Raw genomic sequence first — 57,671 nt, forward strand, 5'->3', positions numbered from 1 at the left:
TTGTTTCAAATCTGAGTGAATATTTTAATCAATATTCCGATTATCATCATTTAGCACGATTGATTAAACAGCAATATGACATCAAAGAAGTACATGTTATCCCGGGAGATAGTGATGTAGATGAAAATGTTAAAGCTGAAATTGGACGTGTAGCGGGTCAATCACTAGAGAAACAATTATATGAGAATGCAATTGTTTCTGTTACTGGCGGCTCAACAATGGTATCAGTTAGTGAAGCAATGACACCCCTACCATTCGATGTATTGTTTGTCCCTGCTCGTGGTGGACTAGGCGAAAATGTCATCTACCAAGCGAACACGATATGTTCATCGATGGCTAAACATACAAACGGAAGTTATACAACGTTGTATGTGCCAGAACAGGTGAGTGAAAAAACATATCATAGTTTGTTACGTGAGCCTTCAGTGGTTCAAACTTTAAATCGAATGAAAGAATCCCAATTTATTATTCATGGTATTGGTGATGCGCTGAAAATGGCTAAACGAAGACAGTCTTCAAAAGAAGTAGTTGAAAAACTTCAACATCATCATGCAACAGGAGAAGCATTTGGATATTACTTTGATCAAGAAGGTAACATTGTTCACAAAGTTAAAACGATTGGAATTCAACTCGAAGAAATTCAATCTAAGCAACACATTTTTGCTGTAGCAGGTGGTACATCTAAAGGGCATGCAATTCAAGCATATCTTAAGATTGCACCAAAACACACAATCTTGATAACAGATGAAGCAGCGGCAAAAATAATCACTCAGAAATAAAAATATAATTATTTATATAAAAAGTGACTTCACTTTTTAAATATCATTTAAAGGAGGCCATTAACATGGCAGTAAAAGTAGCAATTAACGGTTTTGGAAGAATAGGACGCTTAGCATTTAGAAGAATTCAAGAATCTGAAAATATCGAGGTAGTTGCTGTAAACGACTTAACTGATGACGATATGCTTGCACATCTTCTAAAATATGATACTATGCAAGGTCGTTTTACTGAAGAAGTAGAGGTAATTGATGGTGGTTTCCGCGTAAATGGTAAAGAAGTGAAATCATTCTCAGAACCTGATCCTAAAAAATTACCATGGAAAGATTTAAATGTAGACGTAGTATTAGAATGTACAGGTTTATTCACTGAAAAAGAAAAAGCTGAAGCACACATTGAAGCAGGTGCTAAAAAAGTATTAATCTCTGCACCAGCTAAAGGTGACCTTAAAACAATCGTATACAACGTTAACCACGAAACATTAGACGGTTCTGAAACAGTTGTATCAGGTGCTTCATGTACTACAAACTCTTTAGCACCAGTAGCTAAAACATTACACGACAACTTTGGTATTGTTGAAGGTTTAATGACAACAATTCACGCATACACAGGTGACCAAGGTACACAAGACTCACCACACCGTAAAGGTGACAAACGTCGTGCACGTGCAGCTGCAGAAAACATCGTTCCAAACTCAACAGGTGCAGCGAAAGCAATCGGACTTGTTATTCCTGAAATCGATGGAAAATTAGACGGTGGTGCACAACGTGTTCCAGTAGCAACAGGTTCTATTACAGAATTAACAGTAGTATTAGACAAAGAAGTTACAATCGACGAAGTTAACCAAGTTATGAGAGACGCAACTAACGAATCATTTGGTTATACAGAAGATGAAATTGTATCATCAGACGTTATCGGTATGACTTACGGTGCATTATTCGATGCAACACAAACTCGTGTAATGACTGTTGGCGACCGTCAATTAGTTAAAGTAGCATCTTGGTACGATAACGAAATGTCTTACACTGCACAATTAGTGCGTACTTTAGAATATTTAGCAAGCCACGCTAAGTAATATCATTTATAATAAGTTATGTAAGTACTTTGTATGTGCTTCTAACGAACACGTAGCTTGTAGGCGGAGGGGCACAATCGCCTCTCCGCTTTTTTAACATTATGATATTAGGAGGCTTTATTATGGCTAAAAAAGATGTAAAAGATGTTGAATTAAAAGGGAAAGTAGTACTTGTACGTGCAGATTTTAACGTACCTATGAAAGACGGAGAAATCACAAACGATAATCGCATTATTCAAGCATTACCAACTTTAAAGTATATTCTCGAGCAAGGTGGTAAAGTCGTTGTATTTTCACATTTAGGTAAAGTGAAAGAAGAAAGCGATAAAGAGAAATTAACTTTAGCGCCAGTAGCTCAACGATTATCAGAAAAGTTAGAACAAGATGTTACATTTATCCCCGAAACTCGTGGTGAAAAATTAGAAAATGCAATTAAAGAACTTAACGAAGGCGACATCTTAATGTTTGAAAACACACGTTTTGAAGATTTAGATGGTAAAAAAGAATCTAAAAACGATAAAGAATTAGGTAAATACTGGGCATCTTTAGGTGATATCTTCGTAAATGATGCATTTGGTACAGCACACCGTGAGCATGCATCAAACGTAGGAATTTCAACACACCTTGAAACAGTAGCTGGTTTCTTAATGGAAAAAGAAATTAAATTTATTGGTGGTGTTGTAGAAAACCCAACTAAGCCAGTTGTTGCTATTCTTGGTGGTGCAAAAGTATCAGATAAAATCGGCGTTATTGAAAATTTACTTAAGATTGCAGATAAAGTGTTAATTGGCGGTGGAATGGCTTACACATTCTTAAAAGCTCAAGGTAAAGAAATCGGTTTATCGTTACTTGAAGCAGATAAAATTGATTTTGCGAAAGATTTACTTGATCGAGCAGGAGATCAAATTGTTCTTCCAGTTGATGGTAAAGTAGCTAAAGAATTTTCAAACGATGCTGATATTACAACAGTTTCTATGGATGAAATTCCAGAAGATCAAGAAGCGATGGATATTGGGCCTGAGACAGTAGCATTATTCAAAAAACATCTTGAAGGTGCAAATACAGTAGTATGGAATGGACCTATGGGTGTATTTGAATTCAGTAATTTTGCTCAAGGTACAATTGGTGTATGTGAAGCAATTGCAGAACTTAAAGATGCGACGACAATTATTGGTGGTGGCGATTCTGCAGCAGCAGCAATGCAACTTGGCTTTGAAGATGATTTTACACATATCTCAACTGGTGGCGGTGCGTCACTTGAATACTTAGAAGGTAAAGAATTGCCTGGTATTAAAGCCATTGCAAACAAATAAGAATAATTGGTAAAGCTAGGACATTGTAAGCAATTGTATCTACAAATCGACTTATAAGCTAAGACATTTACATTCATACAGTGTCCTATCTATAACCTAAATGTAAACTGAGCGCAATTTTATGAAGGAGTGTTTTGAATTGAGAAAACCTATTATTGCAGGTAACTGGAAAATGAATAAAACAGTAAAAGAGGCTAAAGCGTTTGTTCAGTCTTTACCAGCATTACCAGATACAGAAGAAGTAGAGTCTGTCATTTGTGCGCCAACGATTCAATTGGATGCTTTAATTTCTTTAACTAAAGAAAATGTAGCTCCAGGGTTAAAAATCGGTGCTCAAAATACGTATTTTGAAGATAGTGGTGCCTTCACAGGTGAAACATCACCAGTTGCTTTAGAAGATCTTGGTGTTCAATATGTTGTCATTGGTCATTCAGAGCGTCGTGAATTATTCCATGAAACTGATGAAGAGATTAATAAAAAAGCGCATGCGGTGTTTAATCACAACATGACACCAATTATTTGTGTAGGTGAAACTGACGAAGAGCGTGAAAATGGTAAAGCTAATGAAGTTGTAGAAGCACAAGTTCAAAAAGCGCTTAAAGACTTATCAGACGATCAAGTTAAACGTGTAGTCATTGCTTATGAACCGATTTGGGCAATTGGTACCGGCAAATCTTCAACAGCTAAAGACGCTAATGAAATGTGCCAAGCTGTTCGTGAAACTATTGCGAAGTTAACAAACGAAGATGTTGCAAAAGCAGTTCGTATTCAATATGGTGGTAGCGTTAAACCAAATAATATTAAAGAATATATGGCGGAAGAACATATTGATGGTGCTTTAGTCGGTGGTGCATCACTTAAAGTAGAAGATTATGTTCAATTGTTAGAAGGTGCAAAATAATTATGGCAAAAAAACCAACAGCACTGATAATTTTAGACGGTTTTGCAAATCGTGAAGAAACACATGGTAATGCTGTTAAATTAGCGAACAAGCCAAACTTTGATCGATATTATGAAAAGTATCCAACAACGCAAATCGAAGCAAGTGGTTTGGCTGTAGGGCTTCCTGAAGGTCAAATGGGTAATTCAGAAGTAGGTCACATGAATATTGGTGCAGGTAGAATTGTTTATCAAAGTTTAACACGTATTAATAAATCAATTGAAGACGATGATTTTTTTGAAAACACGGTTTTAAATGAATCAATTGATCATGCTTTGAAACATAATTCTGCGTTACATGTATTTGGTTTGCTTTCTGATGGCGGTGTACACAGTCATTATAAGCATTTGTTTGCTATTTTAAAGTTAGCAAAACAAAAAGGTTTAGAAAAAGTATACGTACATGCATTTTTAGATGGACGTGACGTCGATCAAAAATCTGCACTCACATACATTGACGAAACGGAAGCGCAATTCAAATCAATTGGTGTAGGTCAATTTGCTTCAGTTTCTGGACGTTATTACGCAATGGATCGTGACAAACGTTGGGAACGTGAACATCAAGCATATGATGCAATTCGTAACTTTAGTGATGTACACTATCCATCTGCAAGAAAAGGTGTCGAAGCGAATTATGAGGCTGGATTAACAGATGAATTTGTGAAACCTTTTATTGTTGAAAATCAAAATAATGGCGTAAATGATGGAGATTCAGTGATTTTCTATAATTTCCGTCCGGACCGAGCAGCTCAACTGTCTGAAATATTTACAAATAAAGCATTCGATGGTTTTGAAGTCGAACAAGTCCAAGATTTATTCTACGCTACTTTTACGAAATATAACGATCAAGTAGATGCACACGTGGTCTTTGAAAAAGTAGATTTAACGAATACGATTGGTGAGGTTGCTCAAGACAATCATTTAACACAATTAAGAATTGCTGAAACTGAAAAGTATCCTCATGTCACATATTTTATGAGCGGGGGACGTAACGAGCTATTCGAAGGCGAACGTCGTCGTTTAATTGACTCACCTAAAGTAGCTACGTATGACCTGAAACCAGAAATGAGTGCTTATGAAGTGCGTGATGCTTTATTAGAGGAGCTAGACAAAGGTGATTTAGATTTAATTATTTTAAACTTTGCGAACCCGGATATGGTAGGGCATAGTGGTATGCTTGAACCAACAATTAAAGCAATTGAGGCTGTTGATGAGTGTCTTGGCGCAGTCGTGGATAAAATTCTTGATATGGATGGCCACGCGATTATTACAGCTGATCACGGTAACTCAGATGAAGTATTAACAGCTGATGATCAACCGATGACAACGCATACGACTAATCCTGTACCTGTAATTGTGACAAAACCAGATGTTGCTTTAAAAGAAACAGGTAAACTGGGTGATTTAGCGCCAACATTAATTGATTTACTTGGCGTCAAACAACCAGAAGAAATGACAGGCGAATCGTTAATTAAGCATTAAAATACTTTTAGATATTTTAAAAACTAGTTATAATAAACATTGAAGTATGTTTAATATAAGAAATTCACTCAAATGAAGTAGAGAACTATCTTATTAAAAAGGAGATTTTAAATTATGCCAATTATTACTGATGTATATGCTCGCGAAGTATTAGACTCACGTGGAAACCCAACTGTAGAGGTTGAAGTATTAACAGAAAGTGGCGCTTTCGGTCGCGCTTTAGTACCATCAGGTGCTTCAACTGGTGAACATGAAGCAGTTGAATTACGTGATGGAGATAAATCACGTTATTTAGGTAAAGGTGTAGAAAAAGCTGTTGAAAATGTTAATGAAGTGATCGCACCTGAATTAATCGAAGGAGAATTTTCAGTTTTAGAACAAGTCTCAATTGATAAAATGATGATTCAATTAGATGGTACTAAAAACAAAGGCAAACTTGGTGCAAATGCTATTTTAGGTGTTTCTATTGCAGTAGCGCGTGCAGCGGCTGATTTATTAGACCAACCTCTTTATAAATATTTAGGTGGATTCAACGCAACAGTATTACCAACACCAATGATGAATATTGTAAACGGTGGTTCACACTCAGATGCACCAATCGCATTCCAAGAATTTATGATTTTACCAGTTGGTGCAGAAACATTTAAAGAAGCGTTACGTTGGGGTGCTGAAGTATTCCATGCGTTGGCTAAAATCTTAAAATCTCGTGGATTAGTCACAGCTGTTGGTGACGAAGGTGGTTTCGCACCTAAATTTGAAGGCACTGAAGACGGTGTTGAAACAATCATCGAAGCAATTAAAGCAGCAGGACTAGAACCTGGTAAAGATGTATTCCTTGGTTTTGACTGTGCAGCTTCAGAATTCTACGAAAATGGTGTATACGACTACACTAAATTCGAAGGTGAAAAAGGAGCAAAACGTTCAGCTGAAGAGCAAGTTGATTACTTAGAACAACTTGTTGATAAATATCCAATCATCACAATTGAAGATGGTATGGATGAAAACGACTGGGATGGTTGGAGATTATTAACTGACCGTATCGGTGATCGTGTACAATTAGTTGGTGACGATTTATTCGTTACAAATACTGAAATTTTATCAAGAGGTATCAAAGAAAACATTGGTAACTCTATCTTAATTAAAGTGAACCAAATCGGTACATTAACTGAAACATTTGAAGCGATTGAAATGGCTCAAAAAGCTGGTTACACAGCTGTTGTATCTCACCGTTCAGGTGAAACTGAAGATACTACAATTGCTGATATTGCAGTGGCAACAAATGCAGGTCAAATTAAAACAGGTTCATTATCACGTACTGACCGTATTGCAAAATATAATCAATTATTACGTATCGAAGATGAACTTTATGAAACTGCAAAATATGAAGGTTTAAAATCATTCTATAATTTAGAAAAATAATTAATAAGACTTCACCTTAACAATTCATAATGAAATATATCGAGGTATAAGATGTGGAAGCGACTTTACGAGTATGTATATATGACTAGGGCATATCTTCTCATCTTAACCTCGATTTTTTTACATTTAATCAGCAATATAAAACTGTTATAATGATGAAGAACAATTAAAAAGGAGAAGAAACATGTCTAATCAAATGACAGCTGAAACTCGAGCGGAAAAAACGGGTAAACTTTTAGGAATTATGACATTTCTATTTGCTGTAGCATTGGTGATACATCAAGTCATTATCATAGATGGTGATGTCGTAAGTTACATGTTAAAGCATTCAGGTAACAATGTGACAGAAAATGCCATTAAAACTATAAGTAATAGTATTCGGTATACAGGTATTCTTTACATATTAGCATATGCTTCTGGTGTTGTTGCAATGAAGGTACAACATCCTTATTTATGGTGGTTTTTAATTGCAGTTTTCATCTCACAACTCTTTAATGCTTTATTATATCCACCAATACTATATGCGGCAATCTTCAATGTTAAAGGCTTCCTTGCGCTAATTCCGTATTTCTTTGTGGTAATTGGATCATTAGTCATGATTATATTTATGATTACAGTGAGCATTAAGCGTAAATCAACGTTTAATCGTTAAGGTTTTATTGTGAAACCTAGTAGATTGTGGTAAAATAATGTCCGTATATGATGAATGGAGGACAATCTGATGCATACATTTTTTGTTGTATTACTAATTATTGACTGTATCGCACTCATCACAGTTGTTTTACTACAAGAAGGTAAAAGTAATGGCTTATCAGGTGCTATTAGTGGTGGCGCTGAGCAGTTATTTGGTAAACAAAAACAACGTGGTGTAGATTTATTTTTGCATAGATTGACAATTATACTATCGATAATTTTCTTTGTATTAATGTTAGGTATTAGTTATTTTAACATGTAAAGTCCGACGATGTTAGAGTCGGACTTTTTTGTTTGTGAGCTATTACAGAAATCGGTAAAATGAAACTATATGCATTTGAAAGGACGTAAAAGTTATGAAAATTCAATTACCAAAACCATTCTTTTTTGAAGAAGGACGTCGTGCGGTTCTGTTATTGCACGGTTTTACTGGGAATAGTTCAGATGTTAGACAACTTGGACGCTATCTTCAAAAAAAGGGATATACTTCATATGCACCACATTATGAAGGGCACGGGGAACCACCTGAAAATATACTCAAATCAAGCCCTCATGTATGGTATAAAGACGCACTAGATGGCTATGAATATCTGGTTGAAAAAGGATACGATGAAATTGCGGTTGCTGGGTTATCTTTAGGTGGCGTGTTTACCCTTAAGTTAAGCTTAAATCGCAGTGTGAAGGGTATTGTTACTATGTGCACGCCGATGTACATTAAAACGGAAGGTTCAATGTATGAAGGCGTATTAGAATATGCACGCAACTTCAAAAAATATGAAGGTAAAGATGAAGCTACGATTGAAAAGGAAATGGAACAATTTCATCCGACTGAAACATTAAAAGAATTACAACAAACCATTCAAGATGTTCGTAATACAGTAGATGAGGTTGTGGACCCACTTCTTGTGATTCAAGCTGAAAAAGATGAAATGATTAATCCTGACTCTGCCAATATTATTTATAACGAGGTCATGTCAGATGATAAACATATCTCATGGTACGCTGAATCAGGTCATGTTATTACAATCGATAAAGAAAAAGAAAAAGTTTTCGAAGAGATCTATCAATTTTTAGAAACATTAGATTGGTCGAACTAACCATACCTTATTGAAAAATATACAGAAAGGAGGAGTATGATGAACTTAAAAGACGATGTTAAAGCTATTATTCAACGTCCAGATTATGAACCAATGTCTGTGTCAGACTTTCAAGATGAACTTGGACTAGCAAGTGCTGATTCATTCCGAGATTTAATTAAAGTACTTGTCGAATTAGAACAATCAGGTGTTGTAGAACGAACAAAACAAGATCGCTACCAGAAAAAAACAATGCGAGATGGTTTAGTCAAAGGTAAATTAAGTCAAAACAAAAAAGGATTCGCATTTTTAAGACCCGATAACCCTGATATGGAGGATATCTTCATACCTCCTACTAAAATTAATCGTGCCATGGATGGCGATACAGTAATCGTTGAAGTTAAAAAGTCTCGCGGTGATCATCGTAGCGGTAAAATTGAAGGAGAAGTTAAATCTATTGAAAGTCACTCCGTAAAGCAAGTTGTTGGTACTTTCTCTGAAGCACGTCATTTTGGCTTTGTGATACCTGATGATAAACGTATTATGCAAGATATCTTTATTCCAAAAGGTCAAGATTTAGGGGCTGTGGAAGGTCATAAAGTACTTGTTCAAATCTCAAAGTATTCGGATGGTACGAATAATCCTGAAGGGCATATCTCAGCAATTTTAGGTCATAAGAATGATCCAGGTGTAGATATATTATCTATTATTTATCAACACGGCATCGAAATTGAATTTCCAGATGCAGTATTAAAAGAAGCAGAAGCAGTACCCGAAACAATTGAAGAAAGTGAAATTGAAGGACGACGTGATTTAAGAGACGAATTGACAATTACAATTGACGGGGCCGATGCGAAAGACTTAGATGATGCCATTGGTCTTAAGAAGCTACCAAATGGAAATACAGAGTTAACTGTAAGTATAGCTGATGTCAGCTACTACGTTAAAGAAGGCTCAGCCCTTGACCAAGAAGCTTATGATCGGGCAACAAGTGTGTATTTAGTAGATCGTGTTATTCCTATGATTCCACATCGATTAAGTAATGGTATTTGTTCGCTGAATCCTGACGTAGATCGTCTCACGTTAAGTTGTCGTATGGAATTTGATGCACAAGCTAAAGTCGTTAATTATGAGATTTTTGATAGTGTTATTCATTCTAATGCACGTATGACATATAAAGCTGTGAATCAAATTATTACAGAGCAAGATCCAGAAACACGAAGTAAGTATAGAGATATTGTACCGATGCTAGATTTAGCAAAAGACTTGTCACAACGCTTAATCAAAATGCGTAAACGACGCGGTGAAATTGATTTTGATATTAAAGAAGCGAAAGTACTAGTAAATCACGAAGGTCTTCCATTAGAAGTCGTTACACGTGATCGTGGTGAAGGAGGGCGTTTAATCGAATCATTTATGTTAGCAGCTAATGAAACGATTGCAGAGCATTTCTATAAAATGGATGTGCCATTTATTTATCGTGTTCATGAGCAACCAAAATCGGAACGTTTAGCTCAATTTTTCGACTTTATTACGAATTTCGGTATTATGGTCAAAGGTACGGGTGAAGATATTCATCCAAGAACACTGCAAAATATTAGTGAAGAAATCGCTGGGAGACCAGAAGATATGGTCATTTCAACAATGATGTTAAGATCGATGCAACAAGCTCATTATGACAAAGACAATCTTGGTCATTTTGGTTTAGCAGCAGATTATTATACGCATTTCACATCACCAATTCGTCGTTACCCAGATTTAATCGTACATCGTTTGATACGCAAATATCTTATTGAGCGTTCAATGGATGGTAAAGCACGAAAAGAGTGGGAAGAAAAGTTACCTGAAATGGCAGAACATACTTCTAATCGTGAGCGTCGAGCTATAGATGCTGAAAGAGATACTGATGAGTTGAAAAAAGCAGAATATATGATTCAACATATTGGAGATGAATTCGAAGGTGTCATCAGTTCAGTAGCGAATTTCGGCATGTTTGTTGAATTGCCAAACACGATAGAAGGGCTTGTAAGTATGCAAAATATGTCTGATGACTATTATCGATTTGATGAACGACATATGGCTTTAATTGGAGAAAGAAAAGCACAAGTGTATCGTATTGGTGACACGATTAAAGTAAAAGTGATTCATGTTGATGTTGATGAACGTCAAATTGATTTCCAAATTGTAGGTATGCCTATCGATTTAAATGCAAACCGTGAGCGTAAAACGAAAGGTACAACGATTCAAGCTAAAACAAAAGGTAAGCAGTTTAACAATAAGAAAAAGAAACGCAAGCAACGTAAAGGAAAAAATGCACGGAAACGTGAAAAAGCAGGAAATACAAATCATAAACCTTTTTATAAAAGTAAAAAAGTAAAGAAAAAGGCACGTAAAAAGAAAAAGTAATTGAGGTGATACACAATGCCAAAAACTAAGACAGGAAAAGGCACCTTGGCAGTCAATCGTAAAGCACGACATGATTATAATATTGAAAGTACGATTGAAGCGGGCATTGCGTTACAAGGAACTGAAATCAAATCAATCCGTCGTGGCAGTGCGAATTTAAAAGATAGTTATGCTCAAGTGAAACGAGGCGAAATATTTCTTCATAATATGCATATTGCACCTTATGAAGAAGGGAATCGTTTTAATCACGATCCGAGACGTGCCCGAAAGTTATTGTTGCATAAGCGTGAGATTTTAAAGTTAGGCGAACAAACACGTGAAATAGGTTATTCGATTATTCCACTAAAGCTGTATCTAAAACACGGTAATTGTAAAGTATTACTCGGTGTTGCTCGTGGTAAGAAAAAATATGATAAACGTCAAGCGCTAAAAGAAAAAGCAGTAAAACGAGATATGGACCGTGCGATGAAACAAAAATATTAACGTATTGCTAAAAATGTAAAGGTTTGTTATTATTAAATGTGCTTTCACTTTATTATGAAAGCACATTGAGATTGAGGGGACGTTTATGGATTCGACAGGGGTCCCCCGAGCTCATGAAGCGTGTCGGAGGGTTGTCTCCGCATCAACACACACAGTTTATAATAACTGGCAAAACTAACAATAATTTAGCAGTAGCTGCCTAAGCGCGCTCTGCATCACCTAACAGCATCGCCTATGTGCTGTTAACGTGATTCAACTTTAGTAGGATACGCTCATCACTGCTGTTCGAAGTCTGATGAGAAGAGATAAATCGGACTAGCATCATGTTGGTTGTCTACCGCCTTGCATGATGTGAAATTTAAAGATAGACTACGCACGTAGAAACATTTGTATCAGGACCTCTGGACGCGGGTTCAAATCCCGCCGTCTCCATACTTTAGCCTATAACCCGTGTGGTTGTGGGCTTTTTATTTTCGTTGCCCTAATATTGCCCCAGTATTGCCACACACAACAAAAAAACCACCCTAAATTAAGGTGGTTATATCATAAATATGTAACACATCTTACAAATCCATAATTGCGCTGTTTAAAAGATAATCGTTATGATATTTTTGAATAAGCATTTGAATAAATTGAATATAAATGATGTAATCTACGGGAGAGGCTCCTAAGTCGATTAATAATTGTTGATATTTTTCTTTGTCTTCCGAAGTTGCATCCTTTTTAAAATACCCCCACAAATGTTGGAATGTATTGATAAACGCTTTATGGTCAATAGGTTTTTGTAGAATCGTGTCGATTTCTGTTAATAGGCGATGATAGTCAATACCTTCTTTAATTAAATTTTTAATGTATATATAATCGTGATAATGACGCATCATCACATTATATTTTTGATAGTGCCAGTACTTTTCAATTTTTGTAATTTCCTTCACTTTGAATCTCCTATCACGTAGATAAGCCAATGCTCTTCTATGTATTGATCGTCAACTTTACGTGCTGCTTCTTCAGTAGCAAAGGTCTCAAAACCTAAATTATTAAAAAAAACACGAGCAGGGATATTATTTGAAGCAATAGATAATATAAGTTGTTCCACTTTATGACAACGTGCATACTGGATGAGTGCATCAATGAGTTTGTAGCTAATGGATTGTCCACGATATTGAGGTGTGACGTAAAGACTTTGGATATAAGCTTTATGTCTTTTACTTGGATGCGGTAAGAAATCTAATTCGATAATGCCTATGAGTTTTTGATTTGAAAATGCGCCGAAAACAAGATTATTATTATGATTATTTGGATGCAAAAGATTTTCTAAATCTGTTAAATTAAGATGATCCCCATAGTGAAATTCATGCAGAAAGGTGATAGGTTCATTTTTGTAAGCTTCTATAATTAAATTTTGAAAATCTTCGGCATGCCCCTCAGTTAAAATTTTAATCATAGGATACCTCCCATAAATCATTCCCTTCATCCATAATCATATTAAACAATACATTTAATTGCAACATCATTTTTGAATGTTCTGAAAAATATATTTTTTATATAATTAGAGAGATATCAGTTGTCTAAAAAGAGTCATTTACAATCATGTTTGTAATTCGAATCATAGAAAAACAGGAAGATTTTCATGATAAAAATGAATAATCTTCCTGTTTTTGGATTAGAGACATATTAATGTCCCAGTTTCTTTAACGTATTTAATTTGATTGTATTATTCAACAACTTCAACTGATAAATTTACATCAATGTTACCGCGAGTTGCTTTAGAATAAGGGCAGAATTCATGAGCATCTTTTAATGCTTTTTCTGCATCAGCTTGTTCTATATTTTTTACTTTAGCATCGATATCTACTTCAAGTTTTGGACCTTCATGATCAGGATCGTCAATAAGACGAACTGTTAAATTAACAAGAGGATCTGCATTTCTAAATCCGCTTTTCTTTAACATTAAATCAAAAGCACCATTAAAGCATGACGCGTATCCTGTAGCAAAAAGTTGTTCTGGATTTGTACCTTTACCATCCGCTTTATCTGGTGGTAAAATATCAAAATCTAATGTTTTATCGTCAGTATAAGCATGACCATTACGGCCACCTGTATTTGTCGCAGTTGTTTCATAAATTTTAGCCATAGTAAGAAAGTCCTCCTTTATGAATCTTATATGATATCTTTACCCTAAAAAGCGCATACTAATCATCTATCCCCTTTTCAAAAACGGAAAAATACGGTATAGTATTCTCATTCAGAATTTACAGATAACTTAGGAGTGAATAAGATGAAAAGAATTAAAGTGTTTGATGTAAGATTTGATGAAAAGAAAGCGCTAGATAATTGGATTGAAAATCATAAAGATGAAGTTGAGGTTGAGTTAACTGAAGAACCACTAGGAGAAGCGCATTTCGATACATTAGACCAAATTGATGGTATTTCAACATCTCAAACAACACCGTTTAAAGAAGAATATTTAAAAACTTTAGTAGATCATGGTATTACTCACGTTGCACAACGATCTGCAGGGTTTGATATGTTTGATTTCAATATAGCGAATAAATTAGGGCTTAAAGTTTCTAACGTACCAAGTTATTCACCACAGTCTATTGCGGAATTTGCGGTGATGAGAATCATGGAACTTGTACGTCGTGCGGCTCAAATCGATAGAAATGTTGAGCGTCACCAATTTGAGTGGGATTTAAGCGTTCAAGGGCGTACGATAGAGTCATTGAAAATTGGTATTATCGGCACAGGACGAATTGGAAGTCGAGTTGCTAAAATATTAAATGGTTTCGGTGCAACTGTTTATGCTTATGATTTAAACCCTAACCCAGATTTAAACTCAATTGTTACTTATGTAGATAGTGTTGATGCACTAGTTCAAGATATTGACGTGTTAACATTACATATTCCAGGTTCGCCTGAAAATCACTACTTTATTGATCAAAAAGTATTCGATAAAGTTAAAAAAGGACTTTTATTTGTTAACACAGCTCGTGGTGTTGTTGTCGATACGCAAGCTTTAATTCAAGCGCTTGATAACGAAACAGTAGCCGCAGCTGCTTTAGATACGTATGAAAATGAAGGACCTTATTTCAAGAAAGATTTTACAAATAAAGAGATTACGGATGAGACGTTAAAGTTATTACTTCAAAAAGATAATGTTTTAGTTTCGCCGCATGTTGCGTTCTATACTGATGAAGCGGTACAGAACTTAATAGACATTCCTTTAGATGACGTTTTAGCATATATTAATAACAAGCCTGTTGATAATATTGTTAATCCTTAAAAATAGAAAGGTGTAACTGTTGTGAAGACACAGATTGTAGCAAGTTTAATGCCAAAACGTGAACTATTAGAACAAAACGATTTGAAGTTGATTGAGCGATTTCAAAATAACTTTGATATTTTAGAGTTACGTATAGATAGTTTACCAAGTCATGATATAGAAGTTATCAAATCGGTAATACAACAAATCAAGCAATTCTTACACAAACCGTTACTGCTCACGTATCGTACAGTAAAACAAGGTGGATCTGGAACGTTGAATCAAACAGATTATGTTACATGGATGCAAGAGATATTACAACTTGATTCATTTCAAATGATTGATGTTGAATGGGAAGCTTATGATGAATCAAGAGAGACACTCGTAAAAGAAGCGAAAGTACATCATAAGGAAGTGATAGTCTCTTATCATAACTTTGATGAAACTCCTAAAATTGAAGTGTTGAAAAAAATATATTTTAATATGTCAAAATTAGGTGCTGAACATTTGAAGATTGCAGTGATGCCACAATCTAGACGAGATGTTTTAACCTTATTGGAAGCGGTGATTGAAGCGAGTGAGGCGTTACCACAGTGGGTTACCGGTATTGCTATGGGACCACTAGGAATCATATCAAGAACAGCACAAGAAAGCTTTGGTGGTGCGTTAACATATGGTGCATTAACAGAAGCAGTTGCTCCTGGACAAATTCATGTGCAACAACTGTCGGAAATACTACCGCTGTACAGTTTAGTTGAAAACAATACGCCCCTTAGATATAATTGATAATGGTTATCATTAAAAAGGGGTAGATAAACATGCAACTTCAAGAAGCAATTGAGACAAGAAGAAGTATCAAAAATTTTAAAAGAGATATGGTTATTGATGAAGCTGCTGTTAAGTCTGCAATTGAAACGGCGGCTGATGCACCAAATCATGGTATGCGAGAGCCTTGGCGTGTTGTATTTGTCCCTAAGGATAAATTAGGAGATATGAGTCGCGATATATCGAAGTATGCATTTCCTAGAGAAAAAGATAAGCAACAAAGTCATTATGATGCGGTAACGAACTTAGGGGGATTTTTAGCAATCATTATGAAATGTGATGCGAGACAGCGAGAGGAAAATGAAAACTATCTTGCTGTAGGTGCATTTGCTCAAAATTTATTATTGTTATTGCATGATAGAGGTATAGGCTCTTGTTGGAAGACACCGCAATATATCTTTAATCCAAAAGTTCGTAAAGTATTTGGTGTTGAGCCTGATGAACGTTTAGTTGGATTTATCTATTTAACAGATATGGAAGACTATGATAAATGTAGAAAAATCAGACGTAAGAATAAAAATTTAATTACAGAGTACGATGAATAATTAAAGCGCTATTGAGGTTTAATTTAAAATCTCAATAGCGCTTTAATTTGAATTTTTATATTAACCTAAGCTCTCAGCAAGATAATCTTCAACTTGTTCTGGTGTTTTTGCATTTGCAGAGTGTAAGTGATGTAATTTTTGACCATCTTTAAAAATTAATAAGCTTGGGATTCCCATTACTTCTTGTTCCACAGCAATGTCTTCTAACTCATCGCGATTTACTGTGTACCATTCATATTGATTATATTTTTCAACGATTGGATCAATCCACATGTCCATAGCACGACAATCTGGGCACCAACCTGCTTCAAATTTAACAATCACTGGTGAATCACTTTGAATTACTGATTTAAATTCATCTGTTGTAGTAATTTTATGCATTTATAAAACCTCCGAGTATATTTTCGTACAGTCATTATAACGAATCTTAAAAATAAAGTCATGCTATAGAACTGATGAAAATCACGATGATTGTTATTATTTTTAGGAGTAAAGACATTGTAAAAAGTGTCGCTATATTCTCAGAATGTAAAATTAAATTAATCAGTCGTATTAGAAAATTTATCAAACGGAAATCATTTTTATCAGAATTAATAAATGATTAGCAATTTTATTTGAATATTTGGTATATTGGTAGTAACAACTCAAAGGAGGATAGTTGATGATTAAATTTTATCATTACCCAAATTGTACGACTTGTAAAAAAGCGGCTAAATTTTTATCAGACTATGGCGTAAGTTACGAACCAATCGACATCGTACAACATACCCCAACAAAAGAAGAATTTCGTAAAATCATTGATGATTCTGGTATGGAGATTAAAAAGTTCTTCAATACTCATGGTGCTAAGTATCGTGAACTCAATCTCAAGGACAAATTAGCTGATATGAATGATGAAGAAAAATTAGAATTATTAGCTTCAGATGGCATGTTAGTGAAGCGTCCACTTGCAGTTTTAGGCGAAACTGTTACAGTTGGTTTTAAGGAAGATGAATATAAAAAGACTTGGATTCAGTAAAATAGTTGATAGAATGAATGCATTATGTCATGATTAAGATGTAAATATAAATAGGAGGGGATTCACGTGGCAGTGCCAAATGAACTTAAATATTCAAAAGAACATGAATGGGTAAAAGTAGAAGGGAACGTTGCTGTAATCGGTATTACTGATTTTGCGCAAAGCGAATTAGGGGATATCGTATTCGTAGAGCTTCCTGAAGTAGACGACGAAGTTTCTGAAGGTGAAACTTTCGGTAGTGTAGAATCTGTAAAAACAGTTTCTGAATTATATTCACCAGTATCAGGTAAAGTTGTTGAAGTTAATGAAAGCTTAGAAGACGAACCAGAAGCAGTTAATGAATCACCATACGAAAAAGCATGGATGGTTAAAGTTGAGCTTAGCGATGAAAGTGAACTTGACGCATTAATGGATGCAGCTGGTTACGAAGAAATGATCGGTGAATAATACTTATTTGAACTCCTAGGTAACACGTTTATCTTGGAGTTTTTTTAAATTTCATAATCTGGAGTTTTTTAATGCTCATTTTATTTAGAGGGTGAAAAACTATGGCAATTTTAAATAAGGTTATTGTTGTAGAAGGGAAATCTGACAAAAAAAGAGTAAAAGAAGTATTGACAGAATCGGTTGAGATTATTTGTACTCACGGTACAATGAGTGTTGAGAAAATAGATAATATGTTAGATACATTGTACGGCAAACAAGTTTATATTTTAGTCGATGCCGATACTGAAGGCCGAAATATTCGAAAATGGTTTTCAAAATATTTAAGCGAAAGAATTGATATTTTTATCGATTCAACTTACACTGAAGTCGCTCGTTGTCCACGTGATTATCTCTCTAATGTACTAGGACGCTACGGTTTTGAAGTTAAAAAAGATTTTTATGTTAAAGGAAAGTATGCCTATCATGAATGTTTCAAAGCAATTGAACAATATATATAAATATAATGATGAACCAATTCATTTAATATTTGGATATACACCTATGTGTGGGACATGTAAAATGTCTGAACGCATGTTGGATATTGCGAACGAAATGACACAATTACCGCTTGTTAAGGCAGATTTGAATTTTCACCCAGAATTTAGCAAAGAAAAAGAAATACAGTCTGTTCCTGTTCTTTTAATTATGAAAAAGCATCAAGAGGTAGAGCGTGTCTATGCATTTCGTTCAGTTACAAATATAGTAGAGATTTTAAAAAAATATGTTGACGAATCTTAAGTAAGATGATAAGCTTAATATCAATTAAATAGTCAGAAAACTCTTATCCGGAGAGGTGGAGGGATGTGCCCTATGAAGCCCGGCAACCGTCTATGCAAATAGAAATGGTGCCAATTCACATAAAGTATTTATTGCTTTTGAAGATGAGAGAAGCGATGTACTTACAAAGCTTTCTCTTTTATTTCAAAAGAGAAAGCTTTTTTAGTTCTATTTCATTATAGAACATTTACTGCAAACTGTGTCATGAAATGAGGAGGAACAAACAATATGATTGAGTTAAAAAATATTGTTAAACGGTACGAATCCAAATCCAAAACTGTAACCGCCGTTGATCAAGTAGATTTAAATATTGATACGGGTACGATTTTTGGAATTATTGGTTTTTCAGGTGCCGGTAAAAGTACGTTAGTGAGATTGTTTAATTATCTAGAAACACCAACTTCTGGTGACGTTGTTATCGGAGGTGAACATATAGGAAAACTGAGCAAAGCTGAGTTACGTAAAAAGCGTCAAAAAGTCAGTATGATATTCCAACATTTTAATCTATTATGGTCTCGTACTGTACTTGAAAACATTATATTCCCACTTGAAATTGCTGGTGTATCTAAAGCGGAATCCAAGGAAAGAGCGTTACATCTGATTGAGAGGGTCGGATTATCGGGGAGAGAACATGCCTATCCTTCTGAGCTTTCCGGTGGTCAAAAGCAAAGGGTGGGTATCGCAAGAGCTATTGCGAATGATCCAGAAGTGTTACTTTGTGATGAGGCAACGAGTGCTTTAGACCCTCAAACCACTGACGAAATATTAGATTTACTCTTAGAATTAAAAAAAGAGAAAAATTTAACAATTATTATTATTACCCATGAAATGCATGTGATTCGTCGTGTTTGTGATGAGGTTGCAGTAATGGAAAATGGACGTGTCATCGAACAAGGTAGTGTATCAGAAGTATTCCAAAATCCAAAGCATCAAGTAACCAAACGTTTCGTTCAAGAAGATTTAGAACCGCCACAAGATCAAGATGAAGCGATTAATGCGATTCCATTAGAAGAAAACGATATAATAGCGAAGTTTATTTTTACAGGAGAAAATACCACGGAGCCTATTATTTCTTACATATCGCGTGAACATGGTATTTCAATTAACATTCTTGAAGGTAATATTAAAAATACAAAAACAGGTTCAGTGGGCTTTTTACTCGTTCATTTAGCTAATATCTCTCAACATGATTTGGAATCATTACGTACAGACTTAAATGCTAAAAATATTCAAATAGAGGTGATCAATCATGGGTAAAAGTTTCAGCGAGATATTACAAGAAATGATTACAATGCCCAATGTACGTTGGCCGGATGTCTGGGTTGCAACTTACGAAACCCTTTATATGACATTAGTATCTACGGCGTTTTCATTCGTACTTGGATTGATTCTCGGAGTGATATTATTTTTAACTTCCAAAAGTAAATCGAAAGTTGGACGCGTTTTTTACAGTATTGTATCGTTCTTTGTTAACTTATTCCGAGCAATACCATTTATTATTTTAATTTTATTACTTATTCCATTCACAAGTTTGATTCTCGGCACAATTAGTGGCCCGACTGGTGCATTACCAGCGCTTATAGTTAGTGCTTCACCATTCTACGGTCGACTTGTTGAAATTGCATTAAAAGAAATTGATAAAGGGGTTATCGAAGCGGCGCGTTCAATGGGGGCAACAACTTGGACTATTATTTTAAAAGTGTTAATTCCTGAATCTATGCCTGCACTAATTTCAGGTATTACTGTCACAGCAATTGCCTTAGTAGGATCTACTGCAGTAGCGGGTGTTATCGGTGCTGGAGGATTAGGAAACCTCGCTTATTTAACAGGATTTACACGAAACCAAAATGATGTCATTTTAATTTCAACCATTTTTATACTTATTATTGTTTTTATCATCCAGTACTTAGGTGATTGGATTACAAATAAAATTGATAAAAGATAATGTTTAATATCAAAGGAGGCTTATCAAATGAAAAAAGTTTTATCGTTAGTACTTGTTTTAGTTTTAAGTGTTGCGCTCGCAGCATGTGGAAACAACGATTCATCAAGTGGTGATAAAGATAACAAAGACAGCAAAGATAAGAAAATCGTTGTCGGTGCATCACCAGCACCACACGCTGAAATTTTAGAACAAGCTAAACCACTGTTGAAAAAAGAAGGCTATGATTTACAAATCAAAACAATTAATGATTATACAACACCAAACAAATTGTTAGATGCTGGAGAATTAGACGCTAACTTTTTCCAACATACACCATATTTAGAAACTGAAAAGAAAGAAAAAGGATATAAAATTGAATCTGCCGGTAACGTTCATTTAGAACCGATGGCGGTATACTCTCAAAAATATAAAAGCTTAAAAGAACTTCCTAAAAATGCAGAAATCTTTGTATCAAATAATCCAGCAGAACAAGGACGTTTCTTAAAATTCTTTGTAGATGAAGGACTTATTAAAATTAAAAAAGGTGTGAAAATTCAAGACGCTACTTTTGATGATATTGTAGAAAATAAAAAGAATATTAAATTCAATGACAATCAAGCTGCGGAATTTTTACCTAAAACATACCAAAATAATGAAGGCGATGCTGTGATTATTAACTCTAACTTCGCAATTGAGCAAAAGTTAAATCCTCAAAAAGATTCAATTGCTGTAGAAAAAGCCACAGATAATCCATACGCTAACTTAATTGCTGTTCAAGAAGGTCATAAAAATGATGAAAAAATTCAAGCGCTTATGAAAGTACTTCATTCTGATGATATTAAAGATTTCATTAAAAAGAAATATGACGGTGCAGTAGAACCAGCAAAATAAAATGAACTAAAAATAAAGAGATGCTAAAAAAAGTTCACCACTTAAGCATCTCTTTTACATATCGGAAGGAGCTAAAACATGAAAAAATTACTTAAAGTAACAACTATTCTTACCGCAATTGTGCTTTTATTAGCAGCATGTGGTCAAAATAAATCAGGAGAAAAAGACGATAAAAAAATTGTTGTGGCAGCGACACCAACGCCACATGGTCAAGTTGTTAAAAAAGCAGCAGAACAATTGAAAGATAAAGGTTATAAAGTTGAAGTGCGTGAAGTAAATGATTACAAAATTCCTAACAAATTGTTAGATGAAGGTGACGTTGATGCAAATATGTTCCAACACGTTCCATATTTAAATGCTGAGAAAAAGTCACACGGCTATAAAATTGAAGAAGTTGGTAAAGTATTAACAACACCAATGGGCGTTTATAGTAAGAAGCATAAAAGTTTAAAAGATTTACCTAAAGGCGCTAAAATATTTATTTCAAATAATCCTGCAGAAGAAGGTCGTTTCTTGTCATTCTTCGTTAAAGAAGGTTTAATTAAAATAAAAGATGGCGTTAAAATTGAAGATGCTAAGTTAGATGATATCGTAGAAAATAAGAAAGATTTAAAATTTGACAATCAACAAGGTGCAGAATTCTTACCTAAAACATATAATAATAATGAAGGCGATGCGGTTATTATGAACTCAAACTATGCAATCGATAATGGATTAAAACCATTAGAAGATTCAATTGCAGTAGAAGATGAGTCGTCTCCATTTGCGAATGTCCTTGCAGTTCAAGAAGGACATAAAGACGATCAAAAATTTAAAGACTTATTAGCAGCTCTTCAATCTGATGAAACAAGACAATATATTGAAGATGAATTTGATGGCGCAGTTTTACCAGCGAAATAATTATACTCTATACACAACCTTACAAGTTATACTTGTGAGGTTGTGTTTGATTATAGATAGAAAAAAGTGCGCAAGTCCTATGGGGTTTTGCGCACTTTTAATAGCTAAGCTTCGTCTTCAGTATATTTACCAAGAATATAGCTCGCTGAGAATCCGAGAATTAATGTAATAATAGAAATGACCCAAGTCAATCCGTTTGTAGGTAATCCTGGAAAGACTGAAAATAAAGAACCAATGACTAACCCTAAAATAGCAGCATATGTTAAATAGGTATAATGTTCGATTAAATAAGTAATCAGTTTACTTGCTCCTAAAAATCCAACAAGCACACCTAAACCTACTGCAATAATCACAGGTAACGCTATGAAATTAAATCTTACAATTTCTGCAATTGCATATGTTACAGTGCTATAAACACCAAATAATAGTAATACGAAAGATCCAGAAATGCCTGGCAATAACATAGCACTTGATGCACAAATTCCGGCAATGAAGTACTTAATCAACATCTGGAAGGAAATATCAATATGAGACGGCTGACCATGCGTTGAATCTGGTGATAAAAAAGCCAATGTTGCTAAGATGAGTATAGCAATGAACATGACGCCCCAATGTTGTATTTTATATGTTTTCTTATATTCAGATATTCTTAGTAAAAATGGAATAATTCCAATGATTAAACCTGTAAAAAAGAACATTGTTGGTATGAGGTGTGATGCTAATAAATAATTAATTAAGCTACTTAAAATGCCAAGAGCAAGCCCCATGCCAATCAGAATAGGCAGTAAAAATAAAATGCTTTTTTTAAAGTTTTTTGAAAATACACCACTTACAGCTTCAATAAAGTCATCATATATTCCTAATAATAAGGCAATAGTACCTCCACTTACACCTGGAATGAGGTCGCTTGTTCCCATTGCAAAACCTTTCGGAATATTCGATATTTTAAAGTGAGACATAAATTTGATTCCTTTCAATATGTAATATCAATTTATATTAACATCATACCATGCTCTTAGAAGAAAATTAATTGTTAAGGTATTCATCCAATGAGAACGGTATAAGTGCTATTATCAATAACTCTATACAGATTAGCACTTTTGAAACGTTAATCATAACATTGTGAGTAATCTATCATAGTTTATAAATACTGTAATTTCGGTTATAATAACGTTTAGGAGAAAAAACCAAACCTCTTTGACGTTACATTAAAATTATTATAAACTAAAGTATGGAATCTAACATAAATTTGGAGGGAATATTAATGCCATCAACATTAGAAATTAAAGACTTACATGTGTCTATTGAAGATAAAGAGATTTTAAAAGGTGTTAACTTAACAATTAATACTGGAGAAATCCATGCCATTATGGGGCCTAATGGTACAGGAAAATCTACGTTATCATCTGCTATTATGGGACACCCAGCATTTGAAGTAACTCAAGGTGAAGTATTATTAGATGGAGTTAACGTTCTAGAGTTAGACGTCGATGAACGTGCAAAAGCTGGTTTATTCTTAGCGATGCAATATCCATCAGAAATCAGTGGTGTAACAAATGCGGACTTTATGCGTTCTGCAATTAATGCTCAACGTGAAGAAGGTCAAGAAATCAACTTAATGCAATTCATTAAAAAGTTAGATAAACAAATGGACTTTTTAGAAATGGATACCAACATGGCACAACGCTATCTTAACGAAGGTTTCTCTGGTGGGGAGAAAAAACGTAATGAGATTTTACAATTAATGATGCTTGAACCTAAATTTGCGATTTTAGACGAAATTGACTCAGGTCTTGATATTGACGCTTTAAAAGTAGTATCAAAAGGTATTAATGAAATGCGCGGCGATGAATTTGGTTCACTTATCATTACGCACTATCAACGTTTATTAAACTACATCACACCAGATCATGTACACGTAATGTATAACGGTATCATTGTTAAATCAGGTGGTGCAGAATTAGCAAAACGTCTTGAAGAGGAAGGCTATGAGTGGGTTAAAGAAGAATACGAAGCGACTCAAGCGTAATTATCATCAATAGGAGGAAATAAATATGACAACTGAAACTTTAAATATTTCTGAAACTCAAATTGTTGATTATTCAAAAGCCCATCAAGAACCTTCTTGGATGACATCTCTTAGAAAAGATGCGCTCAAACAAACTGAGTCTTTAGAAATGCCAAAACCTGACAAAACAAAGTTAACAAAATGGAACTTTGATGCGTTTAAACAACATGAAACTACAGGATCTGTTTTTGAAGATTTAAAAGAATTACCAGAAGATATCGATCGTATTATTAATGTTGAAGACACAGAAAACTTAATTATTCAACATAATAATACTTTAGCGTATACACAAGTAAATGAAAAAGCTAAAAATGATGGTGTAATTATTGAACACATCAGTGAAGCTTTAAAAAATCACAGTGACTTAGTTGAAAAATACTACATGAAAGATGCTGTAACTGTAGATGAACATCGTTTAACTGCATTGCACACAGCTTTAATGAATGGTGGCGTTTTTGTTTACGTACCTAAAAATGTTGTGGTTGAGCATCCTATTCAATATGTTGTTTTACACGACGATGAAAATGCAAGTTTCTTTAATCACGTATTACTTGTGACTGAAGAGAGTGCAGAAGTAACATATGTTGAGAACTATTTATCAACAGCAAGCGGTGAAGGTAATCAACTTAATATTATTTCTGAAGTGATTGCTGGGGCAAACTCTAAAGTATCTTACGGTTCAGTAGATTTTTTAGACAAAGGTTTTACAGGACATATTATACGTCGTGGTGTAACACAAAATGACGCGGTAATTAATTGGTCACTTGGTCTTATGAATGAAGGCGATCAAATCATTGATAATACAACGCACTTAATTGGTGATCGTTCTGCATCAGATTTAAAATCAGTAGTTGTAGGACGTGGTGATCAAACTATTAACTTAACTTCACAAATTGTACAATACGGTAAAGAAACAAACGGTTACATTTTAAAACACGGTGTAATGAAAGAGAATGCGTCATCCATTTTCAATGGAATTGGTTATATCAAACATGGTGGTACAAAATCTGTAGCTAACCAAGAATCACGTGTATTAATGCTATCTGAAAATGCACGCGGTGATGCGAACCCAATCTTATTAATTGATGAAGATGATGTTGAGGCAGGACACGCAGCTTCAGTAGGCCGTGTAGATCCTGAACAATTGTACTATTTAATGAGCCGTGGTATTTCACAAGCAGAAGCAGAACGTTTAGTGATTCACGGATTCTTAGATCCAGTTGTACGTGAGTTACCAATTCAAGATGTACAACGTCAATTACGTGAAGTAATTGAACTAAAAGTAGGTAAATAACATAATTCAGAAAGGTCTGTGATAGAGGTGGCCGATACAAAGATAAATGTAGACGCAATCATTCAAGACTTTCCTATATTGAACCAAAAAGTTAATGGAAAGCGTTTAGCATATCTAGATTCAACTGCAACAAGTCAAAAACCAAAGCAAGTTATTGAAGCGCTTGATGATTATTATGAGCGTTATAACTCTAATGTTCATAGGGGCGTTCATACATTAGGGTCACTTGCTACAGATGGTTATGAAGGTGCAAGAGAAACAGTAAGACGATTCATTCATGCACAATATTTTGAAGAAATTATTTTTACTCGTGGTACGACGTCAGCCATCAATCTTATTGCGCATAGTTATGGTGATGCCAACATCCAAGAAGGCGACGAAATTGTGATTACACAGATGGAACACCATGCAAATTTAGTACCATGGCAACAACTAGCCAAGCGTAAAGGAGCGACGTTAAAGTATATTCCAATGACAGACGATGGTCAGCTTACACTGTCAGCGGTAAAAGAAACCATTACGGATCGTACTAAAATTGTCGCAGTAGCGCACGTTTCAAATGTGTTAGGTACAATCAATGACATTCAATCTATTGCTAAAGTTGCCCATGAACATGGTGCGATTATTGCTGTAGATGGTGCACAGTCTGTACCACATATGAAAGTAGATGTTCAGGAATTGGATGTTGACTTTTATAGCTTTAGTGGTCATAAGATGTTAGGACCAACAGGTATTGGTGTACTGTACGGTAAAAGAGCGTTATTAAATAACATGGAACCCATTGAATTTGGTGGGGACATGATTGATTTTGTAGGCTTATATGAAAGTACTTGGACAGATTTGCCTACAAAATTTGAGGCTGGTACACCACTTATAGCGCAAGCGATTGGATTACAAGCTGCAATTGAATATATCGAGAAAATAGGATTTGATGCAATTCATGAGCATGAACAAGCATTAACAGAATATGCTTATGAACAAGTTTCTCAAATTGAAGGCATTGATATTTACGGTCCAGATGCGTCTCATCGTGCAGGTATCCTCACATTCAATTTAAAAGATGTTCATCCACATGATGTCGCAACAGCGCTAGATACAGAAGGTGTTGCGGTACGTGCAGGTCATCACTGTGCACAACCTTTAATGAAATGGTTAGATGTATCATCAACAGCACGCGCAAGTTTTTATATTTACAATACTAAAGAAGACATCGATCAACTCGTAGAAGGGTTGAAGCGAACGAAGGAGTTTTTCTCGTATGAATTTTAATAACCTAGATCAATTATATCGTTCAGTTATTATGGATCACTATAAAAACCCTCGTAATAAAGGCGTCATTGAAGATGGTACAATGACTGTCGATATGAACAACCCAACATGTGGCGATCGTATTCGTCTTACTTTTGATGTTCAAGATGGTATTATCAATGATGCTAAATTTGAAGGAGAAGGTTGCTCTATCTCTATGTCTAGTGCATCAATGATGACAGAAGCAATTAAAGGACATAGTCTCAAAGAAGCGATGCAAATGAGCCAAGAATTCACAAAAATGATGCTTGGTGAAGATTATGAAATTACTGAAGACATGGGTGACATTGAAGCATTACAAGGTGTTTCACAATTTCCTGCTCGTATTAAATGTGCAACATTAGCATGGAAAGCACTAGAAAAGGGTACAGTTGAAAAAGAAGGTAAAGCAGAAGAGTAGTCACTTTGAATTTAACGTATAGATTTAATTATAGATGTTGTTATCAGTTGTTACTCGGGCGTCTTAATGGTATAACTGGTCAATAACACAGGCAAGATGAATAATTTATAGGAGTGATAAACATGGCTAAAAAAGCACCTGATTTGGGCGATTACAAATATGGGTTCCATGATGAAGACGTATCGATTTTCAGATCTGAACGTGGTTTAACTGAAAATATAGTACGTGAAATTTCAAATATGAAAGATGAACCTGAGTGGATGCTCGACTTCCGCTTAAAAGCTTTAAAACTTTTTTATAAAATGCCAATGCCACAATGGGGCGGCGATTTATCTGAATTAGACTTTGATGATATTACGTACTACGTTAAACCATCTGAGCGTTCTGAGCGTTCTTGGGATGAAGTACCAGAAGAAATCAAACGTACATTTGATAAATTAGGTATTCCAGAAGCAGAACAAAAATATTTAGCAGGGGTTTCTGCACAATATGAATCTGAAGTGGTATACCACAATATGGAAAAAGAACTCGAAGAAAAAGGTATCGTCTTTAAAGATACAGATACAGCATTAAAAGAAAACGAAGATTTATTTAAAGAATACTTCGCTTCTGTAGTGCCAGCTGCTGACAATAAGTTTGCTGCATTAAACTCAGCAGTATGGTCTGGTGGTTCATTTATCTATATTCCTAAAAATGTGAAACTTGATACACCACTACAAGCTTACTTCCGAATCAACTCTGAAAATATGGGTCAATTCGAACGTACATTAATCATTGCGGATGAAGGTTCATCTGTAAACTATGTTGAAGGATGTACAGCACCAGTTTACACAACGAACTCACTACACTCAGCAGTTGTTGAAATTATCGTACACAAAGATGCGCATGTACGCTATACAACAATTCAAAACTGGGCAAATAACGTATATAACCTTGTTACAAAACGTACACTTGTTCATGAAAATGGTAATATGGAATGGGTTGACGGTAACTTAGGTTCTAAACTTACAATGAAATACCCAGCATGTGTATTAGTAGGTAAAGGTGCGAAAGGCAGTACACTTTCTATCGCTTTTGCAGGAAAAGGACAAGTTCAAGATGCTGGTGCTAAAATGATTCATAAAGCGCCTAACACATCTTCAACGATCGTATCTAAATCTATTGCGAAAAACGGTGGTAAAGTGGTATACCGTGGTATTGTTCACTTTGGACGTAAAGCTAAAGGCGCACGTTCAAACATTGAATGTGACACATTGATTTTAGATAATGAGTCAACTTCAGACACAATTCCATACAATGAAATCTTCAACGATAGTATTTCATTAGAACATGAAGCAAAAGTTTCTAAAGTATCTGAAGAACAACTATTCTACCTCATGTCTCGTGGTATCTCTGAAGAAGAAGCTACAGAAATGATTGTAATGGGATTCATTGAACCATTTACAAAAGAATTACCAATGGAATATGCTGTTGAAATGAACCGTCTTATCAAATTTGAGATGGAAGGCAGTATCGGATAATCATTGGTTTAAATATAAAGGCTCGGACATTCAATTAATGTCCGGGTCTTTTTTACTTTAATTCTTTCATCTTGATTTTTGGTGTGTTTTCGGTAAAAATGTAATTAACTTTAAAGTATATATTGATTATTTATCTAAAGTATTGGCTAAATATATATAAGTGATAGAAAAAATCAATAATACTCATAAAAGATTGAAGTACATTAGAGGGGGAGCTGCATAATGATCATTGCGATCATTGTACTTATTTTAGTATCTTGTTTTTTTTCGGGAAGTGAGACTGCATTAACAGCAGCAAACAAGGTACGTTTACAATCCGAAGCAGATCAAGATAATCATAGATCTCGAAATTTACTAAAGTTATTAGATAAACCGAGTGAATTCATTACTACAATTTTAATTGGGAATAATATCGCAAATATTTTATTACCGACATTAGTGACTATATTAGCTGTTGATTTAGGGGTTAATATAGGAATTGCATCAGCAATTTTAACGATTGTGATTATTGTTTTTGCTGAGGTGATGCCTAAGTCAATCGCAGCGACATTTCCGGATGCGATTGCACGTTTTGTATATCCAGTTATTCGTTTTTTTGTAATTATTTTCAAGCCGATTACATTAGTTTTGAATACAATGACTGATTGGATTACTGGTTTACTGTCTCGTAATAGTGACAATCAAGGGATGTCAAAAGAGGAAGTACGCACCATGGTAGCAATTGCAGGAACTGAAGGTGCATTTAATGAGATGGAACGTACACGTCTTCAAGGCGTGATGGATTTCGATCGTTTAAAGGTTAATGATGTGAATAATACACCAAGGGTAAGTGTCACATCTTTATCGATAGAGGATACTTATGATGATGTCTATGATATTGTGATGAACCACCCATACACACGTTATCCTGTATATGAGGGAGATATAGATAATATTATAGGCGTGTTTCACTCTAAATATTTATTATCATGGAGTAAAAAACCTGAGCAATCAATAAAAGAATTTTGTTCTGAACCACTCTTTGTTTATGAACATAATCGCGCAGAATGGGTATTGCGTAAAATGACTGTGACGCGTAAGCATATGGCGATTGTTTTAGATGAGTATGGTGGGACAGATGCGATTGTGACACATGAAGATTTAATTGAAGAAATGTTAGGAATGGAAATTGAAGACGAGATGGATCGTGAAGAAAATGATAAACTTAAAAAAATAAGATAAAGGGGAATTGAGGATGATATGGGCTCATAATGATGTAATGCGATTATGTCGTATAGAATTACCTATAATTCAAGCAGGTATGGCAGGTTCAACCACTCCTGAACTTGTAGCTGCTGTGAGTAATAGTGGTGCATTAGGTACAATTGGTGCAGGATACATGTCATCGGAAGCACTTGAGGCAGAAATTCAAAAAGTACAATCCTTAACATTACGCCAATTTGCGGTTAATCTTTTTGTACCAGAAGCGGTGCAATATGATGAGACACAAGTTAAAGCAATGAATGCCCTACTTCAACCTTATCGCCAAGCACTTGGTTTAGAAGTTCCAACTGTATCTTCACATGAAGTGCAATCATTTGATGACAAAATAAAATTATTAATTGAATATCAAGTACCTATCTGTAGTTTTACATTTGGTATTCCAACCCAAGCAACGTTAGATAAACTCAAAAGACATCATATTATAACAATTGGTAGTGCGACAACTGTTGAAGAGGCAGAGGCGTTAGAAAATGCAGGTGTAGATCTCATTGTTGCTCAAGGAAGTGATGCTGGAGGTCATAGAGGCAGCTTTAAGCATGAAGAACATGGCACTATGGTTGGCACAATGGCGCTAGTACCTCAAATTGTGGATCATGTGAATACGCCTGTTATTGCGGCTGGAGGTATTATGGATGGCCGTGGCGTTTTAGCAAGTATGATGCTAGGTGCGCAAGGTGCACAGCTCGGGACTGCTTTTTTGACAACTAAGGAAAGTAAAGCAAAACCATCACATAAACAAGCTATTTTTAAAGCGAAAGAAACAGATACAACGGTGACGAACATTTTTAGTGGTAAAATGGCACGAGGTCTTAATAATACTTTTATTCAGGATTTAGAAAATCAACCAACTCCCATATTACCGTACCCTATTCAAAACGATTTAACGAGTCCGATTCGTTCAGCTGCAGGTCAGATTGGCAAGGTAGATTGGATGCATCTGTGGAGTGGACAAGGTGTTCGTTTAGCTCAAGATGTTACAGCAACACAATTGATTGAAGAAATTGTTACTACAATTCAACAATTAAGTCATCAATTGAGTAAAAATGATTAAACATTAATATAATAAAGCGCAGAACTTTTTAGAATAATGGCCCGTAATTTGCGATGTAATGTGCATCAATTAAACTAGGGCATTCCAAAAGTTCTGCTTTATCATTGTTAAGTACGTATTTTCTTACATAGTATAATGTGTTAAGCGCGTTGGTTTATCCAATCTATAAGCATTGGATGATGTATTGCTTCTGGATTGATACAGTCTAAATGATCTAGGTAAGGAAGCGCATATAAAGTAACTGACGTACCTTGTTTGTGATTCTCTTGTACATACGATAATGTTGTATCAATATGCACAGAAGTATCGTTATAACCATGTATGATAAGTGTATCCGTCTCAATCGGCGTTTGCATAATAGGTGAAGCATCTTTTAACACGTGCGTCGAAGCAGGATTGAAATATTCTGCCGCTGCATCTCTTCCTAGATGATGATGTAACGTATATAGTACATCTGTTACAGGTGCTAAACCTACGACGTGATCCAACAATTCATGGTTGAGTAAGACAAGTTGACCGCCTACTGAGTGACCAATACCAATTAATTGTTTTGGTTTGAATTCAGATTGTTTAAATTGTTGTAATGCGAGCGCTACGTCTTCTTTAGGGATAGGCCATTCATGTGATTGTCCTCTTCTATATTCAACATTTATAACGGAAAAACCAAATCCTATAAATGAGTCCACATATGCATCCATTAATGTTTTGTCAAAACGTTCACGCCAGTAGCCACCGTGAACAAGTACAATCCATGCTTCTGATTTTTGATTTTCATTTTGGTAAATATCAATATGTTGATCTTCATGTTCTCCGTATTTAAGTTGTTTAACCATGTAATACCACTCCTTTATAAATAGTATATAATTTACTTTGAATGAGCTTTATTTAATTTGATAGCATGTCATTCTATCAATACAGTTTGATATTTTATGATAGAATGAAAGAGGTGATAATGATGATAGAAATTGGATTAACTGGTTGGGGAGACCATGATAGTTTATATGAAGATGTTACGCGTAAGACAGATAAGTTATCAACCTATGCGAGTCATTTTCCAGTTGTAGAGTTGGATGCTTCTTATTATGCCATTCAACCTGAGCGCAATATTTTGAAATGGATAAATGAAACCCCTAAGCGTTTTAAATTTGTCGTAAAAATTCATCAAGCGCTCACACTACATGTGGATTATCATGATTTTGCGAGTTCGTTAGACGCGTTATTTCAACAATTTGACCAAATGGTAAAACCCTTACATGAAGTAAACAAGCTAGCAATGGTTCTAGTTCAATTTCCCCCATGGTTTGATTGTAACACAAAAAATATTCAATACATACGTTATGTCAAGTCAAAGCTTGAACGTTACCCTGTTTGTATTGAGTTTAGACATCAATCATGGTTTGAAGGGCCAATGAAAGAGAGAACTTTAAGCTTTTTGACAGAACATCAACTGATTCATTCTGTATGTGATGAACCTCAAGTTGGAGAAGGAAGTATTCCTTTTGTTAATCGTATCACACACCCTATCTCACTCGTTAGGTTACATGGTCGGAATGTCAATGGTTGGCGAAAGCAAGACATGACTGACAAAGAATGGCGTGACGTGCGTTATTTATATGATTATAATGCAGAAGAAATTCAAGAGATAGCAAATAAAATTGAAGTGTTAAATCAAAAAGCTGATACAGTATATATTGTATTTAATAATAATTCTGGAGGTCATGCTGCTCGCAATGCAAAACAACTTCAAGAATTATTAAATATAGACTACAAAGGTTTAGCACCTCAACAATTAAAATTATTTTAATCGGAGGCACACTTAATGAGTTGGTTAATATTAATTGTGGTTGGTCTACTATCAGCGATGATAGGCTCTCTAGTTGGAATAGGTGGGGGCATTATTATAGTGCCAACATTAATTTATTTCGGTATGAATCTACAAATTTTAAATGGTGTGACGCCTCAAACAGCAATAGGGACATCATCTATCATTTTAATCGTAACAGGATTATCCTCAACTTTGAGCTATCTTAAAGCGAAGCAAGTTGATGTAAAAAACGGATTTTTATTTTTGTTTGGGATAATTCCGGGTGCTTTAATTGGTGCGTATTTAAGTAAGTTTTTAACGATACATTCATTCAATTTGTATTTTGGTATTTTTCTCATTATCGTGTCAATGATGTTAATGTTTCGTGATTACATTCCACCTATCAAAGTGTTTCAAAAGCCGCAATACATGAAAAGTTTCACTGATAAAGATGGTGTGCGCTATGATTATGCGGTTGTGCCGTCAATTGCAATTATTATTTCATTTTTTATCGGATTGACAGCTGGCCTTTTCGGTATCGGAGGCGGTGCTTTAATGACACCACTTATGCTGTTAGTCTTTCGCTTCCCGCCTCACGTTGCGGTGGGTACGAGTATGATGATGATTTTCTTTTCAAGTGTGACGAGCTCTGTAGGACATATTGTATTAGGTCATGTGATTTGGGGTTATAGTATTGTTTTGATTATATCAAGTTGGATAGGTGCGAAATTAGGTGTTAAAATTAATAAGCGTGTCAATTCTAAAACGATCGTAACGTTATTGCGTATTGTGATGTTAGCACTAGGTATTTACTTGATTGTTCGATCATTTTTATAATTAAGAGAGGCGAATTGTATGCGTTTAACGATTTATCATACAAATGATATCCATAGTCATCTACATGAATATGCACGAATAACGACATATATGGATCAACATCGATCGAATCTTGAACATCCTTCGTTATACATAGATATTGGAGATCATGTTGATTTATCACTTCCTGTAACTGAAGGGACAATGGGAAAACGAAATGTTGAATTATTAAATGAAGCACGATGTGACATTGCGACAATAGGAAATAACGAGGGTATGACCATTTCACATGAAGCGTTAAATCATTTATACGATAATGCCAAGTTTACTGTAACATGTGCAAATGTAATAGATGAACAAGGTGCTCTACCAAATCATTTTGTGTCATCGCACATTCAAAATGTAAATGGCGTTCGAATTTTATTTGTAGCAGTAACCGCACCTTTTACACCATTCTATCGCTCATTAGACTGGATTGTAACGGATCCTTATGAAGCGATCAAGGAGGAGATAGCAGAACGTCAAGGAACATATGATATTGTAATGGTAATGAGTCACGTTGGAATATTTTTTGATGAAAAATTATGTGACACACTCCCTGAAATTGATGTGATTTTCGGTGCGCATACGCATCACGATTTCGAAAAAGGTGAAATGCGTAATGGCGTATTAATGGCTGCTGCAGGTAAATATGGCAATTATTTAGGTGAGGTAACTGTTGATATTGAAGATAATCGTATTATTTCAAAATCAGCAAAGCTCATCTCATTGCATGACCTTCCAGAAGTGACAACACATTTTGAAGAAGAGGGACGACAACTGTTAAATCAACCACTTGTTGAATACCCTGTCACGTTACAGAGAGCAACTGCGTTTATTACAAAAGCAAGTTATTTATTAGCAGAAAGTGTTTATGAATTTGCACATGCTGATTGCGCGTTAATTAATGCAGGTTTAATCGTAAAGGGTTACCAAAATAAAATTTTAACAGAATATGATGTCCATCAAACATTACCACATCCAATTAATGTGGTACGAATAAAAGTGTCAGGCAAAACCTTAAAAGAAGTAATCAAAACAGCTAGTGAGCAAAGTTATATGTATGAAACAGCACAAGGTCTTGGATTTAGAGGGGATATATTCGGTGGATATATTTTATATAGAGCAGGTTATATTGCCTCTAGTCAACGTTATTTTGTTGATGGTGAAGAAGTACAAGATAAGAAGACATATTTACTTGGCACTGTGGATATGTATACATTTGGGAAGTATTTTCCAGTGCTTAAGGGACAGTCTATGACATATCTAATGCCAGAATTTTTGCGAGATATTTTTAAAAAGAAATTGTTAAGTCTTTAAAATAAACAACTAGTTTTTAATTTTATATAAAGTTCGTTATAATAGGTAAAGACGTATTAATTACAGGAGGGTGACCGCTGTCATGGCTACAAAAAATGAAGAAATTCTACGTAAACCAGACTGGTTAAAAATAAAATTAAACACGAACGAGAACTATACTGGACTCAAAAAAATGATGCGCGAAAAGAACTTACATACTGTATGTGAGGAAGCAAAATGTCCGAATATTCATGAGTGTTGGGGTGCACGTCGTACAGCAACAATCATGATTCTTGGTGCAGTGTGTACACGTGCTTGTCGTTTCTGTGCTGTTAAAACAGGATTACCAAATGAACTTGATCTAGAAGAACCGGCACGTGTTGCTGAATCAGTAGAACTTATGAATCTTAAACACGTTGTTATCACAGCAGTTGCTCGTGATGATTTAAAAGATGCAGGTTCTAATATCTATGCTGAAACAGTACGTAAAGTGCGTGAACGCAATCCTTATACAACAATTGAAATTTTACCTTCAGATATGGGTGGCGATTATGAAGCACTTAAAACATTAATGGATGCAAAACCGGACATTCTTAACCACAATATTGAAACAGTGCGTCGTTTAACACCTAGAGTTCGTGCGCGTGCGACATACGATCGTACATTAGAATTCTTGAGACGTTCTAAAGAATTACAACCAGATATTCCTACAAAATCTAGCATTATGGTAGGTTTAGGAGAAACTATGGAAGAACTTTATGAAACAATGGATGATTTACGTGCAAATGATGTAGATATTTTAACAATTGGACAATATTTACAACCTTCACGTAAACACTTAAAAGTTCAAAAATACTATACACCTTTAGAATTTGGTAAATTACGTAAAGTTGCGATGGAAAAAGGATTTAAACACTGTCAAGCAGGACCTTTAGTTCGTAGTTCATACCATGCTGATGAACAAGTTAATGAAGCGGCTAAAGAAAAACAACGTCTTGGTGATGCACAACTTAACGATACAAAATAAGGCGGTGTGCGCGTGATTAAAGTCGGTAACCACTTTTTTGAACTCATTGAATCCTATAAAAATGGTTTCAATGAAGAGGATTTTATAGCTCGATATTCCGAAATTCTAGATAAATATGATTTTGTAGTAGGAGACTACGGTTATGAACAGTTACGTTTGAAAGGGTTTTATTATGATACTCAAAAAAAAGTAGACTTCAATAAACGTTTTTCTACAATACAAGATTATATTTTAGAATATTGTAATTTTGGTTGCGCATATTTTATAGTGAGACGTTTATCTAAAGATGAAGTGAAACATCATGAAGTGATAGACGAAACACATAAGCTTAAAGATGTACGTATTCAACCGACAATACAAAAATAAGCTAAGAGGGTGAGCCTAATAGGGTTCATCCTCTTTTTTATATCATATGATTAAAGTATATTTTATATTTTTTGAAAATTTCAAATAACTACTTGACATTAGTATTAATAATCGTTATGTTAATAACATGAATTCCGATTAAATAGGTTGGTTTTATAAGTTTTAAGAAAGGAGTGTGTAAAGCTATGACAAAACATCAGATTACATATCAGAATTTTAGTAAAGCATTACTTCCTGAATTTCCAGAATCAACTGATACTAAAGGAGCATACGAAGTCTTAAAGTGGGCTTTTCAAACGTATGATGATGATATTGTCTATGCTTGTAGTTTTGGAGCAGAGAGCATTGTGCTCATTGATTTAATATACAAAATTAAACCTAATGCAAGATTAATTTTCTTAGATACCGATTTACACTTTCAAGAAACATATGATTTGATAGACCGCATTGAAGAACGCTTTCCAAAATTAAATATCGAAAAGAAAAAGCCAAGTTTAACACTTGAAGAACAAGCTGAGCGTTATTCATTGGCGTTATGGAAAAAAGATCCCAATCAATGTTGTTACATACGTAAAATTAAACCGTTAGAAGATGCATTAAATAATCAAGTCGCTTGGATCTCAGGTTTAAGACGTGAACAATCTGAAAGTCGTCGTAATACTGAATACGTGAATAAAGAAGAACGCTTTAAATCTATTAAGGTTTGTCCGCTTATTCATTGGACTAACGAAGAAGTATGGGATTATATTAAAACCCGTGAATTACCTTACAATGAACTACATGATCATCATTATCCAAGTATTGGATGCATACCATGTACATCACAAGTTTTTGATTCAGATGATCCAAGAGCTGGTAGATGGCAAGGTTCTTCAAAAACTGAATGTGGTCTCCATTCCACAACACCATAGTGGATGATAAGTATGAATTTTAATGAGGTGAAAATATGAAATTAGATGTTACGAATAGCCCTTTTAATACAGAACAAGCTGAACAAATTAATACGTTGCTTTCATCGTTAACACCAACTCAAAAAGTGTGGTTATCTGGATTTATCAGTGCTTCAATTGAGCAAGAGCCATTACAAACATCGAACAATATACAAGAAAAAGACGGAGTAGCTCAATCATATTCAACAGAAAGTTCAACAGTTGCTAAGAGACCTATCACACTGTTATATGGGTCTGAAACAGGGAATGCACAAGGTTTAGCAGAATTATTTCACAAACGTTTAATCGATTTGGATTTTGATGTTGATTTAAAAGCAATGGATGCATTTAAACCTAAAAATTTAAAGAAAGTAGAAGATTTATTAATTATAACGTCTACGCAAGGTGAAGGTGACCCACCTGATAATGCGGTAGAGCTTTATGAATACATACATGGTCGTAAAGCGCCAAAGTTAGATGGAAAACGTTTCTCAGTACTGGCTCTAGGAGACGAGACTTATGAGTTTTTTTGTCAAACAGGACGAGATTTTGATGACAAACTTAGTGAATTAGGTGCAGAACGTCTCTATGATCGAATTGATTGTGATGTTGATTACGAGGAAGACGCTGAAAAATGGATGGCAAATGTTGTACATGCACTAAATGAAGAAACAAGTAGTACAGCTCAAAGTGAAGTGCTTGTGAGTGAAGGTGTTGAATCAGAACAACAACAAAAATATTCAAAAGCGCACCCATATTACGCAGAAGTATTAGAAAACATCAATCTTAACGGTAGAGGTTCAAATAAAGAAACACGACATATTGAATTGGCATTAGATGATTTTAACGACACGTATGAAGTGGGAGACTGTTTAGCTATACTACCTCAAAATGATCCTAAACTTGTTGAGGCATTGATTGAACGCTTACCATTTGACGCTGAGACGTTAATTCAGATTAACGAAGCAGGGGATAAGTTATCATTACAAGAATCGTTATCGGAATATTTCGAAATATCGAAGTTAACGAAATCACTTATCAATCATGCAGTAACACTGTTTAACAACGACGATTTAACTGAAAAAGCGCAACAAGAAGATTGGATTAAAACATATATCGAAGGACGAGACTTGATTGATTTAATTGAGGACTTTCCGCCTAAAACCATTGAAGCAGATCAGTTGTATCAACTACTCAGAAAGTTACCAGTACGTGAGTATTCAATCTCAAGCAGTTATGAATTTGAGCCTGATGAAGTACATATTACAGTAGGGGCTGTGCGCTATGAGTCACATGGACGTGAGCGTTCAGGTGTTTGTTCAGTACAGTTGGCAGAAAGAGTAGAGCCTGGCGAGACGATTCCAATTTATATTAAGCATAATCCGAACTTTAAGTTTCCTAAAAACAATGATACACCGGTCATCATGATAGGACCTGGGACAGGTGTCGCACCATATCGCGCATATCTTCAAGAACGTGAAGCACTTGAATTAAAAGGAAATACGTGGTTGTTTTTTGGTGAACAACATTTCACTACGGACTTTTTATATCAAACGGAATGGCAAAATTGGTATGAAGATGGCTATTTAGAAAAGTTTAATATCGCGTTTTCACGTGATACAGATGAAAAAGTGTATGTTCAACATGAAATGTTAAAAGAAAGTCAAACTTTAAATGAATGGATTGAACAGGGCGCTATCATCTATGTATGTGGAGATGAAAAACACATGGCTAAAGATGTACATCAAACATTAATTACAATTTTACAAAGAGAACAACAGTTAAGTGAAGATGAAGCAGAAGATTATTTAAGAGCGTTAAAACGAGATAAGCGTTATCAAAGAGATGTTTATTAATTAAGAAAGGATGGATATGCATGACTGATTCTACTCAAAATCAAAATGTAAAACTTGATGAAATGGAAGACATTAAATTAAATAGCCGATTTTTACGTGGAACGATAGTTGAAGGCCTTAATAATCCATTTACAGGCGCAATTTCAGCGGATGATACTAAGCTTTTAAAATTCCATGGTAGCTATATGCAAGATGATCGAGATTTAAGAGACGAACGCCGTAAACAAAAACTAGAACCTGCTTATAGTTTTATGATCCGTGTCCGGGTTCCTGGAGGCGCAGCAACAAGTGACCAATGGATTAAAATGGACGATATTTCGAATACTTACGCTAATGGCACTATTAAGTTAACGACACGACAAGCTTTTCAATTTCACGGTATCTTAAAAAGAAATTTAAAGCAGTCTATGAAAAATATTAATAAAGCATTACTTGATTCAATAGCGGCATGCGGGGATGTTGTACGTAATGTAATGTGTAATCCTAATCCTTACCAATCTAAAATTCATGAAGAGATTAATGATTTTGCTGATAAAATTAGCCAACATTTACTACCACGAACAGGTGCATATCATGAGATTTGGTTGGATGGTGAAAAGGTTGTTAATACTAACGAAGAACGAGAACCAATTTATGGAGCATCATATCTACCTAGAAAGTTTAAAATCGGGATTGCTGTTCCACCATCCAATGATATTGACGTGTACTCTCAAGATATTGGCTTAATTGCTATTGTTGAAAACGATGAACTTATTGGATTTAACGTCGCTGTTGGTGGAGGTATGGGAATGAAGCACGGTAACCCTAAAACTTATCCACAACTAGCACGTATCATCGGTTATATTTCAAAAGATAAAGTCGTAGATGTATGCGAGAAGATTGTTACGATTCAAAGAGATTACGGCAATCGAGAAGATCGTTCACAGGCAAGATTTAAATACACTGTTGACCGTTTAGGTGTCGATCGAGTAAGAGATGAGCTCAATGAACGTTTAGGGTACAACCTTGAAGATGCTAAGTCGTTTGAATTTGAGCACAATGGTGACAGATACGGTTGGACTGAAGGACAAGGACGTTGGCACTTCACATTATTTATTCAAAATGGACGTGTGAAAGATGAAGAAGGTTATCAATTGAAAACAGCACTACGTAAAATTGCAGAAACAGGATTAACAGATTTTCAACTGACACCGAATCAAAACTTAATATTATCTAACATTAAGCCTGAAGATAAAGCAAAAATACAAGAAATTATTGATACTTATAGTATTACAGATGGCGAACATTATACAGGTTTAAAACGTAACTCAATGGCTTGTGTCGCATTTCCAACTTGTGGTCTAGCGATGGCAGAATCCGAAAGATATTTACCTTCTCTACTTAATAAAATTGAAGAGATTTTAAATGAAGCAGGATTAGAAGAGGAAGATATTACGATTCGTATGACGGGTTGCCCAAATGGCTGTGCACGTCCAGCTCTAGCAGAAGTGGCATTCATCGGTAAAGGCCCAGGCAAATATAACATGTATCTCGGTGGCGGATTTAAAGGAGATAGATTAAATAAATTGTACAAAGAAAATATTGATGAAGCAGAGATATTAAGTAGCTTAAAACCATTGCTTATACAATATAGCAAGGAAAAAGAAGAAAATGAACACTTTGGTGACTTTGTTATTCGTCAAGGTATTGTAGAACGTGTAATCGAAGGAAGGGATTTCCATAAATAAACAGAAGGAGTGATTGGATGAGTAAGGTATTTTTAGTAGGTGCAGGACCTGGTGATCCGGATTTAATTACTTTAAAAGCGGTAAAAGCACTCCAACAGGCAGACGTTGTATTGTATGACCGTTTAGTCAATAAAGCGATTTTTGAACATGTATCTCGAGATGCCAAGTTACTGTATTGTGGTAAAGATCCAAACCGATATACATTGCCACAAAAGGATACTAATCAAATGATGGTTGCATTAGCTAAAAAAGGTTATACAGTGGTTCGACTAAAAGGTGGGGATCCTTTTGTTTTTGGACGAGGTGGTGAAGAGGCAGAGATTTTAGCTGAAAATCATATTCCTTTTGAGATCGTGCCAGGTGTTACATCTGGTATTGCAGCACCAATGTATGCAGGGATACCAGTAACGCATCGAGATTATAGTTCATCTGTAGCTTTTGTAACTGCAGTCACTAAAGAAGGTGTGGATGATGAAAAACGATGGTATCATCTTGCGAATGGTCCTGAGACTTTGTGCATTTATATGGGGGTGGAAAAATTACCGGACATTTGTGCACGATTAATGGAGCATGGTAAGTTACCCTCAACACCAGTAGCGCTTGTATACATGGGGACGAGCTCAGTTCAGGAAACAGTGACAGGAACCTTAAATACGATCGTATCATCATCTAAACACATAAAAAATCCTGCAATGATAGTTGTGGGAGATGTAGTTAACTTAAGAGAGAAAATCAAATGGTTTCATGAACAAAAAGATTTGGCATATGAGCAAGCTATTGAACTCACTTCATTTTAAAAGGAGGTGATGACATGGAAGGAGTACTTTATGTCAGTCACGGTACGCGATTACAACAAGGCGTAGAGGAAGCGCATGCATTGATTGATGCAGTAAAAAAAGAGATACCTATTCGTTTTCAAGAGACCTGTTTTTTAGAGATTACTTCACCTAATATCCAAACTGGTGTAGCAAAGCTAGTTCAAAAAGGGGTTAATCATATCTATGTTATTCCTGTATTGCTTCTTTCAGCAGGACACTATTACCGTGATATCCCTTTAATCCTTAATCAACTGAAATCACAGTATCAACATATTGATATTACACTAGGGCGACCTTTGGGAGTTCAACAACGTTTAGTTGAAATATTGAAAGAACGAATACAGTCTAAAGGTGTTCGTAACCGTAAAACAGCTCAAATTTTACTGGTGGGTCGAGGGAGCTATTACAAGGAAACCGAGCAAGATATGCAATTAATTCGATCTAAACTGAAGCAACTCTTAAATGTACCTCACATTAAAGTATGTTATTTAGCAGCCGCAAAACCTCAGTTTGAGGAAGCTTTCAAATCGCTTATAGAAGCAAAACATCAAGAAATTATTGTAGTGCCGTATCTCTGGTTTTCAGGGTTCTTAACATGGTCTATTGAAAAAACACTTAACTCAACAAATTACCAAGGTCGTTTTGTTCAATGTGATCATTTAGGACATCATCAAAATATTATTAATGCACTTAAAGAACGTGTATTAGAACTCATTCAACATTCGAAGGGAGCATATGATGATATTACCGTTAATGGTTAATATGCCAAATATTGAAGTGTTAGTCGTAGGTGGCGGGGAAGTTGCAACGAGACGAATAAAAAAATTATTGAATTCGTCTTCTACTTTAATACACGTTGTAAGTCCTTCTATTACTTCAAAATTAGAAACACTTGTTAAAACTTATGACCTTAAATGGTCGAAACGGCCGTTTGAGGATCAAGATATTGAAGGGGTACAGCTTGTCATTGCTGCAACGAACGATGCTCAATTACATAAGCATATTCAGTCACTAATTCCGAAACACATGTTATTTAATGATGTTATCCATCATGAAAATAGTAATGTTTATTTTGCTCAAACAGTTCATCGTGGTAAATTATCGATTCACATTTCAACCAGTGGCGCGAGTCCAAAACTAACACGAAAAATCGCGAAAGATATTGGAAATATATATGATGAACGTTATGAAAATTATATTGATTTTTTATATGAAAGTCGCAAATTAATTTTAAAAAAGGCAATAACACCTGAAGATAAAGCGCATTATTTAGAGACATTGCTTGATTCAAAATTTCTCAATGTAGTAGAACAGGACAATTTTTTAAAAATGTTATGTTAATCGTTGGTTAAAAAGGAGGAGAAATAAGATGAAAAAACTAATCATATATGCGTTCGCAGGATTTATTGCTCAAATGATCGATGGTTCGCTAGGTATGGGTTTTGGTGCTTCTTCTTCTTCAATACTTTTAACATTTGGTATCGCGCCAGCAATTGTTTCTGCGACAGTACATTTTTCACAGATTGCAACTACAGCCGCTTCAGGACTTTCACATTTAAAATTTAAGAATGTGCATCGACCGACAATGTATAGACTTGCGATTCCTGGTGCAATAGGTGGATTTTTAGGAGGCGCAATACTCACACATATCAATGGTGACGTGATTAAGCCGTTCATTGCTACATTTTTACTGTCTATGGGGTTCTACATACTGTACCAATTCCTCATTAAAAGACATCGACAGTTAGACGATACTTTGAATCAATCTAATAAATTTCAATTGATTATGCCACAAGGTGTCATCGCTGGCTTGATAGATGCTATTGGTGGTGGGGGCTGGGGTCCCATCAACACTTCTATCTTACTATCACGAAAAAAACTTCAACCAAGATATGTGATTGGAACAGTTTCCGCAAGTGAGTTTTTAGTTACGCTATCAGCATCTCTAAGTTTCATTATATTTTTAGGAATTCAACACATTAACTGGTTTGCAGTTATTGCACTTGCAGTAGGTGGTGCCGTTGCTGCACCTCTTGCAGCTTGTCTTGTGAAATGGTTAGCAGTAAATGTACTTGCAGTTGGTGTTGGAGGTCTTATTATTTTTACGAATAGCAATGCATTACTCACATATTTCGAAATAGATGCACACTTAGCGAATTTAATACGGATGATTATTATTATTTTATGGATCAGTCTGATTAACTGTGTACTAACCAAAAATAAACGTAATAACGTAATTAAACCAATACAAGGAGGAATGAAATAATGACAACAACATTAATTAAACCACATGGTGGTACATTAATTAATAGGATTTTGACAGGTACAACACGTGATAATCATTTAAAACAGGCAGAAAACGCGAAAAAAATCACGATTAATCAATGGGCAATTTCTGATTTAGAGCTCATCGCAATAGGAGGTTTTAGTCCATTAATTGGGTTTATGAAACAACGTGATTATCAAGAAGTGATTGAGCATACACATTTAAGCAATGGTTTAGTGTGGAGTATTCCAATTACACTTCCTGTAACAACATCTGTGGCAGATAGCTTAGAAATTGGAGAGACGATTGCGTTATATGGAGAAGATGGTGTGTTATATGGCACATTAGAACTTGAAGAAAAATACACGTATGATAAGCAACAGGAAGCACAACTCGTATATGGTACAACAGAGGACAATCATCCAGGTGTTCAAAAAGTATATGAAAAAGGTGAAGTGTATTTAGCAGGACCTATTTATTTGCTCAATAGACCAAAGCATGATGAATTTACAAACTATCACTTTGATCCAAAAGATACACGCCAACTTTTTTCAGATTTAGGATGGAAAACAGTTGTTGGTTTCCAAACTCGAAATCCGGTACACCGTGCTCATGAATATATTCAAAAAGCTGCATTAGAAATAGTAGATGGATTATTACTCAACCCATTAGTGGGTGAAACCAAATCAGATGATATTCCCGCTGATGTTAGAATGAAAAGTTACGAAGTGATTTTGGAAAACTACTTCCCAAAAGATAAAGCACGTCTTGCGATTTATCCAGCTGCAATGCGTTATGCAGGACCCAAAGAAGCGATTTTACACGCGACTGTACGAAAAAACTACGGTTGTACACATTTTATTGTGGGGCGTGATCATGCAGGTGTTGGTGATTATTATGGTACATACGAAGCACAAGAGCTCATCTCACAGTTTGAAGATGAATTAGACATACAAATTTTGAAATTTGAACATGCGTTTTATTGTGAGAAATGTAAAAATATGGCGACTGCAAAAACATGCCCACATGATAAAAAATATCATGTACATTTGAGTGGCACAAAAGTGAGAGAAAAATTAAGAAATGGTGAGTCTTTACCAGAAGAATTTTCAAGACCAGAAGTTGCGAATGTTTTAATTGAAGGCTTAAAAAATAACAGGGGAGAGTAGACGATGGCAAACAATCATATCACATGGCATGATTCGGTCGTAACAAAAGCCGAAAGACAAGATCGACATCAACATAAAAGTGCAATAATTTGGTTTACTGGCTTATCAGGTTCAGGGAAATCTACAGTGTCTGTCGCATTAGAAAAGGCTTTATTTGATAAAGGGATTCATACTTATCGTTTAGATGGTGATAATGTGCGCCACGGATTAAATCAAAATTTAGGATTTTCACCTGAAGATCGTAAAGAGAATATCAGACGTATCGGAGAAGTAAGCAAACTAATGGTAGATGCAGGTGTATTGACCATCACTGCATTTATCTCACCTTATGCAACAGATCGTGATGGTGTGCGAAATATTGTTGATGATGGTGAGTTTATTGAAGTTTATACAAAGTGCTCGTTAGAAGCATGTGAGTCACGAGACCCTAAAGGTTTGTATCAAAAAGCAAGAAGTGGTGAAATACCAGAATTTACAGGAGTTAGTGCCCCATATGAAGCACCAAGCTCACCGGAGATTATCATTGATACAGAACGTGATTCGATAGACGCATCAGTTGCGCATATTATTGATTATCTAGAACAACATCAATACATTTGATTTTAAATATATTTGCTAGAACCACTGCGTTTCAAGTTAGATGTTGAGGATAGCTATACCTTAATACGACATACGTGAGTGGTTCTCATTTTTACTTATATAGGTAGTACTGCTATACATATCAATGTCTATTGGCATCTTCTACAATTCAAAGGGAATTCAAAACGTGTTATATTGAATATATTCAATTCTTAATAGAAAGGTATATCGTGATGTTAAGGCATATTAAACCAATTGTACTGTTAGTCTCCACTATGGTGCTATTAGCAGGGTGTAATTATCAGAATGAACAAGATAGAACAGGCTTTTTCTATAACGTATTTGCGAAACCTTTAGATATGTTATTACGTTGGTTAGGCGAATTATTTAATCATAATTACGGTCTAGCGATTATTGTAATAGTATTAATCGTACGTTTGGTATTGTTACCTCTAATGTTACCGCAATCTAGAGCAGGACATATGGCACGCAAAAAAAGACCGGTTATTGATCCTTATATGAAAGATATTAAAGAAAAAGCAAGACACACCACATCACAAGAAGAGAAGCGGAAACTTAATCGTGAAATTTTTGAAAAGTATAATGAGTATGGCTTGAATCCGTATAAGCAGATGTTAGGCTGTTTACCAGTTCTTTTTCAAATTCCAATTTTATTTGGTTTACTTGTTTCGATTAAGTATCCTTCTCATGAAGGTATCTATCAAAATCGTCATTTTTTATGGTTTGATTTAACCCAACCAGATATATTGTTGACTTTAATCGCTGGGTTACTTTATTTTATACAGCCGCTTGTTAATTTAGGAAATATGGAAAATAAAAAGTTTGGTTACATACTGGCTGTGATTATGCCTACTTTTATTATCCTCATTGCCTCTCAGTCTCCAAGTTTTTTAGGGCTATACTGGGCAACAAACGCGACATTTTTGATCATCCAGATGACGTGTACTAATATTATATTTAGTCGTAAAGCGAATCGTGAAGCTCTGGAATTAAAAAAGAGATTACAACAAGATATGGATAGTGAAGTGACTAAATAGAATCTATAAATAAAAGGGTTAGGCTGATTCATTTGACTTTGAGTGAATCAGCCTAACCTCTTTCTATATGTTCTATTGTGGCAATCTATACACGCATTATATGATTTGTTCTTACTGTATGACTTCGTTTAAATACTCTGTAATTTCATCCGCTTCGTCATCACTTACACCTAAGATATAAGCAATATAACCTTCTTCTTCAAGATCATCTGTACCAATAATGCCAAATTTATTAGTTTGTGTATTTAAAACTAGTGTTTTCCCGTAATGACGGTCTGTTTGAATCAATACTAAATCATATCGACTATGCTCACCTACAAATCCAACAAAGCGAATTTGTGAAGGTTCAACGTCGTCATATAAAAACATATCTATCATAGTTTGAACTCCTTTAATATCATCGTAATGCAAGTATATCTATAAATGAAGTGACATGCAAAATTGTGATATGATAGATGAGAATAGAGGTGATTTAAATGTATTTCGTAAATAAAGAACAACTATCACGAAGAATTTCGTATTTAAAACAACTGACAAAAGATTATGAGCAATATAAAGATAATCATTACGCATTTGAACGTATTGCGCATATGTTGATTGAGGCATCAGTAGACATCGGGAATATGATTATTGACGCATTTATCTTACGAGATCCTGGTAACTATAAAGATGTTATCGATATTTTAGAATTAGAAGGTGCAATCTCTAAAGAGACAAAAGAAGCCTTACATGAAACAATTGATGTACGTCGACAGTTCGTACAACATTATGATGAATTAGATGCTCAAGCGTTAATCCCTTTATTTGATCGCGCTTTACCATTTTATGAGCAATTTATTCAAGAAGTAATTTACTTTTTAGAGCATGAAAATGTACCTGTAACTGCTTTTGGTAAAGGAGAATAGACATAATATGAAACACTATAAAGGTTATTTGATTGATTTAGATGGCACAATGTATAAAGGAAGCGAAGAGATACCTGGAGCGCGTGAATTTATCGAGTATCTTAATACACATCATATTCCACACCTATATGTGACAAACAACTCGACTAAAGCACCTGAAGACGTAGTTAAAAAGCTTGCGACGGTTGGAATAGAGGCTACTCCTGACGAAGTTATAACCTCTGCAATGGCAACTGCAGATTACATTAGTCAACAGCAACCAAATGCGACTGTCTATATGATCGGGGACGATGGTTTAAAAACTGCTTTAGCGTCTCAAGATTTAAAGATTTTAGATGATATCAATGTCGATTATGTGGTTGTCGGATTAGACGAGAATATTAATTATGAGAAGTTATCTAAAGCTACACTTGCTGTACAACAAGGTGCTACATTCATCTCAACGAATCAAGATCCATCTATTCCAAAAGAGCAAGGTTTTTTACCTGGTAATGGCTCTTTAACAAGTGTGATTACAGTATCTTCTAAACACAATCCTATCTTTATTGGTAAACCAGAAACTCCAATTATGGAACAGGCGCTTGAAGCTATTCAGCTAGATAAATCAGAGGTTGCAATGATTGGAGATCTATATGATACAGATATAATGGCTGGTATTAATGTTGGGATTGATACAATTCATGTCCAAACGGGTGTAACATCGGAAGCTGAAGCGATGTCAAAAGCAACACCACCAACGTATAGTTTCAAAGATTTGAATGACGTGCGCCAGCAACTTGAAAGAAATGAGGGATAAGTTATGGAAAAAATATTAGTAACACGCCGTATTCCGCAAAAATTTGTTGAACGTTTAGAAGCTTTAGGAGAAGTGGAGATGTGGGATCATGAACTAACGCCTATGCCTCGAGATAAATTTTTAGATGCAGTGAAAGATAAAACTGCAGCGTTAGTCACATTGAGCGAGAAAATTGATGATGAATTATTGAAAGCAGCACCGAATTTAAAAATCGTTGCTAATCTAGCAGTCGGATACGACAATATTGATTTAGATGTTGCGAAATATCATGATGTTGAAGTATCTAATACACCGCATGTACTTACAGAAACAACAGCAGAACTAGGGTTTAGTTTAATGCTTGCGATTTCACGCCGTATTGTAGAAGGCGAAAAGTATATCAAAGATGGTAACTGGGAAAGTTGGGGACCTTACTTATTAGCAGGAAAAGATATTTATCATTCTAAAGTCGGTATTTTCGGTATGGGGGAAATCGGTAAAGCATTTGCACGTCGCTTAAAAGGTTTTAATGCTGATATCTTATATCATAACCGTTCACAAGATACTAAAGCAGAACATGAGTTAGGTGCTTTTTATACGTCATTTGATACGCTGATCAAGAAAAGTGATTTTGTTGTATCTACAGCGCCATCTACACCAGAAACTCGAAATATTTTCAACAAAGAAGTATTCAAGAAAATGAGAAATGATGCATTTTTCATAAACATTGGCCGCGGTGATTTAGTAGTTGAAGAGGACTTAATTGAAGCGTTAGAAGAAGGTGAAATTGCGGGGTGTGCATTAGATGTTGTACGAGATGAACCGATTCGTCTTGATCATCCATTATTAAAAATGCCTAACGTGATTATTACACCGCACATTGGAAGTGCATCTGTATTAACACGTGATCAAATGATTCAAACGTGTGTGTTAAATATCGAGGATGTCTTAAATGGAGATGCACCTAGAAATAAAGTAGAAGCGCGTTAATCAAATAATATAAAAAAGATTCTCAAAGATGCGTTTTGTATTGATTTACAATTCGCATTTATTTGAGAATCTTAATTTTTAGACATTTGAAGTCTAACTACCGGAATTTTCATTCACTTCGTCTGTGTCACATCTATATGTTTTACGGTTAAAATACCTGTTCGACTTCGATAACTCCTGGAACTTCCTCAACAAGTGCACGTTCAATTCCAGCTTTTAATGTAATAGTACTACTTGGGCAAGTCCCACATGCACCTAATAATTGAAGCTTCACGATACCGTCTTCCACGTCAACAAGCTCACAATCTCCGCCATCACGAAGTAAGAAAGGACGTAACTTTTCGATGACTTCAGCAACTTGATCATACATGGTAGCATTTTCTGTTGGCATATGAAAATCTCCTTTCGAGTTAAATAGTTCATCATTACCTATTTATCCATTATAATAGATGAAGAACAAAAAATCTATCGTATAGACTAGGGGGATTTAGCAATGAATAAAATCAGTGTAGTTGTATATGGCGCTGAAATTGTATGTGCAAGTTGTGTGAATGCGCCAAGTGCACGTAATACGTACGACTGGCTACAAACTTTGTTGCCACGTAAATATCCAAATTTAGATTTCGAATACACATATATAGACATCGAACGAGATCATGACAATTTATCTGATCATGATGAGCAATTTATTGAGCGTATTCGAGAAGATGAGTTATTTTATCCACTTGTTACTATGAATGACGAATATGTTACTGATGGTTATGTTCAATTACCACCAATTAAACGTTTTATCGAAAATAACTTTCAAAACGCTTAATTAATGCGATACGTCATTTTAAATGAATCCTAAGATCGCTTCGTTATTAAATATAAATTAAAAAGCTGAGTGTACAACAATCGTCTAATAGTAAAGGCGATGATGTACGCTCAGCTTTTGTGATATTTTAACCGTTATGATGTTTATATAGCCATAGAACACCGGATTTTAAAAGTGAGGCTAAGCGACCTGTTACTGTAGTATCCATTAAGTAGGCGAAGCCATTTTTTTCACCGAGTGAACCTAAAAAGCCCTGTATTTTAATTTCTGGCATTTTTTCTGGTAATGGTTCATTTTGCCATTGTTTTTTAAGTACCATTACAATCTGATCAGCTTGTTCTTCAGCAAGTTGAGCACTTGGAGCATGCGGTAAATTCGCACAGTCTCCCACAACGTAAACATTCGTATAAGTCGGAACTTGATGGTATTGATTAACCATAACACGATTACTTCGACTTAAATCAATAGGCAATTGACGAACAATCTCTACAGGTTGGATGCCAGCTGTCCAAACGATTAAATCGTGCTCATTTTTAGTCTCTTTATTGTAAAGAATACCAGGCTCAACTTTAACAATGTCAGAATTAGGAACAACTGTAACATTATTTTTATCAAACCATTTTTTGACATAATTACTTAACTTCTCTGGAAATTGATTTAAAATGCGATCTCCACGATCGTATAAGAATATTTCCAAATCACTTCGACTTTCTCTTAGTGCACTAGCTAGTTCAATTCCGCTTAAACCAGCGCCGACAATACCTACTTGTGCATTTGAAGGTAATTCTGAAATGTCGTGATAGGTTTTTCGAGCGCTTGCTAGTGTTTGAATACTATATGTATACTCTTTTGCTCCCGGAACGTTGTGGTATTTATCCTCACAACCTAATCCTATTACGAGTTCGTCATAATCCACGCGTGTTTGACCAACAGAAATAATTTGGTGATCTAAGTCAATATCTGTAATTTCTCCATATACAGTATTAATGCGTGAGTCTGTAGGAAACTTTACACGAACCTCTTTATCAGATTTTGAACCAGCAGCGAGTGCATAAAATTCTGTTTTTAATCCGTGATAAGGCATACGATCGATTAATGTGACATTATAATCGCTCGGAAGCGCATCTGGTAGTATTTTAGATAAAATACGCATATTCCCATAACCGCCACCTAGTAAAACTAAATTTTTCATTTGAGATACCCCTTTAGTTAAAATAATACAACTCATTTACATGATTTTGAGATTGAGTTCAAATGATAGTCTCAATCTTCCCCTATTAAATGCGTGCAAATGATATAGTTTATAAATGATTCAAACATAATTATAAACTTTTTTTAAAAACCTTACAAATAAACGCTTGTAAGTATTTAATGTCACTGATGTTTAATTATTGAGCGGTGATATAGAATGATACACTTAATTTTGATATAATGACGTCATTAAAATATATAAGAAGGTGTAAGATGAATCCTATTGTCGAGTTTTGTATATCTAATATGGCGAGAGGTTCAGAAGAGGTGTATCAAAAGCTGGACAATGATCCTAACATAGATGTTTTAGAGTATGGATGTTTACAAAATTGTGGGATTTGTTCAGCTGGATTGTATGCCCTTGTTAATGGTGATTTAGTCGAAGGTGACACACCTGATGATTTACTACAAAATATATATGCTCATATAGAAGAAACATGGATATTTTAAGGAGGAAAATGTTATGGCTACAGTAATTTTAACTGAAGGTGCAGCGTATGAAGTTAAAGATATGTTGCAACAAAATGATATGGCAGAAGGTTATCTAAGAGTCAAAGTCAACGGTGGTGGCTGCACAGGTCTGACATATGGCATGACAGCTGAAGAAGCACCAGGTGAAAACGATGAAGTTCTTGAATATTATGGACTAAAAGTATTAGTTGATAAAAATGATGCGCCTATTTTAAATGGTACAACAATCGATTATAAGCAATCTTTAATGGGTGGCGGTTTCCAAATTGACAATCCAAATGCGATTGCTTCATGTGGTTGCGGTAGTTCATTTAAAACAGCTACAGTTTCAGGTACACCTGAAGAATGCTAAAGTATTGTAATAGAAATTGTTACACTACTGCTTAATGAACGTTTTGACTTTGCTTGTTATATGATATTTAATTGATGATTTTAAAGTGAAAATTAAAGGCATGTATTTTAGGACAATATCTGAAAACATGCCTATTCTTGAACACTATAATTAAAACGCTTACATTTTTGAAAGTATTTTTATGGAGGCTTACGATTATTGAGTTTAACCTCATATTTTCATCTATAAAGAAATCATAGATAAACTTGAATTCACATGTAAAAAACTATACACTTATATATGACTGTATTTACTATTTTGTGTATAAATAAAATATTGCGGGTATACAGTGTATAAGGTGAAATACGAATATTAATTAGGAAAGAAAAGGTGAATACAAATGGCAGAACGTAAAAAAGTACTTGTTTTAGGCGCAGGTTATGCAGGTTTACAAACAGTAAGTAAACTTCAAAAGCAATTATCTGAAGAAGACGCTCAAATTACGTTAATTAACAAAAACGATTACCATTATGAATCAACTTGGTTACATGAAGCTTCAGCAGGTACAATTAGTTATGAAGATTTATTATATCCAATCGAAAGTGTTTTAGATGCTCGCGTGAATTTCGTACGTGCAGAAGTTACAAAAATTGATCGTAATGCTAAAAAAGTTGAAACAACTCATGGTGTATTTGACTTTGACATCTTAGTCGTTGCGTTAGGTTTTGAATCTGAAACATTTGGTATTGATGGTATGAAAAAACATGCGTTCCAAATTGAAAACGTACATACAGCACGTGAAATTGCGCGTCATATCGAGGATAAATTTGCAAATTATGCTGCATCTAAAGAGAAAAATGAAAAAGATTTAGCAATTTTAGTTGGTGGTGCAGGATTTACTGGTGTTGAACTGTTAGGGGAGTTAACAGATCGCATTCCAGAACTATCAAATAAATATGGTGTAGATCAAAGTAAAGTTAAAATTACATGTGTTGAAGCGGCACCGAAAATGCTACCTATGTTCTCAGATGAACTTGTGAATTATGCTGTAAGCTATCTAGAAGAACGTGGTGTAGAATTTAAAGTAGGAACGCCAATTGTAGCTGCAAATGAAAAAGGTTTTGTAGTTAAAGTTAACGATAAAGAACAACAATTAGAAGCGAATACTGTGATTTGGGCAGCAGGTGTACGCGGAAGTCAATTAATGGAAAAATCATTTGAAGGTGTTAAGCGTGGACGCATCGTGACAAACCAAGATTTAACTATTGACGGTTATGATAATATCTTCGTAATCGGTGATGTATCTGCATTTATTCCTAAAGGTGAAGAACGTCCTTTACCAACAACAGCACAAATTGCTATGCAACAAGGTGAACACACTGCTAAAAATATCAAACATATCTTAAATGGTGAAGCAACTGAAGAATTTGAATATGTAGATCGTGGTACAATTTGTTCATTAGGTCGTCATGATGGTGTAGGTATTGTATACGGTCGTGAAATTACTGGTAAAAAAGCAGCATTCATGAAACGTATTGTTGATACTCGTGCTATTTTCAAAGTTGGTGGCGTAGGCTTAGCGCTTAAAAAAGGTAAATTTTAATCCAACTTAATTTTTAATGGTGATAGACAAGCTATACTTCATTTCTGAAATGAAGTTGGTTTGTCTATTTTTCTAAGGAGAGAATGATGATGAATACAAAAAAGAATCAAGATATTTTGGTGATAGGACTACCTGAACATTTAACGCAGTATAGTAAAGCAATTCAAGCAAATGATGCTTTATATTCTGCGCTAAAAGAGCTTAAACTCAATCATATTATTTCAAGTCAACTTGGTGAGGTTAATCATACAGCGATACATATTAACAATACATTACAACGCATCATCACTGTAGGTTTAGGTAATATTAATCAATTAAAAGATAAAGATTATTTAAAAATTTGGGGTAATCTTTTTCAATTTATAAAACGTAAACCGATATCTGAAGTACATATTAAGCAAGATTCATTTTTAGCAAAATCTGTAGATAACACTACTATATTTAAAATAATGGGGCTCCAAAGTAAGCAATCAATATATCAATTTGATGATTATCGCTATGATAAAAAAGCACCTTTTAAACTTGAACTCACCTTTGATGAGCAAAACAGAGACCAGGTTGAAGCAGCATTCAAAATAGGAGAAACAGTTGGTGTATCTATTAACTACGCACGTGATTTAGGTAACACACCGCCTAATATTCTCACGCCACAATATTTAGCTGAATCAGTTGAAACGTATTTTAAAACAAAATCTGTTACGGTTGATGTAAAAGATGAACAAGCCTTAGAACAAGAGGGATTTGGTCTTATTCAAGCAGTTGGCAAAGGATCGATTAATCCACCAAGATTGATTACTTTACAATACAACGGTGACCCTGAAAATGAATCGGATGTGATTGCTTTAGTAGGTAAAGGGATTACTTATGATTCAGGCGGATATTCAATTAAATCAAAAACAGGCATGCCGTCCATGAAATATGACATGTGTGGGGCTGCAAATGTCATTGGTATGGTCGATGCAATTCAAGCTTTACAATTGAAAGTGAACATTGTGGCTGTGATTGTAGCAGCTGAAAATATGATTGCTAATAATGCGATGAAACCTGATGATGTATTTACTGCGCTTAGTGGAGATACAGTAGAAGTGCCAAACACAGATGCAGAAGGTCGATTAGTATTAGGAGACGCTACTTTTTATGCAAATCAATTTCGACCTAAATTGATTATGGACTTCGCGACATTAACAGGTGCAGCTGTTGTCGCGTTAGGTGAAGATAAAGCCGCAGTGTTCAATAAAAATGCTGAGCCTTCCACATTACATGCAATTTTAAAAACATCGACTTCGACTGAAGAGCCTGTATATGAATTGCCAATTACGGATACTGAAAGAAATAACATCAAAACTTCAGACGTGGCAGATTTAACAAACCATGTCAATGCACAAGGTCGAGCGTTATTTGCTGCAGCATTTATTACACACTTTAGTGGTAATACACCACACTTACATTTTGATATCGCAGGTCCAGCAACGACTTCTAAACGATCATATAAAGGGCCAAAAGGAGCTACAGGTTATTTAATTAATACGATTGTGGAATGGTTGATGCAAGAAACAAAAGCTTAGATTTATAAATGAGCGTTCAGTGATTATGACTGACTGGTATTAAAGTTCGTAACGTTTCTTTAATAACTAGTCAGTTTTTTTGTTCATAAATCGTATTGACGTAAAACAATAATCTTGTTAATATATCTATATTACTTTAATTCGATAATGTACTAAAGGAGTGTAAAATATGAATGCAGTCGTGATAGCGGTTATCTTAATGATAGTATTATGTTTATGCCGCTTAAATGTTGTGATTAGCTTATTTATCAGTGCACTAGTAGGTGGTCTGATAGCAGGATTATCGCTTAATCACACAATTTCAATATTCACAGAAAATATCGTTGATGGTGCAGAAGTTGCCTTAAGTTATGCTTTACTTGGGGGATTTGCAGCATTGATATCTTATAGCGGAATAACCGATTATCTTGTTGAACGTATTATTACTAAAATCCGTGCAGAACAAACGAAAACATCACGTATTAAGGTTAAAGTCGTGATTTTAGTAAGTTTACTTACGTTGAGTATTATGAGTCAGAATATCATTCCAGTACATATCGCTTTTATTCCTATTGTAATTCCACCACTCATTAGCTTATTTAATGAGTTGAATTTGGACAGACGTTTAATCGCTATAATCATTGGATTTGGTTTATGTTTCCCATATGTATTATTACCGTTTGGTTTTGGCCATATTTTCCAGGAAATTATTCAAAAAGGGTTTGATAAGGCTAATCACCCTATCGAATTTAATCAAATATGGAAAGCAATGCTTATTCCTGCTTCAGGATATATTATTGGCTTATTGTTAGCATTATTTTATTACCGCAAGCCAAGAACATATAAAGAAATTCAAACTACTGCAAAAGCAAATGAAAAAGCTTTAAAACCCTATGTACTTGTAGTCACAATAATCGCGATACTTGCAACGTTTACGGTTCAAACGATTACAAATTCTATGATTTTTGGTGCATTAGCTGGGGTTCTAGTGTTTTTCGTATCAGGTGCATATCAATGGCGTCGTTTAGATGATCAATTTGTAGAAGGTATTAAAATAATGGCTTATATCGGTGTTGTAATTTTAACAGCAAATGGTTTTGCGGGTGTGATGAGTGAGACTGGAGATATTGAAAAATTAGTCCAAAGTCTTACACACATCGCGGGGGACAATAAGCTTTTAAGTATTGTTTTAATGTATATTATAGGGCTCATCGTTACTTTAGGCATAGGGTCTTCTTTTGCTACCATTCCAATTCTAGCTGCATTATTCATTCCTTTTGGTGAATCTTTAGGTATGAGTACGATGGCTTTAATTGCCTTGATTGGAACAGCGAGTGCACTTGGTGATTCGGGTTCTCCTGCAAGTGACTCAACATTAGGACCGACTGCTGGATTAAACGTAGATGGTCAGCATGATCACATTAGAGATACATGTATACCAAACTTTGTCTTTTATAACGTGCCACTGATTATAATGGGAACAATCGCTGGACTTGTATTATAATCATATAAAAAGGAGGCACTAGCATGACGCATTTAATTGAACTCTTAGATATGAAAGTACTTGAAAAACGTGATGGTTACATCAAAATGTCGATGCCAGTTACAGATAAGGTCAAGCAACCTTTTGGCTACCTTCATGGTGGTGCTACAATGGCACTTGGTGAAACCGCATGTTCGATGGGTTCAGCAGCATTAGTAGATACAACTGAAGCTATACCAGTTGGTTTAGAAATGAACGCGAATCATATTAAATCAGCACGAGACGGTGAAGTTTATGCTGAGGCACGTATTTTACATCAAGGTTATTCGACACATGTATGGGATATACACATCACTGATGAGAAAGGACAATTAGTCACTGTTATGAGGGGAACAATTGCGATTAAAAGAAGAAAGCAATAATTGCATAATATTAAAAAGGCGCTACTATTTTATCAATGAAAGTAGCGCCTTTTTTAGATAATATTTAGAGTTTTGTTCCTTTTAAATCATCTTTTACTTCATCTAGTTTTAAACGTTTTGAAGCATGGATT

General features: G+C 35.0%; 64 protein-coding genes, 1 other RNA gene and 1 riboswitch (2 of these 66 cut by a window edge). Of the genes, 55 read left to right on the forward strand and 10 right to left on the reverse strand.

The features are described 5' to 3' along the window. The 12 genes from HHH54_RS00555 to ssrA all read left to right on the forward strand — a co-directional run. Positions 1–779 carry the 3' portion of a sugar-binding transcriptional regulator gene (locus tag HHH54_RS00555; protein WP_198616873.1) on the forward strand. Its footprint begins 238 nt before the window's first position, so 779 of the gene's 1,017 nt are visible here — the last part of the coding sequence; its start codon lies off the left edge, out of view; it ends in the stop codon at positions 777–779. A 65-nt stretch (positions 780–844) separates the two neighbouring features. After that, positions 845–1,852: a type I glyceraldehyde-3-phosphate dehydrogenase gene (gene gap, locus HHH54_RS00560; protein WP_198616874.1), complete on the forward strand. Its 1,008-nt coding sequence runs from the start codon at positions 845–847 to the stop codon at positions 1,850–1,852. A gap of 122 nt (positions 1,853–1,974) precedes the next feature. Beyond that, positions 1,975–3,165, forward strand: coding sequence for a phosphoglycerate kinase (locus HHH54_RS00565; protein ID WP_198616875.1), 1,191 nt, complete (start codon positions 1,975–1,977; stop codon positions 3,163–3,165). Between the two features lie 139 nt (positions 3,166–3,304). Then, the gene (gene tpiA / locus HHH54_RS00570; RefSeq protein ID WP_198616876.1) at positions 3,305–4,066 is read left to right on the forward strand and encodes a triose-phosphate isomerase; all 762 of its coding nucleotides are present in this window, start codon (positions 3,305–3,307) and stop codon (positions 4,064–4,066) included. A gap of 2 nt (positions 4,067–4,068) precedes the next feature. Further along, positions 4,069–5,586, forward strand: a complete 1,518-nt coding sequence (gpmI, locus tag HHH54_RS00575; RefSeq protein WP_198616877.1) for a 2,3-bisphosphoglycerate-independent phosphoglycerate mutase — start codon at positions 4,069–4,071, stop codon at positions 5,584–5,586. A 114-nt stretch (positions 5,587–5,700) separates the two neighbouring features. Then, positions 5,701–7,005 carry a surface-displayed alpha-enolase gene (gene eno / locus HHH54_RS00580; RefSeq protein WP_198616878.1) on the forward strand — a complete coding sequence of 435 codons (1,305 nt, stop codon included), beginning with the start codon at positions 5,701–5,703 and terminating at the stop codon, positions 7,003–7,005. 184 nt (positions 7,006–7,189) lie between these two features. Next, the gene (locus HHH54_RS00585; protein ID WP_198616879.1) at positions 7,190–7,657 is read left to right on the forward strand and encodes a hypothetical protein; all 468 of its coding nucleotides are present in this window, start codon (positions 7,190–7,192) and stop codon (positions 7,655–7,657) included. A 69-nt stretch (positions 7,658–7,726) separates the two neighbouring features. After that, positions 7,727–7,960: a preprotein translocase subunit SecG gene (gene secG, locus HHH54_RS00590; RefSeq protein ID WP_198616880.1), complete on the forward strand. Its 234-nt coding sequence runs from the start codon at positions 7,727–7,729 to the stop codon at positions 7,958–7,960. Between the two features lie 94 nt (positions 7,961–8,054). Beyond that, positions 8,055–8,795 carry an alpha/beta hydrolase gene (locus HHH54_RS00595; RefSeq protein ID WP_198616881.1) on the forward strand — a complete coding sequence of 247 codons (741 nt, stop codon included), beginning with the start codon at positions 8,055–8,057 and terminating at the stop codon, positions 8,793–8,795. A gap of 39 nt (positions 8,796–8,834) precedes the next feature. Next, a complete protein-coding gene (rnr, locus tag HHH54_RS00600) occupies positions 8,835–11,180 on the forward strand; it encodes a ribonuclease R (protein ID WP_198616882.1) in 2,346 nt (781 codons plus the stop codon). A gap of 15 nt (positions 11,181–11,195) precedes the next feature. Continuing rightward, complete coding sequence (smpB, locus tag HHH54_RS00605) at positions 11,196–11,663, forward strand: SsrA-binding protein SmpB (protein WP_198616883.1); 468 nt, start codon at positions 11,196–11,198, stop codon at positions 11,661–11,663. A gap of 75 nt (positions 11,664–11,738) precedes the next feature. Beyond that, positions 11,739–12,098, forward strand: a transfer-messenger RNA (tmRNA) gene (ssrA, locus tag HHH54_RS00610). Between the two features lie 128 nt (positions 12,099–12,226). Here the strand turns inward: ssrA and HHH54_RS00615 are convergent. From HHH54_RS00615 to HHH54_RS00625, 3 genes are all read right to left on the reverse strand, one after another. Next, positions 12,227–12,598, reverse strand: a complete 372-nt coding sequence (locus HHH54_RS00615; protein WP_198616884.1) for a DUF1722 domain-containing protein — start codon at positions 12,596–12,598, stop codon at positions 12,227–12,229. Continuing rightward, positions 12,595–13,107 (reverse strand): GNAT family N-acetyltransferase, encoded by a 513-nt coding sequence (locus HHH54_RS00620; RefSeq protein WP_198616885.1) that lies wholly within the window; start codon positions 13,105–13,107, stop codon positions 12,595–12,597. Before HHH54_RS00620 ends, HHH54_RS00615 begins: the two co-directional genes overlap by 4 nt. A gap of 270 nt (positions 13,108–13,377) precedes the next feature. Then, positions 13,378–13,797 carry an organic hydroperoxide resistance protein gene (locus HHH54_RS00625; RefSeq protein WP_198616886.1) on the reverse strand — a complete coding sequence of 140 codons (420 nt, stop codon included), beginning with the start codon at positions 13,795–13,797 and terminating at the stop codon, positions 13,378–13,380. Positions 13,798–13,941: 144 nt separating this feature from the next. On the opposite strand from HHH54_RS00625, the gene HHH54_RS00630 reads away from it, so the two are divergent. From HHH54_RS00630 to HHH54_RS00640, 3 genes are read left to right on the forward strand one after another with little or no spacing between them, the layout of a single operon-like run. Continuing rightward, positions 13,942–14,946 (forward strand): D-lactate dehydrogenase, encoded by a 1,005-nt coding sequence (locus HHH54_RS00630; RefSeq protein ID WP_198616887.1) that lies wholly within the window; start codon positions 13,942–13,944, stop codon positions 14,944–14,946. A gap of 21 nt (positions 14,947–14,967) precedes the next feature. Continuing rightward, positions 14,968–15,711: a type I 3-dehydroquinate dehydratase gene (gene aroD / locus HHH54_RS00635; RefSeq protein ID WP_198616888.1), complete on the forward strand. Its 744-nt coding sequence runs from the start codon at positions 14,968–14,970 to the stop codon at positions 15,709–15,711. Positions 15,712–15,743: 32 nt separating this feature from the next. Then, positions 15,744–16,295 carry a nitroreductase family protein gene (locus HHH54_RS00640; RefSeq protein ID WP_198616889.1) on the forward strand — a complete coding sequence of 184 codons (552 nt, stop codon included), beginning with the start codon at positions 15,744–15,746 and terminating at the stop codon, positions 16,293–16,295. A 60-nt stretch (positions 16,296–16,355) separates the two neighbouring features. Here HHH54_RS00640 and HHH54_RS00645 read toward each other — a convergent pair whose 3' ends face one another. After that, entirely contained in the window at positions 16,356–16,676 is a 321-nt protein-coding gene (locus tag HHH54_RS00645) for a thioredoxin family protein (protein WP_198616890.1), read from the reverse strand. A gap of 280 nt (positions 16,677–16,956) precedes the next feature. Here HHH54_RS00645 and HHH54_RS00650 point away from each other — a divergent pair, with 280 nt between their 5' ends. The 8 genes from HHH54_RS00650 to HHH54_RS00685 all read left to right on the forward strand — a co-directional run bounded on the left by HHH54_RS00650 (position 16,957) and on the right by HHH54_RS00685 (position 22,291). Next, positions 16,957–17,313 (forward strand): arsenate reductase family protein, encoded by a 357-nt coding sequence (locus HHH54_RS00650; protein ID WP_198616891.1) that lies wholly within the window; start codon positions 16,957–16,959, stop codon positions 17,311–17,313. Between the two features lie 66 nt (positions 17,314–17,379). Then, positions 17,380–17,760 (forward strand): glycine cleavage system protein GcvH, encoded by a 381-nt coding sequence (gcvH, locus tag HHH54_RS00655; protein ID WP_198616892.1) that lies wholly within the window; start codon positions 17,380–17,382, stop codon positions 17,758–17,760. Positions 17,761–17,861: 101 nt separating this feature from the next. Then, positions 17,862–18,257 (forward strand): toprim domain-containing protein, encoded by a 396-nt coding sequence (locus HHH54_RS00660; protein ID WP_198616893.1) that lies wholly within the window; start codon positions 17,862–17,864, stop codon positions 18,255–18,257. Then, a complete protein-coding gene (locus HHH54_RS00665; protein WP_198616894.1) occupies positions 18,223–18,537 on the forward strand; it encodes a thioredoxin family protein in 315 nt (104 codons plus the stop codon). The genes HHH54_RS00660 and HHH54_RS00665 overlap by 35 nt, the downstream gene beginning before the upstream one ends. Before the next feature lie 40 nt (positions 18,538–18,577). After that, a riboswitch (SAM riboswitch) is annotated at positions 18,578–18,687 on the forward strand. Between the two features lie 117 nt (positions 18,688–18,804). Beyond that, positions 18,805–19,833, forward strand: a complete 1,029-nt coding sequence (locus HHH54_RS00670) for a methionine ABC transporter ATP-binding protein (protein ID WP_198616895.1) — start codon at positions 18,805–18,807, stop codon at positions 19,831–19,833. Beyond that, positions 19,826–20,521: a methionine ABC transporter permease gene (locus HHH54_RS00675; protein WP_198616896.1), complete on the forward strand. Its 696-nt coding sequence runs from the start codon at positions 19,826–19,828 to the stop codon at positions 20,519–20,521. The genes HHH54_RS00670 and HHH54_RS00675 overlap by 8 nt, the downstream gene beginning before the upstream one ends. Before the next feature lie 27 nt (positions 20,522–20,548). Continuing rightward, positions 20,549–21,391: a MetQ/NlpA family ABC transporter substrate-binding protein gene (locus tag HHH54_RS00680; RefSeq protein WP_198616897.1), complete on the forward strand. Its 843-nt coding sequence runs from the start codon at positions 20,549–20,551 to the stop codon at positions 21,389–21,391. 78 nt (positions 21,392–21,469) lie between these two features. Continuing rightward, positions 21,470–22,291, forward strand: coding sequence for a MetQ/NlpA family ABC transporter substrate-binding protein (locus HHH54_RS00685; protein WP_198616898.1), 822 nt, complete (start codon positions 21,470–21,472; stop codon positions 22,289–22,291). 104 nt (positions 22,292–22,395) lie between these two features. Here HHH54_RS00685 and popT read toward each other — a convergent pair whose 3' ends face one another. Next, positions 22,396–23,250 carry a polyprenyl-phosphate transporter PopT gene (gene popT / locus HHH54_RS00690; RefSeq protein WP_198616899.1) on the reverse strand — a complete coding sequence of 285 codons (855 nt, stop codon included), beginning with the start codon at positions 23,248–23,250 and terminating at the stop codon, positions 22,396–22,398. Between the two features lie 305 nt (positions 23,251–23,555). On the opposite strand from popT, the gene sufC reads away from it, so the two are divergent. From sufC to HHH54_RS00725, 7 genes are all read left to right on the forward strand, one after another. After that, positions 23,556–24,320: a Fe-S cluster assembly ATPase SufC gene (sufC, locus tag HHH54_RS00695; RefSeq protein WP_198616900.1), complete on the forward strand. Its 765-nt coding sequence runs from the start codon at positions 23,556–23,558 to the stop codon at positions 24,318–24,320. 25 nt (positions 24,321–24,345) lie between these two features. Next, complete coding sequence (gene sufD / locus HHH54_RS00700; RefSeq protein WP_198616901.1) at positions 24,346–25,653, forward strand: Fe-S cluster assembly protein SufD; 1,308 nt, start codon at positions 24,346–24,348, stop codon at positions 25,651–25,653. A 27-nt stretch (positions 25,654–25,680) separates the two neighbouring features. Further along, positions 25,681–26,922 carry a cysteine desulfurase gene (locus tag HHH54_RS00705; RefSeq protein WP_432813784.1) on the forward strand — a complete coding sequence of 414 codons (1,242 nt, stop codon included), beginning with the start codon at positions 25,681–25,683 and terminating at the stop codon, positions 26,920–26,922. Then, positions 26,912–27,361, forward strand: coding sequence for a Fe-S cluster assembly sulfur transfer protein SufU (gene sufU / locus HHH54_RS00710; RefSeq protein ID WP_198616903.1), 450 nt, complete (start codon positions 26,912–26,914; stop codon positions 27,359–27,361). Before HHH54_RS00705 ends, sufU begins: the two co-directional genes overlap by 11 nt. A gap of 122 nt (positions 27,362–27,483) precedes the next feature. Beyond that, entirely contained in the window at positions 27,484–28,881 is a 1,398-nt protein-coding gene (sufB, locus tag HHH54_RS00715) for a Fe-S cluster assembly protein SufB (protein ID WP_198616904.1), read from the forward strand. A gap of 222 nt (positions 28,882–29,103) precedes the next feature. Continuing rightward, a complete protein-coding gene (locus HHH54_RS00720; protein ID WP_198616905.1) occupies positions 29,104–30,102 on the forward strand; it encodes a hemolysin family protein in 999 nt (332 codons plus the stop codon). Between the two features lie 16 nt (positions 30,103–30,118). Next, positions 30,119–31,195 carry an NAD(P)H-dependent flavin oxidoreductase gene (locus HHH54_RS00725; protein ID WP_432813785.1) on the forward strand — a complete coding sequence of 359 codons (1,077 nt, stop codon included), beginning with the start codon at positions 30,119–30,121 and terminating at the stop codon, positions 31,193–31,195. 140 nt (positions 31,196–31,335) lie between these two features. Here the strand turns inward: HHH54_RS00725 and HHH54_RS00730 are convergent, their stop codons facing one another. Further along, positions 31,336–32,028: an alpha/beta hydrolase gene (locus HHH54_RS00730; protein WP_198616907.1), complete on the reverse strand. Its 693-nt coding sequence runs from the start codon at positions 32,026–32,028 to the stop codon at positions 31,336–31,338. Between the two features lie 122 nt (positions 32,029–32,150). Here HHH54_RS00730 and HHH54_RS00735 point away from each other — a divergent pair, with 122 nt between their 5' ends. The 15 genes from HHH54_RS00735 (at position 32,151) to yidC (ending at position 46,948) form a co-directional block, all read left to right on the forward strand. Next, positions 32,151–32,999, forward strand: coding sequence for a DUF72 domain-containing protein (locus tag HHH54_RS00735; protein ID WP_198616953.1), 849 nt, complete (start codon positions 32,151–32,153; stop codon positions 32,997–32,999). A gap of 15 nt (positions 33,000–33,014) precedes the next feature. Further along, on the forward strand, positions 33,015–33,836 hold the full coding sequence (locus tag HHH54_RS00740; RefSeq protein ID WP_198616908.1) for a sulfite exporter TauE/SafE family protein: 822 nt from the start codon (positions 33,015–33,017) through the stop codon (positions 33,834–33,836). Positions 33,837–33,854: 18 nt separating this feature from the next. Continuing rightward, the gene (locus tag HHH54_RS00745) at positions 33,855–35,174 is read left to right on the forward strand and encodes a bifunctional metallophosphatase/5'-nucleotidase (protein WP_198616909.1); all 1,320 of its coding nucleotides are present in this window, start codon (positions 33,855–33,857) and stop codon (positions 35,172–35,174) included. A gap of 82 nt (positions 35,175–35,256) precedes the next feature. Beyond that, positions 35,257–36,180 carry a lipoyl synthase gene (lipA, locus tag HHH54_RS00750; protein WP_198616910.1) on the forward strand — a complete coding sequence of 308 codons (924 nt, stop codon included), beginning with the start codon at positions 35,257–35,259 and terminating at the stop codon, positions 36,178–36,180. A gap of 12 nt (positions 36,181–36,192) precedes the next feature. Beyond that, a complete protein-coding gene (locus HHH54_RS00755) occupies positions 36,193–36,546 on the forward strand; it encodes a YutD family protein (RefSeq protein WP_198616911.1) in 354 nt (117 codons plus the stop codon). A 185-nt stretch (positions 36,547–36,731) separates the two neighbouring features. Beyond that, on the forward strand, positions 36,732–37,457 hold the full coding sequence (locus HHH54_RS00760; RefSeq protein ID WP_198616912.1) for a phosphoadenylyl-sulfate reductase: 726 nt from the start codon (positions 36,732–36,734) through the stop codon (positions 37,455–37,457). A 35-nt stretch (positions 37,458–37,492) separates the two neighbouring features. Next, a complete protein-coding gene (locus HHH54_RS00765; protein WP_198616913.1) occupies positions 37,493–39,331 on the forward strand; it encodes an assimilatory sulfite reductase (NADPH) flavoprotein subunit in 1,839 nt (612 codons plus the stop codon). Positions 39,332–39,351: 20 nt separating this feature from the next. Further along, positions 39,352–41,058, forward strand: coding sequence for an NADPH-dependent assimilatory sulfite reductase hemoprotein subunit (locus HHH54_RS00770; protein ID WP_198616914.1), 1,707 nt, complete (start codon positions 39,352–39,354; stop codon positions 41,056–41,058). A gap of 17 nt (positions 41,059–41,075) precedes the next feature. Further along, a complete protein-coding gene (gene cobA / locus HHH54_RS00775) occupies positions 41,076–41,855 on the forward strand; it encodes a uroporphyrinogen-III C-methyltransferase (protein ID WP_198616915.1) in 780 nt (259 codons plus the stop codon). Between the two features lie 14 nt (positions 41,856–41,869). Beyond that, positions 41,870–42,637: a sirohydrochlorin chelatase gene (locus tag HHH54_RS00780; protein ID WP_198616916.1), complete on the forward strand. Its 768-nt coding sequence runs from the start codon at positions 41,870–41,872 to the stop codon at positions 42,635–42,637. Further along, positions 42,615–43,217: an NAD(P)-binding protein gene (locus HHH54_RS00785; protein ID WP_198616917.1), complete on the forward strand. Its 603-nt coding sequence runs from the start codon at positions 42,615–42,617 to the stop codon at positions 43,215–43,217. Before HHH54_RS00780 ends, HHH54_RS00785 begins: the two co-directional genes overlap by 23 nt. Before the next feature lie 28 nt (positions 43,218–43,245). Continuing rightward, positions 43,246–44,142, forward strand: a complete 897-nt coding sequence (locus HHH54_RS00790) for a sulfite exporter TauE/SafE family protein (protein WP_198616918.1) — start codon at positions 43,246–43,248, stop codon at positions 44,140–44,142. Next, positions 44,142–45,311, forward strand: coding sequence for a sulfate adenylyltransferase (gene sat, locus HHH54_RS00795; RefSeq protein WP_198616919.1), 1,170 nt, complete (start codon positions 44,142–44,144; stop codon positions 45,309–45,311). Before HHH54_RS00790 ends, sat begins: the two co-directional genes overlap by 1 nt. Positions 45,312–45,314: 3 nt before the next feature. Further along, the gene (gene cysC, locus HHH54_RS00800) at positions 45,315–45,911 is read left to right on the forward strand and encodes an adenylyl-sulfate kinase (RefSeq protein ID WP_198616920.1); all 597 of its coding nucleotides are present in this window, start codon (positions 45,315–45,317) and stop codon (positions 45,909–45,911) included. A gap of 212 nt (positions 45,912–46,123) precedes the next feature. Next, positions 46,124–46,948, forward strand: coding sequence for a membrane protein insertase YidC (yidC, locus tag HHH54_RS00805; protein ID WP_198616954.1), 825 nt, complete (start codon positions 46,124–46,126; stop codon positions 46,946–46,948). Between the two features lie 111 nt (positions 46,949–47,059). Here the strand turns inward: yidC and HHH54_RS00810 are convergent, their stop codons facing one another. Further along, entirely contained in the window at positions 47,060–47,326 is a 267-nt protein-coding gene (locus HHH54_RS00810; RefSeq protein WP_198616921.1) for a DUF3055 domain-containing protein, read from the reverse strand. A gap of 98 nt (positions 47,327–47,424) precedes the next feature. Here HHH54_RS00810 and HHH54_RS00815 point away from each other — a divergent pair, with 98 nt between their 5' ends. From HHH54_RS00815 to HHH54_RS00825, 3 genes are read left to right on the forward strand one after another with little or no spacing between them, the layout of a single operon-like run. Beyond that, the gene (locus HHH54_RS00815; RefSeq protein ID WP_198616922.1) at positions 47,425–47,853 is read left to right on the forward strand and encodes a DUF86 domain-containing protein; all 429 of its coding nucleotides are present in this window, start codon (positions 47,425–47,427) and stop codon (positions 47,851–47,853) included. 7 nt (positions 47,854–47,860) lie between these two features. Beyond that, positions 47,861–48,649 carry a TIGR01457 family HAD-type hydrolase gene (locus HHH54_RS00820; RefSeq protein ID WP_198616923.1) on the forward strand — a complete coding sequence of 263 codons (789 nt, stop codon included), beginning with the start codon at positions 47,861–47,863 and terminating at the stop codon, positions 48,647–48,649. A 3-nt stretch (positions 48,650–48,652) separates the two neighbouring features. Beyond that, positions 48,653–49,618 (forward strand): 2-hydroxyacid dehydrogenase, encoded by a 966-nt coding sequence (locus HHH54_RS00825; RefSeq protein ID WP_198616924.1) that lies wholly within the window; start codon positions 48,653–48,655, stop codon positions 49,616–49,618. Positions 49,619–49,766: 148 nt separating this feature from the next. On the opposite strand, the gene HHH54_RS00830 is transcribed toward HHH54_RS00825, so the two are convergent. Beyond that, on the reverse strand, positions 49,767–50,009 hold the full coding sequence (locus HHH54_RS00830) for a NifU family protein (protein WP_037572314.1): 243 nt from the start codon (positions 50,007–50,009) through the stop codon (positions 49,767–49,769). A 102-nt stretch (positions 50,010–50,111) separates the two neighbouring features. Between HHH54_RS00830 and HHH54_RS00835 the strand changes: the two genes are divergently transcribed. Next, the gene (locus HHH54_RS00835; RefSeq protein ID WP_198616925.1) at positions 50,112–50,435 is read left to right on the forward strand and encodes a YuzD family protein; all 324 of its coding nucleotides are present in this window, start codon (positions 50,112–50,114) and stop codon (positions 50,433–50,435) included. 127 nt (positions 50,436–50,562) lie between these two features. Here the strand turns inward: HHH54_RS00835 and HHH54_RS00840 are convergent, their stop codons facing one another. Next, positions 50,563–51,627 (reverse strand): NAD(P)/FAD-dependent oxidoreductase, encoded by a 1,065-nt coding sequence (locus tag HHH54_RS00840; RefSeq protein WP_198616926.1) that lies wholly within the window; start codon positions 51,625–51,627, stop codon positions 50,563–50,565. A 272-nt stretch (positions 51,628–51,899) separates the two neighbouring features. Here HHH54_RS00840 and HHH54_RS00845 point away from each other — a divergent pair, with 272 nt between their 5' ends. The 6 genes from HHH54_RS00845 to HHH54_RS00870 all read left to right on the forward strand — a co-directional run bounded on the left by HHH54_RS00845 (position 51,900) and on the right by HHH54_RS00870 (position 57,540). Beyond that, positions 51,900–52,136 carry a YuzB family protein gene (locus HHH54_RS00845; RefSeq protein ID WP_198616927.1) on the forward strand — a complete coding sequence of 79 codons (237 nt, stop codon included), beginning with the start codon at positions 51,900–51,902 and terminating at the stop codon, positions 52,134–52,136. Between the two features lie 13 nt (positions 52,137–52,149). Further along, positions 52,150–52,509, forward strand: coding sequence for a HesB/IscA family protein (locus HHH54_RS00850; protein ID WP_198616928.1), 360 nt, complete (start codon positions 52,150–52,152; stop codon positions 52,507–52,509). Positions 52,510–52,888: 379 nt separating this feature from the next. Then, on the forward strand, positions 52,889–54,091 hold the full coding sequence (locus tag HHH54_RS00855) for an NAD(P)/FAD-dependent oxidoreductase (RefSeq protein WP_198616929.1): 1,203 nt from the start codon (positions 52,889–52,891) through the stop codon (positions 54,089–54,091). A gap of 89 nt (positions 54,092–54,180) precedes the next feature. Further along, entirely contained in the window at positions 54,181–55,656 is a 1,476-nt protein-coding gene (locus HHH54_RS00860; RefSeq protein ID WP_232796186.1) for a M17 family metallopeptidase, read from the forward strand. Between the two features lie 169 nt (positions 55,657–55,825). Further along, positions 55,826–57,139 (forward strand): Na+/H+ antiporter family protein, encoded by a 1,314-nt coding sequence (locus HHH54_RS00865; protein ID WP_198616931.1) that lies wholly within the window; start codon positions 55,826–55,828, stop codon positions 57,137–57,139. Positions 57,140–57,162: 23 nt separating this feature from the next. Next, positions 57,163–57,540, forward strand: a complete 378-nt coding sequence (locus HHH54_RS00870) for a PaaI family thioesterase (protein WP_198616932.1) — start codon at positions 57,163–57,165, stop codon at positions 57,538–57,540. 64 nt (positions 57,541–57,604) lie between these two features. Here the strand turns inward: HHH54_RS00870 and HHH54_RS00875 are convergent, their stop codons facing one another. Beyond that, positions 57,605–57,671, reverse strand: the 3' portion of a protein-coding gene (locus HHH54_RS00875; RefSeq protein WP_198616933.1) for a Na+/H+ antiporter subunit G1. Its footprint extends 290 nt past the window's final position; 67 of the gene's 357 nt are visible here — the last part of the coding sequence; its start codon lies beyond the right edge, outside the window; the stop codon is at positions 57,605–57,607.

This window comes from Staphylococcus canis (genome assembly GCF_016238445.1).
Lineage (GTDB): Bacteria > Bacillota > Bacilli > Staphylococcales > Staphylococcaceae > Staphylococcus > Staphylococcus canis.

What these genes read in the sequence shown, in the direction of transcription:
- HHH54_RS00780 (WP_198616916.1), top strand. Translation starts at nt 41,870, where the DNA reads ATGGAAGGAGTACTTTATGTCAGTCACGGTACGCGATTACAACAAGGC.
- smpB (WP_198616883.1), top strand. Translation starts at nt 11,196, where the DNA reads ATGCCAAAAACTAAGACAGGAAAAGGCACCTTGGCAGTCAATCGTAAA.
- HHH54_RS00625 (WP_198616886.1), bottom strand. Translation starts at nt 13,797, where the DNA reads ATGGCTAAAATTTATGAAACAACTGCGACAAATACAGGTGGCCGTAAT.
- HHH54_RS00680 (WP_198616897.1), top strand. Translation starts at nt 20,549, where the DNA reads ATGAAAAAAGTTTTATCGTTAGTACTTGTTTTAGTTTTAAGTGTTGCG.
- sufC (WP_198616900.1), top strand. Translation starts at nt 23,556, where the DNA reads ATGCCATCAACATTAGAAATTAAAGACTTACATGTGTCTATTGAAGAT.
- HHH54_RS00685 (WP_198616898.1), top strand. Translation starts at nt 21,470, where the DNA reads ATGAAAAAATTACTTAAAGTAACAACTATTCTTACCGCAATTGTGCTT.
- HHH54_RS00660 (WP_198616893.1), top strand. Translation starts at nt 17,862, where the DNA reads ATGGCAATTTTAAATAAGGTTATTGTTGTAGAAGGGAAATCTGACAAA.
- secG (WP_198616880.1), top strand. Translation starts at nt 7,727, where the DNA reads ATGCATACATTTTTTGTTGTATTACTAATTATTGACTGTATCGCACTC.
- sufD (WP_198616901.1), top strand. Translation starts at nt 24,346, where the DNA reads ATGACAACTGAAACTTTAAATATTTCTGAAACTCAAATTGTTGATTAT.
- HHH54_RS00735 (WP_198616953.1), top strand. Translation starts at nt 32,151, where the DNA reads ATGATAGAAATTGGATTAACTGGTTGGGGAGACCATGATAGTTTATAT.
- HHH54_RS00585 (WP_198616879.1), top strand. Translation starts at nt 7,190, where the DNA reads ATGTCTAATCAAATGACAGCTGAAACTCGAGCGGAAAAAACGGGTAAA.
- HHH54_RS00595 (WP_198616881.1), top strand. Translation starts at nt 8,055, where the DNA reads ATGAAAATTCAATTACCAAAACCATTCTTTTTTGAAGAAGGACGTCGT.
- HHH54_RS00565 (WP_198616875.1), top strand. Translation starts at nt 1,975, where the DNA reads ATGGCTAAAAAAGATGTAAAAGATGTTGAATTAAAAGGGAAAGTAGTA.
- HHH54_RS00835 (WP_198616925.1), top strand. Translation starts at nt 50,112, where the DNA reads ATGAATAAAATCAGTGTAGTTGTATATGGCGCTGAAATTGTATGTGCA.
- HHH54_RS00830 (WP_037572314.1), bottom strand. Translation starts at nt 50,009, where the DNA reads ATGCCAACAGAAAATGCTACCATGTATGATCAAGTTGCTGAAGTCATC.
- HHH54_RS00815 (WP_198616922.1), top strand. Translation starts at nt 47,425, where the DNA reads ATGTATTTCGTAAATAAAGAACAACTATCACGAAGAATTTCGTATTTA.
- HHH54_RS00645 (WP_198616890.1), bottom strand. Translation starts at nt 16,676, where the DNA reads ATGCATAAAATTACTACAACAGATGAATTTAAATCAGTAATTCAAAGT.
- HHH54_RS00650 (WP_198616891.1), top strand. Translation starts at nt 16,957, where the DNA reads ATGATTAAATTTTATCATTACCCAAATTGTACGACTTGTAAAAAAGCG.
- HHH54_RS00720 (WP_198616905.1), top strand. Translation starts at nt 29,104, where the DNA reads ATGATCATTGCGATCATTGTACTTATTTTAGTATCTTGTTTTTTTTCG.
- HHH54_RS00825 (WP_198616924.1), top strand. Translation starts at nt 48,653, where the DNA reads ATGGAAAAAATATTAGTAACACGCCGTATTCCGCAAAAATTTGTTGAA.
- gpmI (WP_198616877.1), top strand. Translation starts at nt 4,069, where the DNA reads ATGGCAAAAAAACCAACAGCACTGATAATTTTAGACGGTTTTGCAAAT.
- yidC (WP_198616954.1), top strand. Translation starts at nt 46,124, where the DNA reads ATGTTAAGGCATATTAAACCAATTGTACTGTTAGTCTCCACTATGGTG.
- rnr (WP_198616882.1), top strand. Translation starts at nt 8,835, where the DNA reads ATGAACTTAAAAGACGATGTTAAAGCTATTATTCAACGTCCAGATTAT.
- cobA (WP_198616915.1), top strand. Translation starts at nt 41,076, where the DNA reads ATGAGTAAGGTATTTTTAGTAGGTGCAGGACCTGGTGATCCGGATTTA.
- HHH54_RS00675 (WP_198616896.1), top strand. Translation starts at nt 19,826, where the DNA reads ATGGGTAAAAGTTTCAGCGAGATATTACAAGAAATGATTACAATGCCC.
- HHH54_RS00765 (WP_198616913.1), top strand. Translation starts at nt 37,493, where the DNA reads ATGAAATTAGATGTTACGAATAGCCCTTTTAATACAGAACAAGCTGAA.
- HHH54_RS00845 (WP_198616927.1), top strand. Translation starts at nt 51,900, where the DNA reads ATGAATCCTATTGTCGAGTTTTGTATATCTAATATGGCGAGAGGTTCA.
- HHH54_RS00785 (WP_198616917.1), top strand. Translation starts at nt 42,615, where the DNA reads ATGATATTACCGTTAATGGTTAATATGCCAAATATTGAAGTGTTAGTC.
- HHH54_RS00865 (WP_198616931.1), top strand. Translation starts at nt 55,826, where the DNA reads ATGAATGCAGTCGTGATAGCGGTTATCTTAATGATAGTATTATGTTTA.
- HHH54_RS00870 (WP_198616932.1), top strand. Translation starts at nt 57,163, where the DNA reads ATGACGCATTTAATTGAACTCTTAGATATGAAAGTACTTGAAAAACGT.
- popT (WP_198616899.1), bottom strand. Translation starts at nt 23,250, where the DNA reads ATGTCTCACTTTAAAATATCGAATATTCCGAAAGGTTTTGCAATGGGA.
- sufU (WP_198616903.1), top strand. Translation starts at nt 26,912, where the DNA reads ATGAATTTTAATAACCTAGATCAATTATATCGTTCAGTTATTATGGAT.
- HHH54_RS00850 (WP_198616928.1), top strand. Translation starts at nt 52,150, where the DNA reads ATGGCTACAGTAATTTTAACTGAAGGTGCAGCGTATGAAGTTAAAGAT.
- HHH54_RS00740 (WP_198616908.1), top strand. Translation starts at nt 33,015, where the DNA reads ATGAGTTGGTTAATATTAATTGTGGTTGGTCTACTATCAGCGATGATA.
- HHH54_RS00760 (WP_198616912.1), top strand. Translation starts at nt 36,732, where the DNA reads ATGACAAAACATCAGATTACATATCAGAATTTTAGTAAAGCATTACTT.
- HHH54_RS00770 (WP_198616914.1), top strand. Translation starts at nt 39,352, where the DNA reads ATGACTGATTCTACTCAAAATCAAAATGTAAAACTTGATGAAATGGAA.
- HHH54_RS00860 (WP_232796186.1), top strand. Translation starts at nt 54,181, where the DNA reads ATGAATACAAAAAAGAATCAAGATATTTTGGTGATAGGACTACCTGAA.
- HHH54_RS00620 (WP_198616885.1), bottom strand. Translation starts at nt 13,107, where the DNA reads ATGATTAAAATTTTAACTGAGGGGCATGCCGAAGATTTTCAAAATTTA.
- HHH54_RS00820 (WP_198616923.1), top strand. Translation starts at nt 47,861, where the DNA reads ATGAAACACTATAAAGGTTATTTGATTGATTTAGATGGCACAATGTAT.
- HHH54_RS00640 (WP_198616889.1), top strand. Translation starts at nt 15,744, where the DNA reads ATGCAACTTCAAGAAGCAATTGAGACAAGAAGAAGTATCAAAAATTTT.
- lipA (WP_198616910.1), top strand. Translation starts at nt 35,257, where the DNA reads ATGGCTACAAAAAATGAAGAAATTCTACGTAAACCAGACTGGTTAAAA.
- gap (WP_198616874.1), top strand. Translation starts at nt 845, where the DNA reads ATGGCAGTAAAAGTAGCAATTAACGGTTTTGGAAGAATAGGACGCTTA.
- HHH54_RS00840 (WP_198616926.1), bottom strand. Translation starts at nt 51,627, where the DNA reads ATGAAAAATTTAGTTTTACTAGGTGGCGGTTATGGGAATATGCGTATT.
- HHH54_RS00730 (WP_198616907.1), bottom strand. Translation starts at nt 32,028, where the DNA reads ATGGTTAAACAACTTAAATACGGAGAACATGAAGATCAACATATTGAT.
- HHH54_RS00810 (WP_198616921.1), bottom strand. Translation starts at nt 47,326, where the DNA reads ATGATAGATATGTTTTTATATGACGACGTTGAACCTTCACAAATTCGC.
- HHH54_RS00790 (WP_198616918.1), top strand. Translation starts at nt 43,246, where the DNA reads ATGAAAAAACTAATCATATATGCGTTCGCAGGATTTATTGCTCAAATG.
- cysC (WP_198616920.1), top strand. Translation starts at nt 45,315, where the DNA reads ATGGCAAACAATCATATCACATGGCATGATTCGGTCGTAACAAAAGCC.
- sat (WP_198616919.1), top strand. Translation starts at nt 44,142, where the DNA reads ATGACAACAACATTAATTAAACCACATGGTGGTACATTAATTAATAGG.
- HHH54_RS00665 (WP_198616894.1), top strand. Translation starts at nt 18,223, where the DNA reads ATGAATGTTTCAAAGCAATTGAACAATATATATAAATATAATGATGAA.
- HHH54_RS00855 (WP_198616929.1), top strand. Translation starts at nt 52,889, where the DNA reads ATGGCAGAACGTAAAAAAGTACTTGTTTTAGGCGCAGGTTATGCAGGT.
- sufB (WP_198616904.1), top strand. Translation starts at nt 27,484, where the DNA reads ATGGCTAAAAAAGCACCTGATTTGGGCGATTACAAATATGGGTTCCAT.
- HHH54_RS00670 (WP_198616895.1), top strand. Translation starts at nt 18,805, where the DNA reads ATGATTGAGTTAAAAAATATTGTTAAACGGTACGAATCCAAATCCAAA.
- HHH54_RS00745 (WP_198616909.1), top strand. Translation starts at nt 33,855, where the DNA reads ATGCGTTTAACGATTTATCATACAAATGATATCCATAGTCATCTACAT.
- HHH54_RS00630 (WP_198616887.1), top strand. Translation starts at nt 13,942, where the DNA reads ATGAAAAGAATTAAAGTGTTTGATGTAAGATTTGATGAAAAGAAAGCG.
- eno (WP_198616878.1), top strand. Translation starts at nt 5,701, where the DNA reads ATGCCAATTATTACTGATGTATATGCTCGCGAAGTATTAGACTCACGT.